Source organism: Mesorhizobium sp. WSM4884, assembly GCF_029625675.1.
GTDB lineage: Bacteria > Pseudomonadota > Alphaproteobacteria > Rhizobiales > Rhizobiaceae > Mesorhizobium.
The window spans coordinates 453813-509666 of the sequence record NZ_JARTVO010000002.1 but is presented as its reverse complement, the minus strand read 5'-3'; the positions used below and the strand labels follow the sequence as shown (position 1 = coordinate 509666).

At 64.9% G+C, this 55854-nt stretch carries 53 protein-coding genes, 3 pseudogenes and 1 riboswitch (2 of these 57 running past the window's edge); of the genes and pseudogenes, 30 read left to right on the top strand and 26 right to left on the bottom strand.

Annotated features, from left to right (window positions below; all coding sequences use genetic code 11):
- On the bottom strand, positions 1-60 hold the 5' portion of the coding sequence (locus P9236_RS05070; protein WP_278073492.1) for a LysR family transcriptional regulator. The gene continues 897 nt to the left of window position 1, outside the view; only the first 60 of its 957 coding nucleotides appear in the window; it begins with the start codon at positions 58-60; the stop codon falls past the left edge of the window.
- An 83-nt stretch (positions 61-143) separates the two neighbouring features.
- On the opposite strand from P9236_RS05070, the gene P9236_RS05065 reads away from it, so the two are divergent.
- Both P9236_RS05065 and P9236_RS05060 read left to right on the top strand, forming a co-directional pair.
- Positions 144-983: a class I SAM-dependent methyltransferase gene (locus tag P9236_RS05065; protein ID WP_278073491.1), complete on the top strand. Its 840-nt coding sequence runs from the start codon at positions 144-146 to the stop codon at positions 981-983.
- Between the two features lie 10 nt (positions 984-993).
- Positions 994-1551 (top strand): hypothetical protein, encoded by a 558-nt coding sequence (locus P9236_RS05060; protein ID WP_278073490.1) that lies wholly within the window; start codon positions 994-996, stop codon positions 1549-1551.
- Positions 1552-1604: 53 nt separating this feature from the next.
- Here P9236_RS05060 and P9236_RS05055 read toward each other — a convergent pair whose 3' ends face one another.
- From P9236_RS05055 to P9236_RS05000, 12 genes are all read right to left on the bottom strand, one after another.
- Positions 1605-2636 (bottom strand): ROK family protein, encoded by a 1032-nt coding sequence (locus tag P9236_RS05055; RefSeq protein WP_278073489.1) that lies wholly within the window; start codon positions 2634-2636, stop codon positions 1605-1607.
- Positions 2636-3358, bottom strand: coding sequence for a ribulose-phosphate 3-epimerase (locus P9236_RS05050; RefSeq protein ID WP_278073488.1), 723 nt, complete (start codon positions 3356-3358; stop codon positions 2636-2638). The genes P9236_RS05055 and P9236_RS05050 overlap by 1 nt, the downstream gene beginning before the upstream one ends.
- The gene (locus P9236_RS05045) at positions 3355-4173 is read right to left on the bottom strand and encodes an alpha/beta hydrolase (RefSeq protein ID WP_278073487.1); all 819 of its coding nucleotides are present in this window, start codon (positions 4171-4173) and stop codon (positions 3355-3357) included. The genes P9236_RS05050 and P9236_RS05045 overlap by 4 nt, the downstream gene beginning before the upstream one ends.
- Positions 4173-4991, bottom strand: a complete 819-nt coding sequence (locus tag P9236_RS05040) for a sugar phosphate isomerase/epimerase (RefSeq protein ID WP_278073486.1) — start codon at positions 4989-4991, stop codon at positions 4173-4175. The genes P9236_RS05045 and P9236_RS05040 overlap by 1 nt, the downstream gene beginning before the upstream one ends.
- Complete coding sequence (locus P9236_RS05035; RefSeq protein ID WP_278073485.1) at positions 4991-6067, bottom strand: Gfo/Idh/MocA family oxidoreductase; 1077 nt, start codon at positions 6065-6067, stop codon at positions 4991-4993. Before P9236_RS05035 ends, P9236_RS05040 begins: the two co-directional genes overlap by 1 nt.
- A 5-nt stretch (positions 6068-6072) precedes the next feature.
- On the bottom strand, positions 6073-6894 hold the full coding sequence (locus P9236_RS05030; RefSeq protein ID WP_278073484.1) for a sugar phosphate isomerase/epimerase: 822 nt from the start codon (positions 6892-6894) through the stop codon (positions 6073-6075).
- Between the two features lie 61 nt (positions 6895-6955).
- Entirely contained in the window at positions 6956-7798 is an 843-nt protein-coding gene (locus tag P9236_RS05025) for a carbohydrate ABC transporter permease (protein ID WP_278073483.1), read from the bottom strand.
- Between the two features lie 5 nt (positions 7799-7803).
- Complete coding sequence (locus tag P9236_RS05020) at positions 7804-8700, bottom strand: sugar ABC transporter permease (protein WP_278073482.1); 897 nt, start codon at positions 8698-8700, stop codon at positions 7804-7806.
- Between the two features lie 133 nt (positions 8701-8833).
- A complete protein-coding gene (locus tag P9236_RS05015) occupies positions 8834-10081 on the bottom strand; it encodes a sugar ABC transporter substrate-binding protein (RefSeq protein ID WP_278073481.1) in 1248 nt (415 codons plus the stop codon).
- Between the two features lie 110 nt (positions 10082-10191).
- Positions 10192-11337 (bottom strand): ABC transporter ATP-binding protein, encoded by a 1146-nt coding sequence (locus tag P9236_RS05010; protein ID WP_278073480.1) that lies wholly within the window; start codon positions 11335-11337, stop codon positions 10192-10194.
- Positions 11338-11427: 90 nt separating this feature from the next.
- Positions 11428-12378: a PfkB family carbohydrate kinase gene (locus P9236_RS05005; RefSeq protein ID WP_278073479.1), complete on the bottom strand. Its 951-nt coding sequence runs from the start codon at positions 12376-12378 to the stop codon at positions 11428-11430.
- A 3-nt stretch (positions 12379-12381) separates the two neighbouring features.
- On the bottom strand, positions 12382-13182 hold the full coding sequence (locus P9236_RS05000; RefSeq protein WP_278073478.1) for a class I fructose-bisphosphate aldolase: 801 nt from the start codon (positions 13180-13182) through the stop codon (positions 12382-12384).
- A 192-nt stretch (positions 13183-13374) separates the two neighbouring features.
- On the opposite strand from P9236_RS05000, the gene P9236_RS04995 reads away from it, so the two are divergent.
- Positions 13375-14523, top strand: a complete 1149-nt coding sequence (locus P9236_RS04995; RefSeq protein ID WP_278073477.1) for a Gfo/Idh/MocA family oxidoreductase — start codon at positions 13375-13377, stop codon at positions 14521-14523.
- Positions 14524-14572: 49 nt separating this feature from the next.
- Here P9236_RS04995 and P9236_RS04990 read toward each other — a convergent pair whose 3' ends face one another.
- A complete protein-coding gene (locus P9236_RS04990) occupies positions 14573-15595 on the bottom strand; it encodes a LacI family DNA-binding transcriptional regulator (protein ID WP_278073476.1) in 1023 nt (340 codons plus the stop codon).
- Between the two features lie 226 nt (positions 15596-15821).
- Here P9236_RS04990 and P9236_RS04985 point away from each other — a divergent pair, with 226 nt between their 5' ends.
- The 3 genes from P9236_RS04985 to P9236_RS04975 all read left to right on the top strand — a co-directional run bounded on the left by P9236_RS04985 (position 15822) and on the right by P9236_RS04975 (position 18503).
- Positions 15822-16769, top strand: coding sequence for a sugar kinase (locus P9236_RS04985; RefSeq protein ID WP_278073475.1), 948 nt, complete (start codon positions 15822-15824; stop codon positions 16767-16769).
- Positions 16766-18052 carry a D-tagatose-bisphosphate aldolase, class II, non-catalytic subunit gene (locus tag P9236_RS04980; RefSeq protein ID WP_278073474.1) on the top strand — a complete coding sequence of 429 codons (1287 nt, stop codon included), beginning with the start codon at positions 16766-16768 and terminating at the stop codon, positions 18050-18052. The genes P9236_RS04985 and P9236_RS04980 overlap by 4 nt, the downstream gene beginning before the upstream one ends.
- Before the next feature lie 136 nt (positions 18053-18188).
- A complete protein-coding gene (locus P9236_RS04975) occupies positions 18189-18503 on the top strand; it encodes an EthD family reductase (protein WP_278073473.1) in 315 nt (104 codons plus the stop codon).
- A gap of 61 nt (positions 18504-18564) precedes the next feature.
- On the opposite strand, the gene P9236_RS04970 is transcribed toward P9236_RS04975, so the two are convergent.
- A complete protein-coding gene (locus tag P9236_RS04970; protein ID WP_278073472.1) occupies positions 18565-19104 on the bottom strand; it encodes an Lrp/AsnC family transcriptional regulator in 540 nt (179 codons plus the stop codon).
- A 48-nt stretch (positions 19105-19152) separates the two neighbouring features.
- Here P9236_RS04970 and P9236_RS04965 point away from each other — a divergent pair, with 48 nt between their 5' ends.
- Together P9236_RS04965 and P9236_RS04960 are read left to right on the top strand one after the other, a co-directional pair.
- On the top strand, positions 19153-20340 hold the full coding sequence (locus P9236_RS04965) for an MFS transporter (RefSeq protein WP_278073471.1): 1188 nt from the start codon (positions 19153-19155) through the stop codon (positions 20338-20340).
- 58 nt (positions 20341-20398) lie between these two features.
- Entirely contained in the window at positions 20399-20824 is a 426-nt protein-coding gene (locus P9236_RS04960) for a GNAT family N-acetyltransferase (protein WP_278073470.1), read from the top strand.
- On the opposite strand, the gene P9236_RS04955 is transcribed toward P9236_RS04960, so the two are convergent.
- On the bottom strand, positions 20825-21940 hold the full coding sequence (locus tag P9236_RS04955; protein WP_278073469.1) for an anhydro-N-acetylmuramic acid kinase: 1116 nt from the start codon (positions 21938-21940) through the stop codon (positions 20825-20827).
- A gap of 211 nt (positions 21941-22151) precedes the next feature.
- Here P9236_RS04955 and P9236_RS04950 point away from each other — a divergent pair, with 211 nt between their 5' ends.
- From P9236_RS04950 to P9236_RS04915, 8 genes are all read left to right on the top strand, one after another.
- Positions 22152-22841 carry an SDR family NAD(P)-dependent oxidoreductase gene (locus tag P9236_RS04950; RefSeq protein ID WP_278073468.1) on the top strand — a complete coding sequence of 230 codons (690 nt, stop codon included), beginning with the start codon at positions 22152-22154 and terminating at the stop codon, positions 22839-22841.
- Positions 22842-23032: 191 nt separating this feature from the next.
- The gene (locus tag P9236_RS04945; protein ID WP_278073467.1) at positions 23033-23875 is read left to right on the top strand and encodes a transporter substrate-binding domain-containing protein; all 843 of its coding nucleotides are present in this window, start codon (positions 23033-23035) and stop codon (positions 23873-23875) included.
- A 2-nt stretch (positions 23876-23877) separates the two neighbouring features.
- On the top strand, positions 23878-25242 hold the full coding sequence (locus P9236_RS04940) for a cation:dicarboxylase symporter family transporter (protein ID WP_278073466.1): 1365 nt from the start codon (positions 23878-23880) through the stop codon (positions 25240-25242).
- Complete coding sequence (locus P9236_RS04935; protein ID WP_278073465.1) at positions 25239-26036, top strand: amino acid racemase; 798 nt, start codon at positions 25239-25241, stop codon at positions 26034-26036. Before P9236_RS04940 ends, P9236_RS04935 begins: the two co-directional genes overlap by 4 nt.
- Before the next feature lie 210 nt (positions 26037-26246).
- Positions 26247-27098: a MetQ/NlpA family lipoprotein gene (locus P9236_RS04930; RefSeq protein WP_278073464.1), complete on the top strand. Its 852-nt coding sequence runs from the start codon at positions 26247-26249 to the stop codon at positions 27096-27098.
- Positions 27099-27178: 80 nt separating this feature from the next.
- Complete coding sequence (locus P9236_RS04925; RefSeq protein WP_278073463.1) at positions 27179-28264, top strand: methionine ABC transporter ATP-binding protein; 1086 nt, start codon at positions 27179-27181, stop codon at positions 28262-28264.
- Positions 28245-28901 (top strand): methionine ABC transporter permease, encoded by a 657-nt coding sequence (locus tag P9236_RS04920; RefSeq protein ID WP_278073462.1) that lies wholly within the window; start codon positions 28245-28247, stop codon positions 28899-28901. Before P9236_RS04925 ends, P9236_RS04920 begins: the two co-directional genes overlap by 20 nt.
- Positions 28902-29126: 225 nt before the next feature.
- Positions 29127-30146 carry an isopenicillin N synthase family oxygenase gene (locus P9236_RS04915; protein ID WP_278073461.1) on the top strand — a complete coding sequence of 340 codons (1020 nt, stop codon included), beginning with the start codon at positions 29127-29129 and terminating at the stop codon, positions 30144-30146.
- A gap of 261 nt (positions 30147-30407) precedes the next feature.
- Here P9236_RS04915 and P9236_RS04910 read toward each other — a convergent pair.
- Positions 30408-31026, bottom strand: a pseudogene (locus P9236_RS04910) (2-oxo-hepta-3-ene-1,7-dioic acid hydratase); the annotation flags it as partial.
- Between the two features lie 144 nt (positions 31027-31170).
- On the opposite strand from P9236_RS04910, the gene hpaR reads away from it, so the two are divergent.
- Positions 31171-31575: a homoprotocatechuate degradation operon regulator HpaR gene (hpaR, locus tag P9236_RS04905; protein WP_278073460.1), complete on the top strand. Its 405-nt coding sequence runs from the start codon at positions 31171-31173 to the stop codon at positions 31573-31575.
- Between the two features lie 185 nt (positions 31576-31760).
- On the opposite strand, the pseudogene P9236_RS04900 reads toward hpaR, so the two are convergent.
- Positions 31761-32269, bottom strand: a pseudogene (locus P9236_RS04900) (flavin reductase).
- Between the two features lie 178 nt (positions 32270-32447).
- On the opposite strand from P9236_RS04900, the pseudogene P9236_RS04895 reads away from it, so the two are divergent.
- The 6 genes and pseudogenes from P9236_RS04895 to P9236_RS04870 all read left to right on the top strand — a co-directional run.
- Positions 32448-32693: pseudogene (locus P9236_RS04895) on the top strand (ABC transporter ATP-binding protein); the annotation flags it as partial.
- 119 nt (positions 32694-32812) lie between these two features.
- Complete coding sequence (locus tag P9236_RS04890) at positions 32813-34213, top strand: SWIM zinc finger family protein (protein ID WP_278073459.1); 1401 nt, start codon at positions 32813-32815, stop codon at positions 34211-34213.
- Positions 34210-35646: a DUF5691 domain-containing protein gene (locus P9236_RS04885; protein ID WP_278073458.1), complete on the top strand. Its 1437-nt coding sequence runs from the start codon at positions 34210-34212 to the stop codon at positions 35644-35646. The genes P9236_RS04890 and P9236_RS04885 overlap by 4 nt, the downstream gene beginning before the upstream one ends.
- Before the next feature lie 18 nt (positions 35647-35664).
- Positions 35665-36744 (top strand): AAA family ATPase, encoded by a 1080-nt coding sequence (locus tag P9236_RS04880; RefSeq protein ID WP_278073457.1) that lies wholly within the window; start codon positions 35665-35667, stop codon positions 36742-36744.
- Between the two features lie 3 nt (positions 36745-36747).
- Positions 36748-39006, top strand: a complete 2259-nt coding sequence (locus tag P9236_RS04875) for a DUF5682 family protein (RefSeq protein WP_278073456.1) — start codon at positions 36748-36750, stop codon at positions 39004-39006.
- Entirely contained in the window at positions 38999-40228 is a 1230-nt protein-coding gene (locus P9236_RS04870; RefSeq protein ID WP_278073455.1) for a VWA domain-containing protein, read from the top strand. Before P9236_RS04875 ends, P9236_RS04870 begins: the two co-directional genes overlap by 8 nt.
- A gap of 124 nt (positions 40229-40352) precedes the next feature.
- Here P9236_RS04870 and P9236_RS04865 read toward each other — a convergent pair whose 3' ends face one another.
- The 4 genes from P9236_RS04865 to P9236_RS04850 all read right to left on the bottom strand — a co-directional run bounded on the left by P9236_RS04865 (position 40353) and on the right by P9236_RS04850 (position 43749).
- A complete protein-coding gene (locus P9236_RS04865; RefSeq protein ID WP_278073454.1) occupies positions 40353-40553 on the bottom strand; it encodes a hypothetical protein in 201 nt (66 codons plus the stop codon).
- A gap of 94 nt (positions 40554-40647) precedes the next feature.
- Complete coding sequence (locus P9236_RS04860) at positions 40648-42648, bottom strand: protein-L-isoaspartate(D-aspartate) O-methyltransferase (RefSeq protein ID WP_278073453.1); 2001 nt, start codon at positions 42646-42648, stop codon at positions 40648-40650.
- Positions 42649-42752: 104 nt separating this feature from the next.
- Positions 42753-43454 carry an MgtC/SapB family protein gene (locus P9236_RS04855; RefSeq protein ID WP_278073452.1) on the bottom strand — a complete coding sequence of 234 codons (702 nt, stop codon included), beginning with the start codon at positions 43452-43454 and terminating at the stop codon, positions 42753-42755.
- A 136-nt stretch (positions 43455-43590) separates the two neighbouring features.
- On the bottom strand, positions 43591-43749 hold the full coding sequence (locus P9236_RS04850; RefSeq protein WP_278073451.1) for a peptide ABC transporter permease: 159 nt from the start codon (positions 43747-43749) through the stop codon (positions 43591-43593).
- A 301-nt stretch (positions 43750-44050) separates the two neighbouring features.
- On the opposite strand from P9236_RS04850, the gene P9236_RS04845 reads away from it, so the two are divergent.
- The 6 genes from P9236_RS04845 to P9236_RS04820 all read left to right on the top strand — a co-directional run bounded on the left by P9236_RS04845 (position 44051) and on the right by P9236_RS04820 (position 50543).
- Positions 44051-45094 carry a substrate-binding domain-containing protein gene (locus P9236_RS04845; protein WP_278073450.1) on the top strand — a complete coding sequence of 348 codons (1044 nt, stop codon included), beginning with the start codon at positions 44051-44053 and terminating at the stop codon, positions 45092-45094.
- Positions 45095-45130: 36 nt separating this feature from the next.
- Positions 45131-46402: an ABC transporter substrate-binding protein gene (locus P9236_RS04840; RefSeq protein ID WP_278073449.1), complete on the top strand. Its 1272-nt coding sequence runs from the start codon at positions 45131-45133 to the stop codon at positions 46400-46402.
- 94 nt (positions 46403-46496) lie between these two features.
- Positions 46497-47342, top strand: coding sequence for a sugar ABC transporter permease (locus tag P9236_RS04835; protein WP_278073448.1), 846 nt, complete (start codon positions 46497-46499; stop codon positions 47340-47342).
- Entirely contained in the window at positions 47339-48187 is an 849-nt protein-coding gene (locus P9236_RS04830; protein ID WP_278073447.1) for a carbohydrate ABC transporter permease, read from the top strand. Before P9236_RS04835 ends, P9236_RS04830 begins: the two co-directional genes overlap by 4 nt.
- 21 nt (positions 48188-48208) lie before the next feature.
- On the top strand, positions 48209-49249 hold the full coding sequence (locus P9236_RS04825) for an ABC transporter ATP-binding protein (protein WP_278073446.1): 1041 nt from the start codon (positions 48209-48211) through the stop codon (positions 49247-49249).
- A 16-nt stretch (positions 49250-49265) separates the two neighbouring features.
- Positions 49266-50543 carry a trehalase family glycosidase gene (locus tag P9236_RS04820; RefSeq protein ID WP_278073445.1) on the top strand — a complete coding sequence of 426 codons (1278 nt, stop codon included), beginning with the start codon at positions 49266-49268 and terminating at the stop codon, positions 50541-50543.
- Positions 50544-50624: 81 nt separating this feature from the next.
- Here P9236_RS04820 and fba read toward each other — a convergent pair whose 3' ends face one another.
- The 4 genes from fba to mtnK all read right to left on the bottom strand — a co-directional run bounded on the left by fba (position 50625) and on the right by mtnK (position 54969).
- A complete protein-coding gene (fba, locus tag P9236_RS04815) occupies positions 50625-51689 on the bottom strand; it encodes a class II fructose-bisphosphate aldolase (protein WP_278073444.1) in 1065 nt (354 codons plus the stop codon).
- Between the two features lie 148 nt (positions 51690-51837).
- Positions 51838-52302, bottom strand: coding sequence for a 6,7-dimethyl-8-ribityllumazine synthase (locus P9236_RS04810; RefSeq protein ID WP_278073443.1), 465 nt, complete (start codon positions 52300-52302; stop codon positions 51838-51840).
- Between the two features lie 78 nt (positions 52303-52380).
- Positions 52381-52525, bottom strand: a riboswitch (FMN riboswitch).
- Positions 52526-52603: 78 nt separating this feature from the next.
- On the bottom strand, positions 52604-53698 hold the full coding sequence (gene mtnA, locus P9236_RS04805) for an S-methyl-5-thioribose-1-phosphate isomerase (protein ID WP_278073442.1): 1095 nt from the start codon (positions 53696-53698) through the stop codon (positions 52604-52606).
- Entirely contained in the window at positions 53695-54969 is a 1275-nt protein-coding gene (mtnK, locus tag P9236_RS04800; RefSeq protein ID WP_278073441.1) for an S-methyl-5-thioribose kinase, read from the bottom strand. The genes mtnA and mtnK overlap by 4 nt, the downstream gene beginning before the upstream one ends.
- A 138-nt stretch (positions 54970-55107) precedes the next feature.
- On the opposite strand from mtnK, the gene P9236_RS04795 reads away from it, so the two are divergent.
- A protein-coding gene (locus tag P9236_RS04795) for a sugar ABC transporter ATP-binding protein (protein WP_278073440.1) crosses the window boundary here: on the top strand, positions 55108-55854 show its start. 765 nt of this gene lie beyond the right edge of the window; 747 of the gene's 1512 nt are visible here — the first part of the coding sequence; the start codon lies at positions 55108-55110; its stop codon lies beyond the right edge, outside the window.

Genomic DNA, 55854 nt, shown 5'->3' with positions numbered 1-55854 from the left:
GCTCAAGAATGCTTCGACGCCGTCGAGCGCGCCATGCCGGACTGTGAAGTTCTGCTTCATGACCCATCGACATTATCGTGGATAGTTGCCGGCACAAAGCGGTCGTATCTGTGTCGTGTATTGGAAGCCTGAAGGAAGTGGCAATGACGAACGATTTGGATCGCGTGCGCGATCACTACCGCGCGACCGGCCTCGCCGAGCGACTGAAGACGGCACTGGCCGTATTGGGGCCGAACGAACAGCAGTTGAAGCCCGAGCAACTGGCGACCCTCGACCAGTTCCACACCCGCGGCCTCGCCGCAACGGCGGAGCTTGCCAAATTGGCCGGCGTTATGGCCGGCATGTCGGTCCTCGACGTCGGGTCGGGCGTGGGCGGACCGGCCCGCTTTCTCGCCGCGACCTATGGCTGTAGCGTCACGGGCGTCGACCTCAGCGAGCCCTTCGTCGAAGCCGCGCAGTATCTCACCGCGCGCACGGGGCAGGACGGACAAGTGTCGTTCAAGGCCGGCAGCGCGCTGGCGCTTCCGCTCGATGACGGCGGTTTCGATGTCGTGTTGCTGCAGCATGTGGCGATGAATATCGCGGACCGGCCGCTTCTCTACCGCGAGATCAGGCGCATGCTGAAGCCGGGCGGAAAATTCGCGACCTTCGATGTCGTTCTGAACGGTGGCGATCCGCACTATCCGGTGCCCTGGGCGAGAACGTCGGCCGAAAGCTTTCTGCTCTCCGCGACCGAGACCTGCGAGGCGATCGAGGCCGCAGGGTTCCGCCTGCTGGTCCAGCAGGACGATACAGCGGATGCCAAGACCTGGTTCGCGGCGCTGCGGGCGTCCGGGCCGCCGCCCTCGCTGAATCTCGGCGTCGTCATGGGTCCGGGTTTCGCGGATTTTGCCGCCAATCTCGGACGCAATCTGATGGAAGGCCGGCTCGGCATCCTGACGGCGGTGTTCGAAGCAATTCCGGCAAGCAATTCAAGCAACTGAGGAGGTGGAAATGTCGCCGGCGACCATCTTCAACATCCATCTCGTCCTGGGCTATGTGCCTTGGCTGCTTTGCTTCGGCGCTTATGTCTGGCCAAGGCTCAAGACGATGGACAGCGTCGAGGCGCAGCGCGCCATCGCCACGCTGCACAGCTTCCGTTTCTTCGGGCTGGTCTTCCTACTTCCGGGCGTCGTCGGTCCGAACCTGCCAGCCGACTTTGCCGTCTTTGCCGCCTATGGCGATTTCGCGACCGGACTGCTGGCCATGCTGGCGCTGCTTGCCGTGAGGCGACCCTCGATCTTCTGGCCGCTCGTCGTCGCTTTCAATGTGGTCGGGACAGTCGACCTTGTCGTCGACTACTACCACGGCACACTGCTCGACCTTCCGGACCTGGCGGGACAATTGGGTGCCACCTACGTGATCCCGATCGTCTATGTGCCGCTGCTGATGATCACGCATGTTGCCGCCTTCTATCTGCTGGCGCGCCCTCAGCCCAAGGCCGCGCGCAGCGACGGCGATAAGGAGGCAGGCGATCTCAGGTCCCTCCGCTCTCCTTCATCCGCTCGATGATCTCTGCCATAGGCGCGATGCCCAGCAAGAACTCGTCGCCGCGCGCCTTGAGCTCAGCCATGGTTTGCTTCTCTGGCGCCGGCCGCTCCACCGGTCTTTGTCTCGTCGTCCTGCACCATCGCCAGCGCCGTGCCCGGCTCGCCTTCCCACAGGATCAGGCTTGCCGCGCCGACAAGGCCGGCGCGGTCGCCGAGCTCCGCCGGCACGATCGGCACGTCGCGATAGGCTTGCATGGCGCGCTCATCGATCGTTGCCCTGATGCCTGGCGCCAGCAGCTCGAAGCCGTTGGCGAGCCCGCCGCCCATGACGATCACCTCCGGCGAATAAAGATGCAGGAGATTGGTGAAGCCGATGCCGAGCCATTTCGCTTCGGCTTCGATCAGCCGGCGGGCGCTGGCATCGCCCGTCCGCGCGGCCTCGACGACATGGCGGGCGGAGACATCGCCATCCTTGGAAAGCCGCCGCAGCAGCGAGCCGTCGCCAGGCGCGGTGAGCCGCGTCGCCCGGCGTCCGAGCGCGGTGCCGGAAGCGACGGCCTCGAAGCAGCCGACATTGCCGCAGAAGCAGCGATCGCCTTCGCCGGTGATCGTCATATGGCCGATCTCGGCCGCGAGCCCGCGCCTGCCGTGATAGATGTGGCCGTCGGCGATCACGCCGCCGCCGATCCCGGTCGACACGGTGACGAAGACCATCGATGCGGCGCCGCGGCCGGCGCCGAAACGCCATTCGCCGAGCGCGGCGGCGTTGGCATCGTTCTCCAGCCGCACCGGCAGGCCGAACTGGCGGCTCAAAATGTCGATCATGGGCACGTTGTGCCAGCCGGCGAGCGTCGGCGGTCCGATGACGATGCCTGCCTTGGGATCGAGCGGGCCGGGCGCGCACGCGCCGATGCCGATGACCCTTGCCTGCGGATGCTCCTCGAGCAGTTTGCCCGCCAGCACAATGATCTGGCCGATGACCGCTTCCGATCCGGCGCCGGCCAATGTTGGCTCCGAGACGCGCGCGACGACCTCGCCGCTGCGCTCGACCAGCGCGCCGCGCAGTTCCGTGCCGCCGAGATCGAAGGCAAGCGCGAGCGTGCTCATCAGGCGGCGGCCTTCAGCCCGTGCAACCAGGCCATGCGCTGCGCAAGATCAGGATCGCCGAAGGCGAGTGAGCCGAGCACCACAGTGTCGGCGCCGGCGGCCCGCAGCAGCGGCACCGTCTCGTGGCGTATGCCGCCGTCGGCGGCAAGCAGGATGTCGGCCTCGCGGCCGGCATTCCTCATCAGCGCGCGCGCCTCGATCAGGCGGGGGCAAGCTTTTTCGGACAGGCTCTGCCCTTTGACGCCGATCGAGGTGCCGAGCAGCGTCACGAAGGCGACGTCCGGCAGGAAGGGCTCGATCGCGGAAACCGGCGTCTCGAGCCGCAGCACGACGCCGGCCTCGGCGCCGAGCTCACGCGCCAGTTCTACCGCGCGCAGGCCGGCCTCGCCGTTCTCGGCATGGATGGTGACGAGGTCGGCGCCGGCCTCGATGAACTGGCGCGTCTGCGCCTCGACGATTTCGGCTTCGACCATCAGATGCACGTGGATCGGCTTCGCCGTCAGCCTGGCGATGCGCGCCACCAGGTCGGGAAAGAACAGGAAGCCGGGGGTGAAGCGTGCGTCCGCAACGTCGATGTGGTGCAGGTCGGCATAGGCTTCGATGCGCTTAAGGTCGTGGTCCATATTGGCGAGATCCGCCGACCACAGCGAGAACTCGCCGATAAGCCGGTTGCGTGGCAATGCGGCTATTGCCGCGGGTCCGGAGAGGGATTTGGCGATCATGACGGAATGGAGCTCCGGACATTCGAGTGGGACTGGAGGAAGGAACTGATCTGCTCGTGCAATTCGCCGAAATGCTTCACGCTGTCGCGCGCCTTGGGCGTGATCTCGGCGAAGATCGCCTTGGGTATCGCGGCAGCCAGTGCATAGGCCGTCGACAGCGGATGGACGGCATCGACTTCGTTGCCGATGACGAGTACCGGAATCTCGAGTGCTGCGGCGTCGCGCTCGGAAACTCCTGGCCCGTCGGTGGCGATGTTGGCCAGCACTTGCGCGAATGCACCGGCGTCGGGCCGGTCGAAATAACCGAGCAGCGAGGAAAGATTGTCGGGCGCCTCGCGATAGAGCCGCGCGGCGGTCTCGGACTGTGCGAAGATCGTCCGCCCCTTGTCGGCCCCGTGTGCGAGGATGAGCTCGGCGACCTCGGCAATCGGCCGCATGTTCTGTGGCGCCGGGGAAAACGTCCAGGCCGGCCGCACCAGGATCAGGCCGGCGACGCGCCGCGGATGACGGCAGGCGAGACGCAGCGCGATCGCCGCGCCCATCGAGACGCCGCCGGCAATGAAGCGGTCCAGGCCGGCCTGGTCGGCTGCGGCCAGAACGTCATCGGCGAACATTTCGAACGAGAACGGCCGCCGCTTGCCGAGCCCGGAGCCGCCATGCCCACGGCATTCCAGCGTGATGCGGCGGAAGCCGGGAGGAAAAGTCTGCGCGACCTGCGCCTCGCCGCCGCCCAGCCCGTGTTGGAAGACGACAGCGAGGCCTTCGCCCGTGTCGGTGACGCGGAGTGTGGCGCCGTCGCGGAGCAGTGTGCCCATCACACCAGATCCTCAAGGAAACGCGCGACCCCTGGCGCTTCCTCGGCGGAGAGCCCGTGCGTCACCAGCGGCCCGTCGAAGCCAGTAGCTTTCAGGCGAGCGATGAAGCCGGCGAAGTCGACGACGCCTTGTCCGGCCGCGGCAAAGCGCCCATCGGCGAAGCGATCCTTGGCGTGCGCCAGGGAGACATGACCAGCCGTGCGCTCGACCGCCGCGGCGACAATGGTGCGTGCCTCCTCTGTATTCGCCTGCTCGAACAGATTGGCGGGATCGAGCACGATGCGCAGCCGCTTCGAGCCCATCTCGGCGATCAGCCGCACGGCGTCGTCGGCCGAGGTTACGATGTTGGCCTGCTCCGGCTCGATGCCGAGGTCGACGCCATAGCGTTCGGCAAGCTGAAGCGCCTTTGCCATCTCGCGCGCCATGTCGGTCCAGGCCGAGGGATCCGCATTGTCGGGATGATGCGCCCACTGGTCTTGGGTGTTGCGCGTTCCGGTGCAGAGCGTGACGAGTGGGACGGACAGCCGGGCTGCAGTCTCGATGACGGCCGCCAGCCGCCGCAGCCCGTCGTCGCGCACGCGGCTGTCCGGATGCGCCAGGTTGTAGGTGCCTGACAGCGCGACGAGGCCGATGCCGGTAGCCTTGGCAGCGGCATCGATGGCGTCGATCGCGGCGTCGGAGACCGCGTCCGGCATCGACGGCAAGCCGGCGCAGGCAAGGTTGAATTGGGTGACCGCGAAACCCGCGTCGCGCACGGCGCCAAGCACGCCGGCCGGTTCGCTGCCTGGAAAGGTCTTGGCAAACACCCCGACCTGCATCACACCGCTCCCGCAACGCCGGCGAGCTCGACGCGCTCGCCGCTTTCGACCGAGCGGGCGATCGCCACCATGGCGCGGATCGAAGCGAGCCCGTCCTCGACGGTTGCGCCGCGCTGTGGCTTCCCGTCGAGCACGGTGTCGGCGAGGCCTTCCAACTGGCGGCGGAAGAAATGGCCGTCGGCGCCGAGCGGCCTGCGCGAGGTCGCATCCTTCTCGTGAAAGATGTCGACCTCGCTCGCCCGGAAATACCAGGGATTGAAGGTCTTCGCGACCACCGAGCCATTCTCGCCGTAGAGCTGGAAGCCCTCGTGCCAGTCCATGCGCACGGCGACGGTCAGGTCGAGGTGGCCGAGCGCGCCATTGGCGAACTCGGTTTCGACGAACCAGCAATAGGCGCCGAAGCGCTCGTTGAGGCGCGCGCGCACGGCGGTGATCTCGCCGGCAAGGAAACGCGCCGTGTCGACCAGATGCGAGCCGTGCGCCAGCATGAAATACTGTCTCAGGTCGGCCTTCGGATTGCCGCCCGGCTTCTTCGCAAGCTTGCTGGTGATGGGCAGCGGCTGCACGGCGTCGGTGTTGGTATAGCGATGGGTGGAATCGCAGTACCAAGCCTTCAGCGCCAGGATATCGCCCATCTCGTCGCGCACGAAATCGCGCGCCGCCTCCAGCGCCGGATCGAAGCGCTTCATGTGCCCGACCTGCAGCACCTTGCCGGAACGCTTGACCGCCTCGGCGAGCTTCTCGCCTTCCTCGACCGAGACGCCGATCGGCTTTTCGCACAGCACATGCTTGCCGGCTTCGAGCGCCTTGATCGACATCGGCACGTGATAGGCGTCGGACGTCGCGACGATCACCGCTTCCAGTTCCGGGTCGGCGAGCATCTCGTCATAATCGCCGTACATTTTCTCGGGTTCATAAGTCGCGCCCATACGAGCCAAGAGATCGGGCGCCGCGTCGCAGATCGCGTACAGGTCGGCATTGCTCGCCTTCACGCAGCTTTCCAGATGCGCGAACTGCGCGATCGGCCCGCAGCCGAGCACACCGACACGAAGGCAACGGTCTTGTTTGCGGATCATCGTCTTCAGGCCCCGTAGCCGCGCATGGTCTGCCGATTGGTTTTGACCGCGCCAGCCGGATCGGCGGCGGCGGTTTCGGATTCTTCTTCCAGCACCAGCCAGCCGTTGAAGTTGGGCGCGGCGCCGGCGATCTCGATCACCTTTGCCGTGTCGCAGACGCCTTTGCCGAGCATCGCCCAGGTGCCGCTTGCGTCGACATCCTTCAGGTGCACGTAGCGGATGCGGTCGCGATAGGCGGTGAGCGTGTCGGCCATGTCCTGATGACCGCGCAGCATGTGGCCCGTGTCCGGCACCCAGCCGACCAGCGAGGCGTCGATCAGGGAGAAGATGCGGTCGTAGTCGGCGCGGTCGAAGAGCAGCGTGTTGTGATGCGAGCTCGGATGCACCGCGACCTGGACGCCGGCCTCGCGTCCGATCTCGCCGGCCTTGTTGTAGACCTCGGCTGCAATCGCGAACTTGTCGTCGCGTGGCCCGCCGGACACCACCGTCGCCGAACCCATCGAGACCAGCGCGTCGGGAAAGGCGGCGGCGAAGTCGATCCAGCGCTTGGCGGTATCGAGGTCGGCGCCGATCTTCTCCTTCAGCGTGAAGCCGCTCTTCGAGCCGAAGGCGAAGGAAACGAGCGTAAGGCCAAGCGATCTCAACGCTGCGCCGAACTCCGCCGGCTTGCCGGCATAGCGGCCGACCATCGTATCGGTGATCTCGATGCCGGCATAGCCGCCCTCGACGATCGCCTTGAGCAGATCGTCGGGGCCGCCTGTGAAGCGGTCTCCGAGCATTTCCCAGGTGAAGGTCTGGCAGCCGACTTTGAGGTCTTTCACGTTCATCCTTTCAATCCTTGATACCGCCCATTCCCTGATGTCGCTCTGCGCTCCATGGGATGGATATCTACTTGACCGAGCCCGCGGTCATGCCGGCGAGGAAGAACCTCTGGGCAATGAGGTAAATGAGCAAGAGCGGTAGCGAGCCGAGCACGCTCATCGCCATCATCTGGTTCCATTCGAAGGCGTGCTGCCCCATCAGCAGCTGGATGCCGATCGGGACGGTGCGCATCGACGTCGACTTCGTCAGTGTCAGCGCAAAGAGAAATTCGTTCCAGCACAGCAGGAAGGTGTAGACCGACGTCGCCACGATGCCGGGCAGCGAGATCGGCACAATCACCCGCCAAAGAGCCGTCCAACTGGTGCCGCCGTCGACGGCCACCGCTTCGTCGAGATCGCGGGGCAAGGTGTTCAGATATCCCGTCATCAGCAGGATCGCGTAGGGCAGCGTGAACACCAGGTAAGTCAGGATCAGCGCGATATAGGTGTCGAAGATGCCATATGAGACGACAAGCCCGAAGAAGGGGATCAAAAGCGTGATCGGCGGGATCGTCTGCGTGCTGATGATGAGCGTGTTCAGGCTGCCCTTGCCGCGGAAGTTGAAGCGGCTGAATCCATAGGCTGCGAGCAACGCGATCAGCACCGTCAGCACGGTTACCGCTCCGGCCACGAAGTAGCTGTTGAAGAAGAAGCGCAGCTTTACCGGATCGCCAAGGATGGCTGCATACGCTTCCAGCGTGAAGGCCTTCGGCAGGATGGTTGGCGGCAGGGCAAAGATTTCGGTATTTGATTTGAACGAGCTGCTCAGCATCCAGTAGATCGGGAAGGCTGCGAAAAACAGCCCCGCGGCAAGCGCGACATGCAGCGCGACGGTGATCAGCCTGTCTTTCGGCGAGTGTCTTTTCCTCATGGTGACTACCGGGCCTTTTGATAACGGATGTAGAACAGCGTCAGGCCGAGAGAGATCAGCAGGATGATCACGGCGCTTGCCGCCGCCTGTGACAGGTTGTAGCTCGAAAATGCCAGCTTATAGGTGTAGGTGCTCAGCACCTCGGTCGAGTAGATCGGGCCGCCGCCCGTCGTTATCCAGATCAGCGGGAAGACCTGCATGGTCCAGATGAAATCGAGCAGCGAGATGCTGATGATGATCGGCATCAGTTGCGGGATGGTGATGAAGATCAGCTTCTGGTAGGCCTTCGCGCCGTCGATATCGGCAGCCTCGTAGAAATCCTTGGGAATGCCCTGCAGGCCTGCGAGCAGGCTGACCATGAAAAGCGGGTAGCCGGCCCAGATATTGGCGAAAGTGACGGCGTGCAGCGCGGTCTCGGGCGAGGAGAACCACTCGACCTTGGAACCGATGACGCCGATCTGCATGAGGATGCTGTTCACGACACCGTTCGGCTCGAGCAGGAGGCGCCAGATCACCGCAATGATCACTGCGGTGAACAGCCAGGGCAGTATGTAGAGTACGCGCAGGACATTGCGCAGCGTCGGATTGATGCGGTCGCTGTTCAGCATGAGCGCGAAGATCATGCCGACGGTCATGTGGAAGACGACGCTCATGCAGGTGAAGTAGAGCGTGTGCCAAAGCGATGCCCAGAACACGGGATCGGCAAAGATCGCCTGGTAGTGTTTCAGTCCGGCAAAGGACGGGTCGCGACGCAGCACCGCGCTGTTCTGGAACGAATACGCAATCACCGTCACCATCGGCAGCAGCATCAGAAGGCCGATTATGAGGAGCGAGGGCGACAGGTAGAGATAGGGTGCGACCGCTCGTTTCAGTCTATGGCGGGAGCGCTTCTGCCGGGTCATATGCCAACCTTGGGATACGCCTTCAAGAGAAGGCGAGTTTCGGAAACGGGTCCGTCTCGCATTGCCTGTGCTCGTTTGCCGGGAGGCCTGCCCGAAGTCAGGCCTCCCGGTCGAAGATCGTAAAACAAGCCGATCAGAATTTCGCAATCCAGCCCTTTTGCGCGTTGGCTGCGGCCTGCTCCGGGGACTGCTCGCCGGCGAGCATCTTCTGGGCTTCCACGTCGAACTGGGTCATCAGATCTTCCGCCACCGGCAGGCCCGTGAACTCGTTGGCAAGGTAACCGGTCTTGAAGATTTCGAAAGCCTTGCCGAAAGCCTTGTCGGAGGTCACGAAATCGGGCTTCGCATTGACGTTGCCCGGGAAGGCGTTGGCAAGCGACACCAGCTTGGCGTTCACCTTTTCGCTCATCAGATACTGGACGAGTTTCCAGGCCTCTTCCTGATGCTTCGAGCCCGCGGAGATGCCGATGCCCCAGGAGGCATAGGGAAGGCCGCGCTTGCCGTTGTAGTTCTCCACGACCGGGACCGGAATGAGGTCGAAGTTCAGCTTGGGATTGCGCTTGCGGATGAGGTTCACATGCGCGAGCGAGTCGATCATCATCCCGACCCGGTCGTTGACGAATTCCTCGACTTTTTCCTGCTCGGTCTTGGTGGCGATGCCGGGCGAGACGGTGCCGGCATCATTGAGTGATTTGACGAAGGTCAGCATATCCACCACCGGTTTGCCCTCGAGAGCGGGCTTGCCGTCCGCCATCATCGATTGACCCGATGCCCAGACCCACGACATCATGTCGTTCTGGACGCCGGACGGCGTTTGCAGCGACAGCGGCAGCACCCAGCCATACTGGTTCTTGTCCGCATGGGTCATCTTCTTGGCGGCTTCGAGAAACTCGGCGCGGGTCGACGGCAGCTTGGTGACGCCCGCCTGGGCGGCGAGGTCCAGATTCACGAACACAGGATAGACGAACGAAGCCACGGGAAACATCACCGCTTTGCCGTCCACCTTGATGATATCCGCGACTTGGGCTTTGTCGAACTTGCTCGCATCCATCATCGGGTTCATGTCGGCCAGCGCGTTCTGCGCATTCAGGTTGTTCACCCAGGCGCCGTCGAGGCCGACGACGTCGCTGAGCGTTCCGGTTGCGGCACCGACCGAGATCTGGTCTCGCGTGGTCGCATAGGGGCCGCTGACCAGCGTCACCTTGATTCCAGGGTTCGCGGCCTCGAAATCGTCCATGATTTTCCGCAAGGAGCCTGCGGGCAGCTCAGGCTCCCACCATTGGGTGAATTCCAGCGTCGTGTCCGCCATGGCGCCGGTTGCGCCAAGCAACCATGCGGCCGCTGCCATTTTCAGCATCGCGGGTTTTATCCGAAACGTCATTTTCTCCTCCTTCTTAAAGATCGGCCGCACAATGCGGACGATCGTCTGGTTATCCAGAAGTCTTCGTTCGCAGGCGCCTCGCCCTCGCCTGCGGGCCTTGCCGCGGATCTTCAGATCGCCAGACGTGTCTCGGGATCGAAGAAATGCAGCTTGGTATCGTCCAGGGCCAACCGGATTTCCGAGCCGGAACGGACTTCGCTGACCGGTTCGAATTTCGCCACCGCGTTCGACGTCATGCCGAAATCTTGCACCGCGTCCGGGTCGCCGGAGTCCACCCGCACCGCGTCGATGCTGAGATGGACGATATGCTCGGACCCGAGTTCTTCGATCGAGGTCACCTGTGCCGGTATCGTCTGATACTTGCGGCCCGATTCTAGGCTGCTGTCATAGAGGTCCTCCGGCCGGATCCCGAACACGACCTTGCGCCCCGCGTACGACCTCAAACCTGGCTTGCGCGCGAAGGCTGCATCCTGCAGCCGAATGGCGAAGGTGCCGGACCTCAGTTCGTCGCCCGTCAGGGTCGCCTCGAAAAGGTTCATCGAAGGGGAGCCGATGAAGCCGGCGACGAAGGCGTTGACCGGCGATTTATAGAGCCTCTTGGGTGTGTCGACCTGCTGCAGCACGCCGCCTTTCAGCACCGCGACCCGGTCCCCCATCGTCATCGCTTCAGTCTGGTCGTGGGTCACGTATATGGTCGTTACGCCGAGCTGCTTTTGCAGGCTGGTGATTTCGGCGCGCATTTGCACGCGCAGTTTCGCGTCCAGATTGGAAAGCGGTTCGTCCATGAGAAAGGCGGCTGGCTCGCGCACCATGGCGCGGCCCATGGCAACCCGTTGGCGCTGTCCGCCCGAAAGGTTCGCGGGTTTGCTGTCCAGCAGCGACGTCAGCTGAAGGGTTTTGGCTATCTCATCCACGCGCTTCTTGCGCTCGGCCTTCGGCTTGCCTGCCAGGCGCATCGAAAAGGCGATGTTTTCGAACACCGTCATATGCGGATAGAGCGCGTAGCTCTGGAAGACCATCGCGATGTCGCGATCCTTGGGCGGCATGTCGACGACGTCTACGCCGCCGATCCGAAGGCTGCCGCTTGTGACGTCCTCCAACCCGGCGATCATTCGCAACGCCGTGGATTTGCCGCAGCCGGACGGCCCGACGAGAATCAAGAACTCACCATCCTCGACCGATAGGTTCAGTTGGTCGATCGCGTGAAAATTGTTCCCATAGGTCTTGCAGATATTCTCGAGAATGACTTCTGCCATCTTCCTCCCTCCACAAGTCTAAGCCGTTGATTTTTATTGCTCTACCCCGGCCTATTTTCGCCTGCGAAATATTTCCTCGGACAGTTTCAGCTATGTTCCAGTGTCGACCTGCGCATGTTTCAGTTCGACCGCTGACGGAGCGTTCGTCGATGCCAGGAGTTTCGTGACCTCGTCGGCGGTCGGCAGCGCTTCGCGCCCGCCGCGCCCCGTGATCGACAGAGCCGCGGCCGCGGCCGCGAATGCGACCCCGCCTGCGGTGTCGGCGCCGCGCGCCAATGCGTGGGCATAGGCGCCATGAAAGCAGTCGCCCGCGCCGGTCGAGTCGACGACGGCGACCCGATGCGGGGGCAGGTGCCAGAGCCCTGGCTCGTCGTGGCCGCGATAGTAGACGCCTCTGCCGCCATCGGTCAGAACCACGGCGGACCGCGACGGCAACCACAATGCATCGAGCATCTCGGCGGGCGATCGGCGGCCCGTGGCAGTGCGCGCAAAGCCGAGCGGAAGAATGAGATGGTCGCAGAGCGCGATCAGCCTCTCGGTGGCTGGGCCGGCGCTCCATTCGATATCGCCGAGGATCGCGAGGCCGAGATCGCGGGCTCGAGCCACGACATCCATCGACCGGATCGCGTAGCCATCGACGATCAGCACGGTCGCGCGGCTGAGAACCTCGTCCGGAAAGTCCGGCGCGGTGCCCAGCATCGCGTCATCGTCATACGCGATGAACCGGTCTCCGTCCGAGCCGACGGTAATGCGCGAACGCACCGGGCGCGCGTCGGGGTGGCGCGGCGCGAATGCGGTTTCGACCCCGCTCGCAACGAGATCGCGCAGCACGGCGTCGTCCGCGGCACTGCCCAGCCATCCGACGAATCCTGCGCTTCCGCCGAGCCGCGCGACGGCGGCAAGGGCCGTCGCGACATTTCCACCGAAAGCTCTGGCGCTTTGCAGAACCTTCCCCTTGCCCGCCGACAGCGGCTGATCGACATAGACGATGTCGTCGATCGCAATGGCGCCGAAGCCGAGGATTGAGGGCACGGTAGGCATCGTTCAGGCGCCTGCCTTCGCAAGCGCTTCTTGCGCCGAAAGCCCGTCATGGATGACGCCCCGAAAGGCAAGCGCTGCCTTCTGAGGATCGCCGTGCCCCCAGAGATTACGACCCACCACGGCGCCGCGCGCGCCGGCACGGATGGCATCCGCCGTCTGCTGAAGCGCGCCGAGCAGCGTATCGGTCTTCGGACCGCCCGCGATCACTACCGGCACCGGACAGGTCCGAACGGTCTCTCGGAAAGACTCGAAATCGCCCGTGTAGCCTATCTTGATCACGTCGACGCCGGACTCGTAGCCGATGCGCGCCGCATAGGCGATCTCGTCGGGAGTGAAGACGATTTTCACCCCGTCGGTGAAATCGCGGGGATAGATGTGGGCCACCACCGGCATGCCGTAGCGGGCCGCCGCATTCACCGAATCGGTCAACCAGCGTATGTACTTGCCCTCGGTCGCGCCGCGCACCGGAATGGCTACGGCCAACGCGTCGGCCCCCAGGCGCACCGCATCCTCGGGCGTTGCAATCAGCTCGCTGATTCGATCGTCCGGAGTAAAGCAGCCCGCCTGGATCACGAGGGAAGCTTTGCCCGCATATTGCGGCCACAGATGGCGCGCCGTGCCAGGCTGGATGCTGACGTAGTCGGGCTTGCCCGCCATGACGCGCGCGAGCGCGCCCGGCAGGTCGGCAAGCCCTCCCTTGCGCACGTCGCCATAGCCGACAAAATGGTCGACCGCGCCGCCAAAAAGCTTCCCCGATGGATGCGCGAAGAGGCGCGCAAGGCGCACCTTGGTTCCTAGGCTCATTATTTCCCCGATCTCTTGATTTCCAAATCCTCAAGCTGGCGGCCTCCGATATCGCACCAGCATTTTCATATGCTCTATAAAAATTTTACGCGCGTCAATATTTAAAATGCTGTATAGCGAATCCCGAAAATGGTCCGACGCCGGCGCGCCAGCCTGTCGGAAACGCTGCCGCATTGGGAGGTCGGAAGGAAAATGCAAGCGAAATCAGATGCTAGGCTCGGCATCGGCGTTATCGGATGCGGTAACATCTCGATGACTTATCTGCGCAACGCGGCCCTTTTTGCCGGTGTGGAATTGCGCGCATGCGCCGATATTTCCACCGACATGGCGGTGCTGCGGGCGAAGGAATACGGCATCCGCGCCCTCGGCGTCGATGCACTGTTCGCCGATCCCGAGGTCGATCTCGTCCTCAACCTCACTGTTCCGTCCGCGCATTTCGACATCTCATTTTCGGCGCTCTCGGCCGGAAAACATGTCTTCACCGAAAAGCCTCTCGCGACCTCCGCCAGCGAGGGCCGCCGGCTGGTCGCCGAGGCGGCAAAGCGTGGGCTGCTGCTGGGCTCGGCGCCCGACACCTTCCTTGGCGCCGCCGGACGCCGGGCGCGCCGGCTGATGGACGAGGGCGCGATCGGCCGCGCCGTGACCGGCACCGCCTTCATGATGGGGCGCGGCATGGAGCACTGGCACCCCAATCCGCAATTCTACTATCAGCCGGGCGGCGGTCCGGTCTTCGACATGGGGCCCTATTATCTGACGATGCTCGTCAACCTGCTCGGCCCGGTCACCCGCGTGATGGCGATGGCGACGCGCGGCCAGGACGAGCGCCTGATCACCGCCGAGGGCCCGTACAAGAACACCAGCTTCAGGGTCGGCACGCCGACCAACATCCTGTCGCTGCTCGAATTCCGCTCCGGCGCCACCGTCACCTTCGGCGCGTCCTGGGACGTCTTCAAGCACTCCAACCACCCGATCGAGCTGCACGGCACGGAAGGGTCGCTCAGGCTGCCCGACCCCGACACGTTTGGCGGCACCGTCTCATTGTCGGCGCGCGGCGACGACTGGAAGGATTTCGAAAGCGAAGGCGAGCTCTATGGCGCGCGCAACTGGCCCTATGCCGCGCCGGACCGTGCCAACTACCGCATGCTCGGCGTCGCCGACCTTGCGCGGGCGCTGTCGGAAGAGAGGAGACCGCGCGCGTCCGGCGAGCTTGCGCTGCATGTGCTGGAGATCATGGAAGCGATCCTTGCCTCCGGCGAAAGCCGCAACTCCGTCGCGGTGATCGGCTCGGTCGACCAGCCGCCGCTTCTCGGCGAGGACGAGGCGGCGAGCCTGCTCGCATAAGGACGATCATGACAGCATAGCTCGATCCGCAGGCGCGGCGGGAGCCGCCTCATGCCGACTGACGCATCACCAGCGTCGCATCGAGCTTGACCTTCGGTGCGACGGCGGTGCCGTCCTCGTCGAGGAGCGCAAGCAGCGTCTCGACGCTGCGGCCGGCCATCGCCGCGAAATCCTGCGCCATGGTGGTGAGCGCCGGGCAGGTGTAACGGCTGAGCGGATGGTCGTCATGCGCCGCGACCCGCAGGTCGCAATCCGCCTTGCGGCCCACCTTCAGCCCCTTCGAATAGGCCGCCGCCATCACGCCGAAGGCGAGGCGGTCGTTGGCGCACAGGATGGTCTTGCCCGGCAGGCCGCCATTGTTGAGCAGCTTTTCCGTCTGCTCGTAGCCGATCCGCTCAAACTCCCACGTGTAGTCTTCGACGTTGCCGAACACGACCGGCTCCTGTCCGAGCCGCTTCATCGCATCGACATAGCTCTCCACCCGCTCGCGCGAATTGTGGTTGACATGGGGGATGTCGAAATAAACCGGAGCGTCGCCCGAGCGGCAGAGATAGTCGACGATGGTCGACATGCTCTGCACGTTGTTGTTGCCGACAAAGGGCGTGTCGCCTTCGAGATAGGTGTCGAAATAGACGATCGGGATCGCCTGCGTCAGCTTCTCGATCGCCTTCGGGTCCGAGCGCCGGCCAAGCGGGGCGACCAGTGCGCCGGAAACCTTCAGCGACAGTATGGTCCGCGTCGCCTCGGCTTCCAGCTCGCTCGATCCATGCGAGGAAATGACGATCGGCCAGTAGCCCTCGTCGCGCAGCCTGAGCTCGATGCGGCTGACCATCTCGGAATAGAAGGGGTCGGTCACCGTCGGCACGACGATGCCGATACTGCGGGTGCGCTTGCGGTTGAGATTGCGGGCGAAGAGATTCGGCTGGTAGTCGGAGGAGCGCAGCGCGTCCTCGATGCGCTTGCGCGTTGCCGGCTTGACGCTGGTCGGATCGTCGAAAAATTTCGACAGTGTCGGTCGGGAGACGCCGCAGGAACGTGCGAAATCCTCCATCGTCTTATGCGTCATCGGCATCCAAACCCTCGCGGCATGGAATCCTCGCTCCCCATGCACCGCCCCGGCGCTACATACGGCTCGCCGGAGCGCGACTGCAAGTTGAAACTTTACGGCAAGCTCTACAAGTTTCAACGCGTCGAGAGAAATTATTCCATGCGTAAATTTATTAATTGACGTAGAAAAGTGCAAGCCGTATTCAATTTTCAAGGACTACGCCGTGCACGGCGAATGCCGGGAGGACGTGATGAAGAAGCTGGTCTCAGCCGGCGAGATCCTCGTCGAGATCATGGCCGAGCGGATCGGCCAGAGTTTTCTCGAACCCGGACCGCTGGTCGGACCTTTTCCGTCCGGCGCCCCGGCGATCTTCATTGGCCAGGCGGCGGCGCTCGGCCAACCCGCGGGTCTCATCGGCGCCGTCGGCGAGGATGATTTCGGCCAACTGAACATCGACCGGTTGCGTGCGCTCGGCGCCGATGTTTCGGCAATCGGAGTCCATGAAGGCCATGCCACCGGCACCGCCTTCGTCACCTATCGGCCCGACGCGTCCAGGCATTTTGTCTTCAACATCCGCAACAGCGCCGCCGGCCTGCTGGAGATGGACAACGCGGCCATGCGGCTGCTCTCCGGCGCCGACCACGTCCATGTCATGGGCTCCTCGCTGTTTTCCGACCGCGCCACCGAAGTCGCGCTTGGCGCGATCGCGGCCGTGAAGGCCAGGGGCGGCACCGTGTCCTTCGATCCCAACATCCGTCACGAAATCATGCAGGCTTCCGGCATGCGCCAGGCGCTCGACCAAGTGCTGGCGCAGACCGATATCTTCCTGCCCAGCGGCAACGAGCTGTTCCTGTTCTCGTCAGTCGGTGACGAGCAGGGCGCGGTCGGCGAATTGCTGGGGCGTGGCATCTCCTGCATCGTGCTGAAGAAAGGCGCCGACGGCGCCGCTTATCACGACCGGCAGGGCACGGTCGTGATGCCCGGCTTTGCCGTCGAGGAAGTCGACCCGACAGGCGCCGGCGACTGCTTCGGCGCGGCCTTCGTTTCGTTCTGGCTGCGCGGCGCCGCGCCCGCCGATGCGCTGCGCATCGCCAATGCCTGCGGAGCGCTCGCGGTCACCCGCAAGGGCCCGATGGAAGGCATTCATCGGCTTGCCGATGTCGAGGCTTTCATCGCCAAGGCAGGACCACGCGCTTGATCGGCGCCACGACAAGATTTGCAGGCATCGCCGCTTGGCGCACGGCAGGCGGGAAGGGCGGCATAGCCTCGATCTGTTCGGCGCATCCGCTGGTGATCGAAGCGACGCTCCGTCACGGTGCGGTGCACGGCGCGGATGTGCTGATCGAGGCGACCTGCAATCAGGTCAACCACGAGGGCGGCTATACCGGCATGACGCCGGCTGACTTCCGTCGCTTCGTCGAGGCGCATGCCGCCAGCGCCGGCTTTCCGCTCGACCGGCTGATCCTCGGCGGCGACCATCTCGGCCCCAACCCGTGGAAACACATGCCCGCGGCGCAAGCGATGGAGAAGGCTGTCGCGATGATCGACGCCTATGCCGCCGCCGGCTTCACCAAGCTGCACCTCGACGCCAGCATGGCCTGCGCCGACGATCCCATAGTGCTCTCCGACGAGACCATCGCCGCGCGCGCGGCCGATCTTGCGGCGGCGGCCGAGGCGGCGGTCGCGCGCACGGGCGGCCAGAAACCCGTCTACATCATCGGCACCGAAGTGCCGGTTCCGGGCGGCGCGCTGGAAGCGCTCGACCATATGCATGTGACCGAGCCGGCCGATGCGCTGCGCACCGTCGAAGTCCACCGTCAGGCCTTCGCCCGCCTCGGCCTCGACGCCGCCTTTTCCCGCGCCGTCGGCGTCGTCGTGCAGCCCGGCGTCGAATTCGGCAACGCCGACATCATCGCCTACGAACCCCGGAAGGCGACGAAGCTGGTGACGTCGCTGGAGAGCATGCCGCAATTCGTCTTCGAGGCGCATTCGACCGACTATCAGCCGGCCGAAGCACTGGCCGCGCTCGTGCGTGACGGCTTCGCCATCCTCAAGGTCGGCCCCTGGCTGACCTTCGCGCTGCGCGAGGCGCTCTATGGACTGAGCTACATTGCCGGCCAGTTAGTGCCCGATCCAACCCGTGACAGCCTGCCCGACGCGATGGAGCGAGTGATGCTGGCCTCGCCCGGCAACTGGCGGAAATACTATCCGGGCACGCCCGACGAGCAGCGCCTGCAGCGGCATTTCTCCTTCAGCGACCGCATCCGCTACTACTGGCCGTCGCCCGATGCGCAACGCGCGACCGAAGCGCTGCTGGCCGCGCTTGGCGACCGGGAGATCCCGCGCCCCGTGATCAGCCAGTATCTCGCCCATCTCGATGCCGAGGTCGGCGCGGGCCGGATCAAGCCGACCGCGCATGAGCTTCTGATCGGCAGCGTCACGCGCGTCCTCGACTTCTACCGCAGCGCAACGAATCCGTAAGCCCGAGCGGTTGACCGGCTGTGGTTGCGACGCCCGGCAAAGCATACGACTTCAGGCTTGCAAAAATCTTCTGTGTCGCGTTCCGTTTCCGCCCTTCGGGTCGTCCTTGGTGTGTCCGAAACAAAGGAGCACCGCAATGGCCCTTATGGTCGTTATTTACCCGACACCGAAGGACGTTCAGGCGTTTGATCGACACTACTTCGAAATCCACGTGCCTCTCGCCAAAAAGCTTCCGGGTCTCAGGAAATACGAGGTCAGCGACGGCCCCGTCGTGACGCCCGTGGGAGCCTCTGGCATTCATCGGATCGGGACGCTCTATTTCGACGATCTTGCAGCGCTCGAAAAGGCGTTCGCAAGCCCGGAGGGCAAAGCTGCCGGGGTGGATCGCCGGGTTTACGCGCCTGACGACTCGGGCGTTCAAATGTTCCTTTTCGACAATAGGGAAGTCTGAGCCTGCCCTGTTCGTCTCGGCAGGCGAGCGGTCAAATGACGGCCGATCGTCTCGATGCAGCCTAATACACGGGTGTTGCCATGTGCCGCGGCGTCGGCCATTCCGCCGTGATGTCCGGTTGCACCGGCCGTTCGAGATAGGTCGACAGCACCACGTAGCTGCGCGTCGAGACCACGCCCGGCGTCTCGTAGATCCGTGACAGCAGGCCTTCCAGCGCCCGCGTATCCTCGGTGCGCACCTTGAGGAGCATGCAGGTGTCGCCGGCGACGGAATGGATCTCCTCCACTTCCGGACATTCTGAAATCGCCATCAGCTCCGGCGTCTTGCCCCAGCCTCTGGTGTCGATATGCACGAAGGCGAGCAGCGGCTTCTTCACTGCCTTCGGATCGATGATCGCCGAGGTGGCGCGGATCGCGCCGCTGCGCCTGAGCCGCTTTACACGCTCATGCGCGGCCGGCGGCGACAGGCCGACGCGATCGCCGAGCTCGGCATAGCTGATGGTCGCGTCCTCGACGAGAACGCCTAATATTTTTCGGTCGATCGGGTCGACCTCGCGGGGAGACTGCCTGTTCCGCTGAACGTCATCTGTTTCTGCGTCCATATGGAAATTCTCCATTGATGCTGAATTGAATTCGGCCATTATGGAGATATGTCGAACAGTGATCAATCAGCAATTCTGACCGCCGCGCCCCGCGCGCCGATCCCGGCGGCGGCTTATCTGCTCACCGGGTGCATCTCCGTCATCGGTTCCAACTCGCTGGTTCTCGGGCCGATCGCGCCCGCCGTCGCGGCATCGTTCGGGGCAAGCGTGCCTGCAGTGATGACGGCGGCTGCCGCCTTCGGCCTCGGCACTTCGGCCAGCGCGCTCTTCCTCGCCCGCTACATCGACAGGATCGGCGCGCGCCGCATGTTGCAGGGCGCCTTGCTTTTGCTGGCGTTGGCGCTGGTGGCCAGCGCGCTGGCGCCGGCGGTGACGGCGCTGGTCGCGGCCCAGCTTGTCGCCGGCATCGCCGCCGGAGTCGCCATGCCGGCGATCTATGCCAGCTCCGCGGCGATCGCCCCGCCCGGGCGCGAGAGCGGCACGATCGGCGTCGTGCTGACCGGCTGGACGCTATCCATGGTCGCCGGCGTGTCGCTGTCGGCCGTGCTTGCCGATCTCATCCATTGGCGCGCCGTCTTCGCCGCTGTCGCGCTTATGGCCGGGACCGCCGTCGCCGGCCTGACGATGAGCTCGCTGCGCGACGTCAGGAAAAGCGGTCCGGCGCCGTCGCCGCTGGGGGCGCTTGCCGTGCCCGGCATCCTGCCGCTGCTGGTCGCCTGCGGCGCCTTCATGACCGCCTTCTACGGCGTCTACGGCTATCTCGGCGATCATCTGCACAGGGATCTTGGCGAACCCGTCAGCGCCAACGGCCTCGCGGCAATCGCCTACGGCCTCGGCTTCGGCGCGGCCGCATTGCTCGACGGCGTCATCGACCGCCTCGGCGCGCGCCGCGTCATGCCCTTCGCCTACCTGTTGGTCGCCGCCGTCTATGTCGCGATGGCCTTGGCAAGCGGCGGCTTCGGTCTCCTGATGGGGACGATTGCCGTCTGGGGGCTTGCCAACCATTTCGGGCTGAACGTGCTGGTGATGCGGCTGACTGCGCTCGATCCCGCGCGGCGCGGCACCATCATGGGCCTCAACAGTGCGGTCACCTATCTCGCCGTCACCGTGGGCACCGCCGGCTTCGGTCCGCTCTACACGGACCTCGGCTTCGCCAATTGCGCGTTGATCGCCGCCTTGCTGATGCTGGTGGCCGCTTCGGCCGCGGCATGGCGGTCGGCTGGCGCCACGCAATAGGCTTGCGTCGCCGCTCGGTCGTTCGCTAAGGCTGGCTCCGCACCGCACCGGAGCTACGATGAAGACGAGCCTTGAAGTCACCGCCGAGCCCCTGCCGCGCGACCTTGCCTTCGTCGGCGAGAGCCTTACCGCTTTCAACGATAGCGATGTTGGCGCCTCTGGCCGCAAGACACTTGCCGTTTTCGTTCGCGACGATGCCGGCGCGGTCGTCGCCGGCATATCGGGCTACACCGCCTGGGGTTGGCTCTACGTGCAATGGCTCTGGGTCGACGAAAAGCTGCGCGGCCGGCGCATCGCCGCCAGTATGCTGGACGCCGCCGAACGGGAAGCCATTGCACGCGGTTGCCACGGCGCCTGGATCGACACCTTCAATCCGACCGCGGCCAAGGTCTATGAGCGACAAGGCTATCGTCCCTTCGGCGCGATCGCTGATTTTCCGGTTGGCCGTAGCCGCATCTTTCTGCAGAAGAAAATTTCGGCTTGATCAGCCCGCAAGCCGCCCGCCGCGCATCGGCTGCGGCACCCCGGTGGTGCTCGGAAAGCTGATCGGCAGGCCGCGCAGCACGCGCACCGCAAGGAAGGCAAAGCATTCCGCCTCTACCGCATCGCCCTTCCAGCCGAGTGCCTCGGCTTGCACCACTTCGACGCCGGCGCGCGGGCCGAGCATCGCCATCATCGTCGGGTTGCGCCGGCCGCCGCCGCTGACCGCGAGCCGCTTGGGACGGCGCGGCAAGAGATCGAGCGCCTTGCCGACCGCCGAGACGGTGAAAGCCGTCAGCGTCGCCGCGCCGTCCTCCGCGCCGAGTCCGTCGGCCATCGCCGCGGTGAAGTCGAAGCGGTCGAGCGATTTCGGGTACGGCTTGATGAGATAGGGATGCTGAAGCAGCCGCTCTAGCCTTGCCTCGTCGACGGTGCCCGCGGCCGCCAGCTTGCCGTCGCGGTCCATCTCGCCGAGACCTTTCGACTTGATGAAATCGTTGACCGGCGCATTGGCTGGCCCGGTGTCGAAGGCGACGATTGCGTCCTTGCCGTCCCACCAGGTGATGTTGCCGACGCCGCCGAGATTGAGCACGGCGGTGTCGCCGCTGGCGTCGGCCTCCTTGAGCAGCGCCGCATGATAGGCGGCGGCCAAAGGCGCGCCTTGCCCGCCTGCCGCTACGTCGGCGGAGCGGAAATCATAGGCGACCTTGGTGCCGAGAAGTGAGGCCATCAATTCGCCGTCGCCGAGCTGGCGGGTCTTACCGATCCGCCCCGGCTGCGGGGCGCGGTGCAGTACCGTCTGGCCATGGAAGCCGACGACGCCGATGTCGGCCATGGTCATCCCTTGGCTTTCGACGAGATCCCTGACCGCGGCCGACTGCGCCCGCGTCAGCGCTTCCTCGGCCTCGCGGAAGATCGCCGGCTCCGGCCCTTCGAAATTCCAGGCGCGCGCCTGGCGCAGCGTCTCTTCCAGCAGCGTGCGGATCGATTGCGGGTAGGGCGCAAGCGTATAGGTGCCGAAGTCGGCGATGCGCTCGCCGTCGGTCTTGATCAGCGCCACGTCGATGTTGCCGTCAAGCACCGTGCCGGTCATCAGGCCGACGGCCCAGATTGGTTCCATGGTCGCTCCTCGAATCGTCGTTGAACCACGTGTCGGACGGATCGGTTCGGCAGGCAAGTCCTTCACCGTAGTCGGCGAAGCCTCGCATCCCTTCACCGCTTTTGCGCCGAACGGTGAAAATGGAGCAACGCCGTTCTTGCCTCTTGCCGCGGAAGGCGCGAGCCTGTGCGACCATCGGTATCGGCCGAACGTCATCGCAAGGAGGAACGACATGGCACCCAATGTCGCAGTGATCGCAGGCGCCGGAGCTGGACTCAGCGCCTCCCTGGCGCGCCTACTCGGCAAGGAAGGCTACCGCGTCATCCTCGCCGCTCGCAATGTCGACAAGCTGGCCGCACTGGTCCAGGAGACCGGCGCACAGGCGGTGGAGACGGATGTGTCGGATGCCACCTCCGTCGCGCGGCTGTTCGACGCCGCGGACAAGGCCGGCCCGCTCGAAATTGCCGTCTTCAACGCCAGCGGCCGCACGCGCGGCCCGATCGCCGAGCTCGATCCCGAGGCGGTCAAGCAGGCCCTGCTCGTCGGCGCCTATGGCGGCTTCCTCGTCGGCCAGCAGGCGGCCCGCCGGCTCGTCGCGCGCGGCGCCGGCTCGATCCTGTTCACAGGCGCGACCGCGAGCCTCAAAGGGTTCTCCGGCTCGGCCGGTTTCGCCATGCCGAAATTCGGGCTGCGCGGGCTGGCGCAGTCGATGGCGCGTGAGCTTTCCCCTAAGAACATCCACGTCGCGCATTTCATCATCGATGGCCAGATCGAACCGCCCGAACAGGCGCCCGAGCCCGACCGTCCTGATCGTCGCCTCTCGCCCGACGCGATCGCCGAGACATACCTCGCGGTCCATCGCCAGCATCGCAGCGCCTGGAGCTTCGAGGTCGAGCTCAGGCCATGGGTTGAGACGTTCTGACAATCCGCGCCAATCGCTGACGTTACACGGCCCTTGCGGCGTCCATATCATATTAGCCATGGCGTATGTTCGTTGCTCTGGCCACTAGTAATATTTAAAGCTTTAAAAGATACCTTTGTTTAACCTCGGCGTGCATACTGCGAGTTGGTCGGATTTGTTACTTGAATCCCTAAACGAATAGAGAAGTGCGCATGTCGCTTACACGTCGCACGCTGCTTACAGCCGGAGGCGGCGGTTTGCTGATCGCGCGAGCGCGGGCGACGCCAAACAGCCCAGCGCAGCAGGCGGAGAACGCTCCGCAGCCAATCACGGGCGACAACAAACTGCGCATCGCCATGCCGGCGTTTGCTTCCGATCCATTCTTCCCGGCCGATGGGGCGGGAGACAAGGGGATAGACATGGAGCTGGCCCGCGGCATAGCCGCGGAGCTTGGCGTCGAGCCGGTGTTCGACCGATCCGCCGTAACGTTCGACGGCATGGTGAAACAGCTGATGTCGGGTCAGACGGACATAGCGATCGGCAAACTCAGCCGCACTCTTCAGCGCGGCCGTTCGATCCTCTATTCGCGACCCTATGCCATGCTGCATCAGGGGCTGCTCGCCAATCGCCTCAACCTGGCGCGCATTACACAGGGCAAGCCGCCGGAACAGATCATCCGCGATTTCTCCGGCGATCTCGGGGTGATCGAGGGTTCGTCATTCGCCACCTATGCGGCGGCGACCTTCCCGCATGCGCAGATCCGTCGCTTCGCTGGCTGGAATACGGTCGTCGATGCGATCCGGAACGGCACGATCGACATGGCCTATCGCGATGATTTCGAGATCAAGAAGCTGATGGTCGACGATCCGTCGATGACGGTCGTGGCGCGTTCGATCACGCTGACGGACAAGGTCGACACCATTGCGGTCGGCGTCCGGCCGGACAATCCGCATCTCGCGGCCTTTGTCGACCTTTATCTCGATCTCGCCCGGGGCCAGCAGGTCCTCAACACCGACGAGATCATCGCGCGCTATCGCTTGGGGAGCAAAGCCTGACGATGACCGTCGCCGACGTAGCCGAACCCGTGCCTTTCGACTGGCGCCTGGCGGCAAAGCGCATATTGCGCTCGCCTGTGACGACGCTGGCGATGATCGCGGCGGGCATCCTGTGCGGTCTTTACTATCCCGGGTTTTCGCACGCCATCAGCCCCGTCGCGCAGGTCTATCTGAATTTCCTCAAGATGGTCGTCCTGCCTTACCTGGTGTCGTCGGTCATCTTCTCCATCACGGCGATGGTCCAGGACCCGAAATCGGTCCGCTACCTCGGCAAGGTGGGCATGGCCGTGCTGGTCGTCTCGTTCCTGGCCGTGCTGGTCAGCGGCACATATTCGCTGGCCCTCCAGCCTGGCCAGATCGAGAACCCGCAGTCGCGCATCGAGCTCGGCGAGTTCATCAATTCCCAGGGCAGCGTGTCCACCGATCTCGCATTCCCGTTCCAGCCGCCGCCATTGATCGATGGCGCAAACGGCGAGCATTCGATCCTGCTCGACCTGGTGCCGAACAACGTCTTCAACGCGCTGGCCTCGGGCCAGACCATCCAGGTCCTGCTGTTCTGCCTGCTGTTCGGGTTGGCGATGGGCAAGATCCCCCAGCCCTCGTCGATGAGCCTGTCGCAGGCGCTCAACGCCGTCTACCGGGCCTGCACGGTGCTGACCAACTGGTTCGTCTGGGGGTTGCCCTTCGCAACCTTCATCCTGATCGCCGACCAGACCGCCTCGACAGGAACCAGGCCGCTCACACTGATGGGCGGTTATTTGCTGGTGATGGGCCTTTCCTGTCTCACATTCCTGGTCGTCGCATTTGCAATTATCGCCATCCGGTCGCGACGCAGCTACTGGACCACGATCAAGACCCTTCAGCCGTTGCTTATGGTAGCGATCACCACGCGCTCCACGGTCGCCTCGCTTCCGTGGGTCATCAACCTGTTGAGCGAGCGGCTGAGGTTCAGCCTGGTGGTGGTCGAGCTGCTCGTGCCGCTGCAGGCGGCCTTGCTGCGGACCGGCCCTGCGCTTCTCTACACCTCGGGCACCCTGTTCATCGCCCAGCTCTACGGCCATCCGCTTGGCGTGCCCGACCTCCTGCTCGTCGGCATCGTTTCGGCGCTTCTCGCGCTCACGACCGGCGGCATGGGCAGCCTGCTCATCTTGTCGCAGATGTCCATCGTCTGCGGCTACCTGAAGCTTCCTTTCGAGGCGGCCTTCGCCCTGTTCGTCGCGGTCGATGCGGCCGTCGACACGTTCATGACGCTGTCCAGTGTCAGCACCGTCGCGGCGAGCACGGCCATGATCGCGCCCAGTCACAGGGAGGCGCCGCAGCCTGCCGAACTCGTCCAGGAAGTGCCCGAAGCCGAGCCCGCGCGATGATCGACGACAGCATCCGCCCTCAGCTCGGCGTCATAGGCGGTCTCGGGCCGCTTGCGTCGGCCGACTTCTACTTCAAGCTCACCCGGATGACCGACGCCCTTCGCGACAACGAACATGTGCCGGCCGTCATCCTCAGCGTGCCGCAGATGCCGGACAGGACCGAAGCGATCCTCGGCAACCATGACGGGCCGCTGGCGCCGCTGCAAGCCGCGGTCTCGACGCTCGATGCGCTGGGCGTCGCCTGCATCGCGATGCCGTGCAACACCGCGCATCATTGGTACGATCAACTGGCGGCGAACTCGCGCGCGGAGATCATCCATATCGGCGACGCCGTGGTGACGGAAATCCGTCGCAGCCTGGGCCACGGGCGGGTTGCGAACCTCGCAACCCGAGGCACGCTCGTCTCCGGCTTCTACCAAAACAGGATAGCGGCGGCGGGGTTCGACCTCTGCCTTCCCGCGAGCAAGGAGTTTCAGGAACGCGTCGACAACGCGATCGCCCTCGTCAAGGCCGGCTCGATCGTGGATGCGGCGATTGAGACCGAGCGCGCGCTTCATCTCGCGCAATTGGCCGGCGCCGATGCCGCCCTGCTCGGTTGCACCGAACTGTCGGTGGTGGCCGCCAGCCTTAGCGACACGAACGGACTGATCGTCATCGACAGCAATGCGGCCTTGGCGCGAGCCTGCCTGACACGATTGGGCTTTGGCGCGCAGGAAGCGCGAGGCCTGCCGACCGTGTCGCGGCTGCCTGGGCATGACCGATTGCCCTGGCCCGCCGCACAGCGAGCTTCATAAACGCCCGCCGTTCCGATCTTGCGCCGCGTCGAATATCTGCCGGCGGCGGTCAGCGTTCTCCAAGTCATAAAATCTTTGAGAGAATATTTTCCGCCTCCCGTTTGATAGGAAAAGCGCTTCTTTGCCCAGCCGGGCAGCATTGGTGATGCTGATATCGAGGCTTCGCATTCCGCCAGGCCGAAATGATTTCAGGATCGCAAGGAACGCATCATGTCCGAACGCGGCAACGCTTCAAATTCTCTCGCTACGTCAATCACCAGACGGGCCGGACTTGCCGCGCTTTTGGCCGCGACACTTGCCGTCATAGGCCTGACCGCGCCGTCTCCGTCCCTCGCCGAGGACAAGAAGGCGATCAAGGTTGGCATCATCAGCGGCGAGGACGAGGATGTCTGGCGCGTCGTTACCGCCGAGGCGGCCAAGAAAGGCCTGACGATCGAGACCGTCGTCTTCAACGATTACACCCAGCCCAACGAGGCGCTTGAGCGCGGCGAGATCGACGCCAACGCCTTCCAGCACAAGCCTTACCTCGACAACCAGATCAAGACTCAAGGGTATCACATCGTGCCCGTCGGCTATACCGGCGTCTGGCCGATCGGCCTCTATTCGAAGAAGCACGCCAAGGTCGCCGACCTGCCCGAGGGCGCCGTCATCGGCCTGCCGAACGATCCCTCCAACGAGGGTCGCGCGCTGCATGTCCTTGAGCATGAGGGGCTGATCAAGCTGAAGGACGGCACTGGCATCCTGGCCACGACCGCCGACATTGCCGACAACCCGAAGAAGCTCGCGATCAAGGAACTCGACGCCGGCATCGTCGGCCGCTCGGTCGACGATCTCGACGCCGCCGTGGTCAACACCGACTGGGCGCTGAAGAGCGGCCTTGGCCCGGAGCAACGCATCGCGCAGGAGCCGGTGACGGACAATCCCTACCGCAACTTCATCGCGGTCAAGGCCGGCAGCGAGAACGAACCCTGGGTGAAGACGCTGGTCGCCTCCTACCAGAACGAAACCGTCAAGGCCGAGTTCGACAAGGTCTACAAGGGTACCGGGATCAGCGCCTATTGATCGGGGCCTGGCTGGCAGGAACGGGCGGTTCGCCGGCGAGCGGGCCGCCATCGCTTTTGCGCGCTGAAACGGACATAGAAATGAACCAGCATGTCAAGGCCGAGACAGCCGAACCGGTCCACATCCGGCCCACGGGGACCGAAGATGTCGTCCGCCTCGTCGGCCTGAAGCGCAGCTTCGGCGCAACGGCGGCGCTTGGCGGCGTTTCGCTGACCGTAAAGAAGGGCGAGATCCTCGGCATCATCGGCCGCAGCGGCGCCGGCAAGTCGACGCTGATCCGCTGCCTCAACGGCCTGGAGCGGCCGGATTCGGGCGAGGTCTTCATCGAGGGCCGCGAGATCAGCCGTCTGAGCGAGCGCGACTTGCAGCCGCTGCGCCGCCGCATCGGCATGGTCTTCCAGCACTTCAACCTTCTGTCGGCGAAAACCGTCGAGGAAAATGTCGCGCTGCCGCTCAAGATCGAGGGGCAGCCGCGCGCCGAGCGCATGGCGCGCGCCGCCGAATTGCTGCAACTGGTAGGTCTGTCGGAGAAGGCGAAAGCCCATCCAGCCTCGCTCTCGGGCGGACAGAAGCAGCGTGTCGGGATCGCCAGGGCGCTCGCCGCGCGACCGGCTCTGCTCTTATCCGACGAAGCGACCTCGGCGCTCGATCCGGAGACGACGCGCTCGATCCTGGCGCTGCTCAAGGACATCAATTCCAGGCTCGGCCTCACCATTTTGCTAGTCACCCATGAGATGGAGGTGATCCGTTCAATCGCCGACCGCGTGGCGGTGATCGACGCCGGCCGGATCGTCGAGGAGGGTGCCGTCTGGCAGATCTTCGCCGATCCGAAATCCGGGGTCACGCGCAGCCTGCTCGGCGCGATCCGGCCGCAACTGCCGCCCGAGATCGCCGGCCGGCTGGCCGCGGGCGAGGGTGCGGAGACGATCCTCAAGGTCGATGTGGCCGGCGATGCGGCGCGTGGTCCGCTGCTGTCCGATCTGAGCGCCAGTGTGCCCGGCCCGATCCGCCTCGTGCATGGCGGTATCGACCATGTCCAACGGCAACCAGTCGGCACGCTGTTCCTCGCCGTCCCCGACAGCGGGGGTCTCGCGCAGACAATCGCATTCCTGAAAGACCGCGGCGCGCGGGTGGAGGTGCTTGGCCATGTCGCCGGTCCTGTTTGAACTCCTGCTTCGCTCGATCTGGGAGACCGTGCTGATGACCGGCGCTTCGGGTCTCATTTCGCTCGTCTTCGGCCTGCCGCTCGGGCTGGCGCTGGTCGCCACCGATCGCGACGGCATCGCCGAAAACCTCTGGGTGAACCGCGTCCTCGGCGCTTTGATCAACGGCTTCCGCTCCGTGCCCTTCATCATCCTGCTGGTGGCGCTGATCCCGGTGACGCGGCTGATCGTCGGCACCTCGATCGGTACCTGGGCGGCGATCGTTCCGCTGTCGATCGCCGCAACGCCCTACTATGCCCGTATCGCGGAAGTATCGCTGCGCGAGGTCGACCATGGCCTGATCGAGGCGGCGCGCGCCATGGGCGGCAACCGCTGGACGATCATCCGCGAGGTGCTGGTGCCGGAGGCGCTGCCGGGCATCGTCGCCGGCTTCACGGTGACGCTGGTGACGCTTGTCGGCGCCTCGGCCATGGCCGGCGCCATCGGTGCCGGCGGTCTCGGCGACCTTGCCATCCGCTATGGCTACCAGCGTTTCGAGACCAGCGTCATGATCGCCGTGGTCGTCGTTCTGATCGTATTGGTCTGCGGCATCCAGTGGATCGGCGACCGGCTGGTGGCGCGGCTCGATCATCGCGCATGAGCCCTTGGGCCGGCGGCGGTCGCATCGAACGCAATTTGCCGCAAAAGCCCGCATTTGAGCGGCGGCTTGCTCCGTTTGCAATGAGATTGGTCGGCGCGTTTCTTCACCTCCAATCACGCGCATGTCATCGTGCGGCGGGGTCGCCAGAGCAATTCCAGGAAAAGTGAACAGCGGTTTTTCGTCCGGATTGCGAAAACAAAGAGTTGCCGCAGGAGGAACCTGTCCATGGCCAGAATAATTCCGGTGCTCGATCTCGACCGCCTTGAACAGGGCGCGTCGGAACTGCGGACTTTCTTGTTTGACCTGCGAACGGCGGCCCGCGATGTCGGCTTCTTCTACCTCAGCGGCCACGGCATAGCACAGTCCGATATCGATGCGGTGCTCAATGCCGCGCGCCACTTCTTTGCCTTGCCTGAAGCGGACAAGCTCGCGATCGAAATGGTGAAGTCGCCTCAGTTCCGCGGCTATACGCGCGCCGGCGGCGAACTGACCAAGGGCAAGGCCGACTGGCGCGAGCAGCTAGACATAGGCGTCGAGCGCGCGACCATTGCGCAAGGGCCGGGCGTGCCGGCCTGGACGCGCCTGCAAGGTCCGAACCAGTGGCCTGCCGCGCTGCCCGAGCTGAAGCCGGCGCTGCTCGCTTGGCAGACCAAGGCGACAGAGGTTGCGATTCGCCTGCTCAAGGCCTTCGCGCTGTCGCTCGATCAGCTGGAAGACGCTTTCGATCCGATCTATCGCGGCGAGCCCAACCACCGCATGAAGATCGTTCGCTATCCCGGCCGCGACGCCACCGGCGACGACCAGGGCGTCGGCGCGCATAAGGATGGCGGCTTCCTCACCCTTCTGTTGCAGGACGAGAACAAGGGGCTTCAGGTCGAGTACGACGGTAGCTGGGTGAATGTGGATCCGATTCCGCGAACGCTGGTGGTCAATATCGGCGAGCTGCTCGAGCTCGCCTCGAACGGCTATCTGAGGGCAACCGTGCATCGCGTCGTCACGCCGCCGGCCGGCGTCGAGCGGATATCGGTGCCGTTCTTCTTCAGCGCCCGTCTCGACGCGACGATCCCGCTGCTCGATCTGCCGGAGGAACTGGCGGCCGAGGCGCGCGGCCCGGCCAGCGATCCCGACAATCCGCTGTTCCGCAACGTCGGCACCAATGTGCTGAAGAGCCGGCTGAGGTCGCATCCCGACGTGGCGCGGCGGCACTATGCCGACCTGCTGGAAAAGGCGGCGGCCGCCGGCTGAGGTTTTCCAGCAGTCTGAGCGATATTTTTTCGCGTTTCGGGAAGTTTTTGGAATTCTGTTCGTCGCAAACCGGTCGGCCAAAGCCCAAATAACGGGTGTCGTCCGGTGTTTTCCTCCCATTGCGCCGGACGATGTTCCCCTCTGAAGGTTATGACCTTCATTTTTGGCCGGGCCGCTTTCGCGCCCGGCCTTTTTCTTTGGCGCAAGCCATCGCACTGCGGCCATCGCCCGCAATTGCGCAAAGACAGAAGACTGACGAGGTCAGGCGAAGGCGATGCGGATCATACCAAAGGGTCCGAAATCCGAGACGATCTGGTCGCCATGCCGACATTCGACCGACCGGATGAAGGAGCCCGAGAGCACCACCTGGCCGGCCTCGATCTGCATCCCGTATTGGTGAAGCCGGTTGGCGAGCCAGACGATGCCCTTGGCGGGATGGTCGAGCACGCCGGCGCCGAGCCCAGTCTCCTCGACCTCGCCGTTGCGCGACACGATGGCGCCGATCCAGCGCAGGTCCGCCTCGCGCGGGCCGGCGGAGCGGCCGCCGACGACGATGCCGGCATTGGCTGCATTGTCCCAGATCGTGTCGAAGAGGCTTCTGATCTTGCCGGTCTCCTTGTTCACCCGCTTGATGCGGGTGTCGAGGATTTCCAGCGCCGGGGTGATGTGATTGGTGGCGTCGAGCACGTCGTCGATCGACACGTCCGGACCGGCGAGCGGCGCCTTCATGACGAAGGCGATCTCGGCCTCGATGCGCGGTTGAATGAAGCGGCCGGTCGGCACCGTGCCGCCGTCCTCGAAGAACATATCGTCGAACAGGATGCCGGAATCCGGGATATTGATGCTGAGCGCCGACTCAAGCGTCGTTCTCTAAGCCAATGCAGCGTCCGGGTTGTGAGATTGCCGCTCCCGGCAAAATCGCGGACATAACTCGATAGCCGTCGAGTTTTGTCCCGAGTGGCGAGCGGAACCTGGAATTGGAGACCTGACCTTGCTACCGCCCAGCACCCGCCGATCGCTGCCGATGGCTCTGCTTCGCGCCCGCGAAGTTATCATGGCGCATTTCCGGCCGATGCTTGCCCGCCACGACATCACCGAGCAGCAATGGCGCGTGTTGCGTGTGCTTGCCGAAACCGGTCCGCTGGAGGCGACCGAGCTTGCCAATCGCGCCTCGATCCTGCCGCCCAGCCTCACCCGCATCATCAAGGCGATGGAGGAGCGCGAGTTCATCACCCGCAACAAGGTCAAGGATGACGGCCGCCGCGCGCTGCTCGCCATCAGTCCGGTCGGCCTGGCGCTGATCGAGGAGCTGTCGCCGGAACGCGTCGCCATCTACGATGCTATCGAAAAGCGCTACGGCGCCGAGCAGCACGAGCGCCTGCTCGACATGCTGGAAAGCCTGATCCAGTCGGAGTCGGCGGAGAGCTGAGCGCTTTCCCTTCTCCCCTTGTGGGAGAAGGTGGCCGAGCGAAGCTCGGTCGGATGAGGGGTGCTCCAGCTTGGCGGTACGTTCGAAATCGCCGCCGCCTTATTTCTTCCAACACCCCTCATCCGTCTCGGCGCTGCGCGCCGATCCACCTTCTCCCACAAGGGTGAGAAGGGAAGGCGCATTCCTCACCCGCCAAAACTCCCCAGCGCGCTCGGCTGCATATAGTTGGGCCCGACATAGAGCAGCGCCGCCTCGTCGCTGTCGTGACGGATGTCGACGACACGGCCGAACATCACATTGTGCGTGCCGACCTTGTTCACCGCGCCGATCTCGCAGTCGAAGCTGACGATGGCATCGAGCAGCGCCGGCATGCCGGAGGGCATGGTCTGCCAGCGCGCCGCACTGTAGCGCTCGGTCATGTCACGGATGGCGCCCTCGAATTTTGCCGCGAGATGCATATGCGATTGCGTCAGCACGTTGACGCAGAAGCGCTGGTTGGCGAGGAACATGCCGGTCTGCGCCGAGCGCTCGTTCATGCACACGAGCAGCATCGGCGGGTCGTCGGAAACACTGCACATGGCGGTCGCGGTGAAGCCGCCGCGCCCGCCGGACCGTCGGTCGTGACGATGTTGACCGGTGCACAGACCCGCGCCATGGCCTCGCGGAATTCCAGCCTCGCGACTTGCGTTTCCACGGCCGCCTCCATCGCCGGCCCCCGTCAGTTGACTGGCCGGCAAACGGCGGCAGCCAGATGTCGCCGGTCCAGCCCTTTTCGTCATAGTCGGCCATGCAGGCGTCGACCAGCTCTTCCATCTGCTTCAGCCGGCCGCCGCGCTCGGCGCCCTTCAGCACCTGCAGCCGCACCTCTTCCGTCGGCCGGCCTGGCGCCGGTCTTCGTCACGCGGCTGATGGCGGCGGTGCGCAAGCTCGCCGATGATGGCCTGGCGGTGCTTCTCGTCGAGCAGTTCGCAGCACTTGCGTTGTCGATCGGCAACCACGCCTATGTCATGCGCCGCGGCCGCGTCGTCTACGACGGCGACTGCGCCAGGCTTTGCCAATCGCCGGACGAACTGCACCGGCTCTATCTCGGCGGAGCCGATACCGCCGTGCCCGCCTGAGGCAGGGCAACGGAACATTAGATAAGGCCTGAATTTTGCTGCGGCTGGAGCTACACCAGCGCGCCGCAAACGGCTATCAATCGTCGCGACATCATGCTTCGGGGGTCATGGGGAGCAGCTTGCAGCTGGATTTGAAAACAATCGAGGCTTTAGCCCCCGATCAGGCCTCGCTTGGCGCCGCCGCCAAGCTGACCAAGCGGTCGAACTGGCCCCGGCTTGAAACACATGAACAGCTGCCGCTGATCTGGGGCGAATGCCAGGGTTCCGGCTCGAATCCCTACCGGGTCGCATTCGATACGTCGGATCACGGCTATAAATGCACCTGTCCGTCACGCAAGTTTCCATGCAAGCACATTTTGGCGCTGATGTGGATCGGCGCCACCGCGCCAGACAGTTTCGCCCGAGTCGATCAGACACCGGAATGGGTGAACGACTGGCTTGGTCGCCGCCGCAAGCCGGGCCAGCCGCCGACGGCAGCGCCAGCACGCGCCGAAGGCAAGAGCATCGACGAGGCCGCGCGGCCTGAGGAAAGCGCTCCGGTCGAAGACGCCGCGGCCGCCGAACGCCGCGAGGCGGCACAGCGCAAGCGGGCCGAGGACACGCGAACCGCTGTTTCGGCGGCGCTCGATGAGCTCGACCAGTGGATCGCCGACCAACTTCGGCTTGGCCTTGCCGGATTTGTCGACGCCAGCGGCGAGCGCTGTCGCCGTATCGCGGCAAGGCTTGTCGATCTCAAGGCCACCGCGCTTGCGGGTCGTATTGACGAACTGCCGGCGCGGCTGATGGCGCTGCGCAGCGAAGAGCGGCCGGACGCCGCGATCCGCGAGCTCGGCAAGCTGGTGCTCATCGCCAAGGCCTGGCGCGCCGCGCCCGACGATGCCGAGCTGAAACGTCTGGTTTCGACGTCGGAAACACGTGACCAGATCCTCGCCAATCCTGATGCCGTCCAGGTCGAGAGCGACTGGGAGGTGCTCGGCGAGAAGATCGAGACTCGCCGCGACGGTCTGGTCAGCCACGCGACCTGGCTGCTCGATCTGAAAAGCCCCACGCCTCGCTTTGCGGTCCTGCTCGACTTCTTCCCCGCCTCGGCCGGGCGTCGCTCCGGCGCCTTCGCGCCGGGGGATCGTTTGAAGGCGAGGCTGGTGTTCTATCCGTCCCGCAATCCGCTGCGGGCGCTGGTCGCGGAACGGCTGGGCGATGCGGCGCCGGGCGCGTGGCCAACTTTCGCTGAAGACACAACCGGCGATCCGCTGGCCGCTTACGCCGCGTTCCAGGATGGCGCGCCCTGGCTCTCGGACTGCCCCATCATCCTGCCGGCGGGCGCGATCGCGCTGGATGAGAAGGACGGCGCCTGGTGGCAGCCGGCCAGCGATCCGCATGGCATTGCCCTGCCTGTCGCTGGTTCCGTCAGCCAGACTTTGCTCGGCCTCGACCTCGCGGCGACGGCAGCGCTGTGGAACGGCGCCAGGCTCGAGCTCCTGGCATCGCAGAGCAGCATCGGGAGGCTCGACCTGTCATGAACGAGCCGGAGCAGTCAGGGCTGGCAAGATTGCGCGACGGCTGGATTTCGGGCGGCGCCGGTTTCGAGCTTGCGCCGCCCGAGTGGAAGGAGCTTGCCGCTGCCGCCAACCCCGACGAGCAGGAGCGGCGGCTGTTGGCGATCGCTGCCCAGGCGCTGGATGTCGCGTTTCGGCCGGCGGCGCCCAAGATGCTGAAGCGGCGTCCACCGCTGCCGGTGCTTGCGCTGCCTATGCTTCCCGATCGCCTGCGGCCGTTGCTGCGTGCCGCATTGAAATACGCGGCCGATGCGAAGCTCAAGACCCGCGTGGCCGCGCTCGTCGCCAGCCGCGGCTTCGTGCTGCATCCGATGGATTGGATGCCCGCCGCGTCATATCAGGAAAGCCCGGACGTCTACGCTCCCTGGGTCGATTGGCAGGCGGGCGCGGACAGCGAAAAACAGTCCCGACGCGAGCATCTGACGGCGGAAACCTGGGATGACTTCTATCCCGCCGCGCGCCGTAGCGCGCTGGTCGATTTACGGCGCACAATGCCTGCCTTGGCGCGTACTCTGATCGAGACCAAGGGAGCAAGCGAGCCGGCGGAGGTCAGGCTGGCGCTCATTGAACTCATGCGCTTCGGCCTGAATGCCGATGACGTTCCGTTTCTGAAGAGCCTGTCCGCAGACCGCTCGGGCAAGGTGCGCGAAATGGCTGGCCGGCTGCTGGCAAGATTGGGGGAACGTGGCAATCCAACGGATGGCGGGTCGGAAGATCCGACAGCTGAGCTCGCCGCTTTTATCGAGCAAGGCAAAGCCGGCTTCATCCGCCGCCGCTCCACCTACGCGCCGATAAAACCCAAATCGCCCGCGCAACAAGCACGTCGCGCCGACTTGTTCATATCCTGTTACTTCGGCGATCTCGTCGCGCGCTTCGGCAGGACCGAGCCCGATTTCATCGGCGCATGGCAGTTCGGCATCGATGACGGCGCCGATCTCTTTCTCGTTCGAATGGTCTCGCTGTCCGGCAGCGATGCGGCGGTGGCCTGCATGGCGGATCTGCTTGTCGCCGCTGGCGGCAAGCTGGTGCATCTCGCCCTCCAGCTCATGTCGCGTTTGGACGGCGGCAGGAAGCCCGTCCTGATCAGGCAGATCCTGAATGACGCGCAAAATCTGGCCGCGCTAAACCTGGTCGAAGGCGCGGAAGCAGGCTGGCTGGAATGGGACGTCCTTGCGAACGGCAAGGCGCTTTCGGCGCTGCGTTCCGCCGTCTCGGATGAGAACGACGTCACGAAACGAAGCGCCGAGCAGTATCTCGAAGCCATAGGCTTTCTGGCCAATCCGGTTACGGCAGAAAAATTGATCGGCGAGGTCGTCGCCGCCGGCCTGCCGCCGGCGTCCCCATCGCTCGGCCTGCTGCGCCTCAACGCGGCGCTGGCCGGAAACCCAACCAAATGATCAACCCGGAGAGATCGCATGAACGCAGCCATCCGCCTTCCGGCCGAGCAGGTCTACGCCGCCGAACTGCAGGCGCTCGCGCGCGACGATGATCGGCAAAAGCCTGCCGGCTGGAGCCTGTCGCCCAAGGCCGTCCTCACTTACCTGATGGGCGGCAAGGCGAGCGACGGCACGCTCATCACGCCGAAATATGTCGGCCGCCGCCAACTGATGGAAACCGCGGTCGCGACGCTCGCGACCGACCGGGCGCTGCTTCTGCTCGGCGTGCCGGGAACGGCGAAGTCCTGGGTCTCTGAACATCTCGCCGGCGCCATCATGGGGAACTCGACGCTGATCGTGCAATGCACGGCCGGCACCGACGAGAACCAGATCCGCTATGGCTGGAACTACGCCCAGCTGCTGGCAAAAGGACCGAGCCAGGAGGCGCTGGTGCCGACGCCGCTCTACCGCGCCATGCAGGAAGGCAAGCTCTGTCGCCTCGAAGAGCTGACGCGCATGGGTTCCGACGTGCAGGACACGTTGATCACCGTGCTGTCCGAAAAAATGATGCCGGTGCCGGAACTTAACACCTCGATTTACGCGCAGCGCGGCTTCAACATCATCGCCACGGCCAACAATCGCGACAAGGGCGTCAACGAACTCTCCTCGGCTCTGAAGCGGCGCTTCAATGTCGTGGTGCTGCCTCTGCCGGAGGATATGGCGGAAGAGGTCTCAATCGTCTCCAGGCGCGTCGGCGAGATGGCCGGCGGGCTGGACTTGCCGGTGCCGAAAAATGTCGGCGAGGAGATCGCCCGCGTGCTCACCATCTTCCGCGAGCTGCGCTCCGGCGCGACCTCGGACGGCAAGGTGACGCTGAAGACGCCGTCGGGCTCGCTCTCCACCGCCGAGGCGATCGCCACGATGATCAGCGGCCTCAGCCAGGCGGCGTGGTTCGACGGCGGCAAGCTGCACGCCGAAGGCCTGGCGCCGAGTCTGGTCGGCGCCATCGTGAAGGATCCGGTCCAGGACAAGGTCGTGCTCGAGGAATATCTGGAGACGGTGCTGAAGAAGCGGCCGGACTATGCCGGCTACTACGCGGCGTTGAACGCGGCCATCTGAGGCATGACGCAGGGCGGCATCAGCTATTTCGGCATACGCCATCACGGGCCGGGCTCTGCCGCGAGCCTGGTCAAGGCGTTGCAGGAATTCCAGCCGGTCGCCGTGCTGATCGAGGGGCCGGCTGACGCGTCGGCGCTGCTGCCGCTGCTTGCCAGCCCCGAGATGAGGCCGCCGGTGGCTCTGCTCTGCTATCCGGAGGACGACCCAGCCGCGACCAGCTTCTGGCCCTTCGCCGAATTCTCGCCCGAATATCAGGCAGCACTCTGGGCCGTCGCCAACAAGGCGGCGCTGCGCTTCATCGATCTTCCGTCGGCTGCGAGGCTTGCGGAGAAGGCGCCTGAAGGGTCGACCGACGCCGATGCCGCCGGGGCCGAAGTCACGGAAGCGCAGAGCGAAGAGACCACGCGCATCCAGGATCCGATCGGCACCTTGGCGCGCGCCGCCGGCTATGAGGACGGCGAGAGCTGGTGGTCGGATATCATCGAGCAGAACCCGGAACCCGGTCCGATCTTCGCGGCCATCGCCGACGCGATGACGACGCTGCGCGACGGCGAGGGTGCGATCGGCAAGTTCGAGGCCATGCGCGAGGCGCATATGCGGCTGGAGATCGCGGCCGCGCGCAAGGAGTTCGACGGACCGCTGGCCGTCGTCTGCGGCGCCTGGCATGTGCCGGCCTTGCGGGCCGCGCATACACAGAAGAGCGACCAGGCGCTGCTCAAGGGCGTCGGCCGGCGCAAGACCACAATGACTTTCGCGCCATGGACCGGACCGCGCCTGGGGCTGGGCTATGGCTACGGTGCCGGCGTCGTTGCGCCCGGCTGGTGCAAGCATCTGTGGCAGACGCGCGGGCAGGACGACGCCTCGGTCCTGTGGCTCGCGCGTATCGCCGCGGTGCTCCGCGCTAAGGGCCATATGATCTCGACCGCCTCGCTGATCGAGGCGGAGCGTCTGGCGCGGGCGCTCGCCGCCATTCGCGAACGGCCAAAGCCGGGGTTCGAGGAATTGCGTGACGCCTCGATCGCGGCCCTCTTCAACGGTGAGGCCCTGCTGTGGAAGATGGTTGAGGCCGAGCTGCTGCTCGGCGCCGACGTCGGCGAGATTCCGCCCGACACGCCACTCGCGCCGCTGATCGACGACCTGCAGCGCAACCAGAAAACCGCCCGGCTGAAGCCTGAAGCGCTCGAGCGGGAACTCTCCATCGACCTGCGCAGCGAGAGCGGACTGTTCCGCTCGACGCTGCTGCATCGGCTGAATGTGCTTGGCGTGAACTGGGGCAGGCTGACGGATGTCGGCCGCAGCCGCGGCACGTTCCGCGAGCGCTGGATGTTGGCCTGGCAGCCGGAATATGCCGTTCGCCTGGTCGAGAACCTGGTCTACGGACCGACCATCGAGAAAGCCGCCAACGGCCGCCTGGTTCAGATGATCGGAGCTGCGGCAACGCTGGATGCGCTGGCCACGCTGGTGCAAAGCGCGATCACGGCGGTGCTCGGCGAGGCATCCGCGGCCGGCCTGGCCGCGCTCGAGGAAAAGGCGGCGCACAGCAGCGAGTGCTTGGAACTTCTCGCTTCGGTGCCGCCGCTTGCAGACATCATCCGCTACGGCGAAGCGCGCAAGACCGAGACGGAACGCCTTGCCGGCCTCTTGGAACGGCTGATCATCGAAGGCGCGATCGCACTGCCTTACGCCGCGCGCGATCTCGACGCGCAGGCAGCCGCGGCGCTGATGGGCGCGCTGCGCAAGGCCGACGAGGCAATCAGGCTGGTAGAGCCGGACGAGCATGTCCTGGAGGCGTGGCGGGGTGGCCTCGCGGCCGTGCTCGATTCCCCGCGCTCGACGGCGCTCGTCGCTGGCTGCGCCGCGCATCTGCTCTACGAAGCCGGGCGGCTCTCCGCCGATGCCACGGCCGACCTTTTGGCTAGGCGCCTGTCGCCGGGAACGCCGGTCATCGATGCCGCCGCTTTCTTCGAAGGCTTCTTCAGCGGCGCCGGCCAGAGGCTGATCTATGACGAGGGCCTGCGCGGCGCCGTCGATGCATGGCTGGCATCGCTCGACGAAGAGGCGTTCGTGGCGCATCTGCCCTTGCTGCGCCGCGTCTTTTCCAATCTCGACAGCATGGAGCGCCGCCGCCTGATCGAGGCCGTGCTTGGCCGCCGGGCGAGCCTCCCCGCCGGCCTGATGCCGGCGCCGGACGGCGGCGAGGCCTGGCGCCGGCATCTCGGCATCATCGGCAAGCTGCTTGCGGGGGAGGTCGGCCATGGATGATGAAACGGTCGGCCCAGACCTCAATCCGACGGAAGACAAACGAGAGCGCCGCTGGCGCCTGGCGATCGGCGCCGACGATGAAACTTCCTCTGCACTCTCGGCCGAGGACCGGCGGCTGTCGGCGGCGCTCGACGCGCTCTATGGCGATGGCGAGGCGACCGGCGATCCGCGCAAGCGGCGCGGCGGGCTCGGCCGCTCGGCGCCGCGTGTCGCGCAATGGATGGGCGATATCCGCTCGTTCTTTCCCGAACAGGTCGTCCAGGTCGTGCAGAAGGACGCCTTCGAGCGGCTGAACCTGAAGCAGATGCTGATGGAGCCGGAGTTCCTCAAGGCGATCGAGGCCGACGTCAATCTCGTCGCCGATCTGGTCTCGCTGCGCTCGGCGATGCCGGAGAAGACCAAGGACATCGCCCGTTCGATCATCTCCGACATCGTCGCCAAGCTGATGCAGCGCCTGGAGCAGAAGACCGCCGAGGCGATCCGCGGCGCGCTCGACCGTTCCAGGCGCACCAGCCGGCCGCGGCAGCGCGACATCGACTGGCCGCGCACCATCGCGGCGAACCTTCGCCACTACCAGCCGGATCACAAGACCGTGGTGCCGGAAAAGCTGGTCGGCTTCATGCGCCGCCAGCGTCGCCTGGTCGATCTCGATGAGGTGACTTTATGCGTCGACCAGTCCGGCTCGATGGCAAGCTCGGTTATCTATGCCTCGATCTTCGCCGCGGTGATGGCGTCGCTGCCAGTCGTGCGCACCAAGCTCGTCTGCTTCGACACCGCGATCGTCGACCTGACGGAGGAGCTCAGCGATCCGGTCGAGGTGCTGTTCGGCGTTCAGCTCGGCGGCGGCACCGACATCAACCAGGCGGTCGCCTATTGCGCCGAGCGGATCGAGCGGCCGACCAAGGCGCATTTCGTGCTGGTCACCGATCTCTACGAAGGCGGCGATGGCAAGGAACTGCTTCGCCGGTTGGCCGCGCTGGTCCGGTCCGGCGTCAATGTCATCGTGCTTCTGGCGCTCACCGACCAGGGCCGGCCCGGCTACGATCCTTCCATGGCCGGTTTGGTCGCGGCGCTGAGCATCCCGGTCTTTGCCTGCACGCCGGATCATTTCCCCGACATGATGGCCGCCGCGCTGCGCCGTGAGGATATCGGCGCATGGGCTGCGGCGGCCGATATCAAGCTCATCCGTGCCGATACGGAAGCGCCGAAAACGGATGCGTAAGGCATTCGCCTAAAGCATGTTTCCCGAAGTGTGCAGCAGTTTCGGGAAAAGACATACTTAAAATCAAAGACTAAAGGATATCGTGTGAATCCTTTGTCACGCGATATGCTCTAGCTTCGCGGCACTACTTGTTGGTGCGGATCTTTTGCTGCGGATTGATGCCGCCTGCGGCAGTGGTGTCGTTTTCCACGTCGCCCTCTGTCGTGTTCTCGCCGAGCTCGAGATCGTCGCCTTCCTTGCTGCTGCCCTTTGACGTTCCGATGCCCGGATTGTTTTCCAGATCGGCGTCGCTCGGTCTGCGTGATTTATGCTGCTTGGTGCTCATGGCAGACTCCTTCCAAGATTGCTGGATGAGGAACAGATTGGTCGCCGCGAATGTTCCGGGACGCATTTGACCGCCGCCGCGCCTTGAGACTTCTTCAAAGTCCGAACGGATAGGTTTCGGGTACACCGGTCCTGGCATGTTCCGGTCCAAGCGGCGTCACCGCTTTGGTCTTGTCGAACCAGACGAAGGCATCGAACTGGCGCGGCAGCGAGGCATCGGCATAGTGGCTGCGCAGTTCGGTTTCCGGCCTGTAGATCACGCCGATGAAGCGCTCCAGCCGCCGCTCCAGTAGGCGATGCCGCAGCGCGGCGTCGCGGTCCATATCGAGGAGGAAGCGCGACACGCCGCTGTCATGGCAGAGCCGTTCATAGCTGTCCGCATGCGAGGGGCGCACCCGCATGACCTGCATCGGAGCATCCCAGTCCGAAGCCGCGGCCACCGTTCCGGAATCGGTGCCGAAGCCGATCAGTGCCGCCTGCTCGCCGAAGCGCTCGCGGCACAGCTGACCGATGTTCAGTTCCTCTCTTATCGTTCCCATCTCGGTGAAGCGGGCGTCGCCGATATGCGAGTTGTGAGCCCAGACGACCGCCTTTGAGCCCGGGCCGCGCGCCTCGAGCAGATGTTCGAGTGTTTCGAACATATGCCTGTCGCGGAGATTCCAGGATTCCGTTCCACCGTAATACATGATGCGATAGTAGCGCTCGGCCGCGGCGACCAGCCTTGCGTTCTGCGCTGCGTCGAGGAAATCGGTGCCGTCCTGGCGGGCATAGTCCAACTGCCTGGCAAGCAGGTCACGGCATTGCTCTAGAACCGCCTGCTCGCATTTGCGATAGCCGGCGCTGAGCACGGCGCGGCCGTAGGTCGAGGGCTCCTTCTGCCACGGCGTCAGACAGCCATAGCGTTGTCGCGCCGCTGCCGCCGCTTCCGGATCGACCTTGTCGAGATAGCGAAGAACGGCCGCGATCGAGCCGCTCATGTTGTAGATGTCGAGACCGTAGAAGCCGATCCGACGGTTCTCGTCGGCGATGCCTTCGTTGCGATCCCGCATCCAGCTGACAAAGGCCTCGAAATCGGTGTTGCGCCACATCCAGGTCGGGAAGCGTTGGAATGGCGGTTCGGCTTCCGCGCGCCCCGTCCGGCGACGCACGTAGCGATCGATGGCTGCGGCATCCGGCCAATCTGCCTCCACCGCGACAACGGAGAAACCATGCTTCTCGACAAGCCTGCGCGTGATCGCGGCGCGTGCCCGATAAAATTCGGAGGTGCCATGGCTGGCCTCGCCGAGAAGAACCACCTGTCGGTCTCCGAACCGATCGAACAGGTGGCCGAAGGCCGGATCCGCAAAATCGGGCAATGACTCGGCAGTCGCTGCGATCATTTCCGGCAGGCTTCGCCCGCGCGCCAGCGGCGTCACGACCGCTGGGCGATGATCCTCGGGCAGAGACCGCTCCGCCCAGCCCTGTTCTCCGATGAGCGGAACGAACTGCACGCCTCCGAGGTCCTCCTCCTCATAGGTCGTGGCCCCGGTGCGCGTGACCCTGAGCAGGCGCTGGCCGTCCATCTCGCTGCCGACCGGTATCACCAGGCGGCCGCCGATATCGAGCTGTTCCTGCAGTGCCAGCGGCGCGCCGGGACCGGCAGCCGCCACCAGTATGGCATCGAAAGGAGCTGCGTCGCGCCAGCCCTTGGTTCCGTCGCCGGCCCGGACCTCGATATTGTCGTAGCCGAGGCGTTCGAAGCGTTGGCGGGCGGTTGCCGCAAGCGCTGCGTGGCGCTCGATCGTGTGGACACGGCCGGCGATGCGGCTCACCACCGCTGCGGCGTAGCCCGAGCCGGTGCCGACCTCGAGCACGCGGTCGCCGGGATCGATTTCGGCCGCCTCGATCATATAGGCGACCATGTAGGGCTGCGAGATTGTCTGGCCCTTGCCGATAGGCAGCGGCGTATCCTCATAGGCGAATTCCTCGAAATCGTGTTCGACGAACGCCTCGCGAGGAACCATTCGCATGGCCTCCAAGACCAGGGGGTCGTGGATTCCACGCTGTGCGATCTGGATATCGACCATCCTGCCGCGTGCTAGAGAGGGATCGTACATCAGCGCCTCCCGTCGTCATTGGTTCGCCGCCTTGTCGCAGAACAATTTGCAACGGCGAAAGTTTCATGGACTGCCTGATTCCAGACACCAGCGGCCGGGCGCCCTCAAAACGGCTTCTCGCCGACCACCTCGAAGCGCTCGACAGCACAGTGCTCGGAGACCACCGCCAGCACATCCGTCGAAGGCTCGATGGTGTCGGGCTGCTTCCATTGAACGCTGAAGGAAAACACGAAGCGGTTGCGGTCGGCGTCGTGCTCCACAGCGATGAAGCGTGCGTCGTAGCCAAGCGGCCGTACCATGTCCCCGATGTCGGGCGGCGAGTTCTTCGGCCATGAGACCGACAGGATCGCCTTGTGGTTGCGGGAAATCTTGAGGTCGACCCATTTCAGCGCCTGCAGGGTCAACAGCGTTAGAACGGTCGCGATTGCGGCGAGGCCGAACTGACCGCCGCCGAAGGCCAGCCCGATCATCGTCACGATCCACATGGTGGCGGCGGTGGTGACACCGGTGACGAGATCGCCGCGCCTCAAGATGGCGCCGCCGCCGATGAAGCCGACGCCGGTGAGCACGCCGAGCGCAAAACGCATCACGTCCATGCGCACGAAGGAGTCCGGCCCTTTGCCGGACACATCGAGCAGCATGTTGGCCTGGACCATGGCGACGCAGGCCGCGAGGCCGACCAGTATGGTTGTGCGCAGCCCGGCGGAGTGGCCGCGCGCTTCGCGGTTCAAACCGATGAGAAAACCTGCGACCAGTGTCGCCAACAGCCGCGCGGCGAGATCCAGCCAGGTCGGATGAAGCGGCATGTCACAGCAAAGCGGCTCGAACATCGTCCGTCAGGGCACCTGAGCGCCCTCCGTTGCGTCTGGAACGTTCAACTGGGCTTGGCCGCCGATGGTTCCGTGGCCGGAGCAGTTCGACTCCGTAGGCGCGAACGGTCCTTCATCGGACGACGATGCTCAGCACCAGTGCCAGCACGACGAAACCGACGAGCCCGGCGATGAAGATGATACGCCTTGCGCGCGTGCGCAGAATGATTTCGCCTTGGCGCACGTCCTGCCCGGAAAAGACCGGGCCCTCCTTGTCGCGATCCTTGCTCACGATTTGCTCCTTGCCTGCGGATGGGGCGAGGAAGGTGTCAGCACAGGAACCGATTCGCCGGCGTGAAGTTCCGCCGAATTCGTCTTGGCGGAGTGGCGGATGGCCTCTCGCGACGGATTTCAGCCGGTCGCGGGAGATGGGGGTTAGCCGAACTTCGGGTCGGGGCTCCCCGACTTGCACCGCCTAGCCCTAGCCGACAAGGGCGCGGCCTGATCTTCGGCGCCCTATGCAAAATTTAAAACGTTTGCAATTCTATAAAAGCCGATTACAAACGTTTCAACACTGCATTCGGGAGGAACGATTGCCGGCCCGTGTCACTACGCTGAGGGAGCTTGCGGCCAGCCTCGGCCTGTCGATCACGACGGTATCAAGGGCGCTTGCGGGCCATCAGCAGATCGCCCTGAAGACGCGCGAGCGCGTTGCCCAGGCGGCGCGCCAGGCTGGCTATGTCCCCAACACCGCCGCGCGCACGCTGGTTTCTGGCCGCAGCGGCTTCATCGGTCTGGTACTGCCGATCCGCGGTCCGAACCTGGTCGATTCCTTCCTTGGCGAGTTCGTCACCGGGCTCGGCGAGGGGTTGGTAGCGCATGGCGCCGATCTTATCCTCGCCACCGCCGCGCAGGATCAGGCCGAGCTTGCCGTGCTGCGCCATGTCGTCGAATCCGGGCGCGCCGACGGCGTCGTCGTCACCCGCATTGCCGAGATCGACGAGCGGCTCGCCTATCTGCGCAAGCGCGGCTTTCCGTTCGTCGCCCATGGGCGGCTGCTCGACAGCGACTTTGCCTACAATTGGCTCGACACCGATGGCGCCCATGCCTTCGGCGAAGCCTTCGACATGCTCTATGATCTCGGCCACCGCCATTTCGGCCTGGTGACGATTTCCGAGCCGATGACCTTCAGGCACCTCAGGCAGGACGGTCTCGCCGCCGCGATCGCCCGCCGCGGCGATCCTTCGGTGCGGCTCGACGTGGCGACCGCGCCGCGCTTCGATCGCGGCTCCCGCATTCAGGCCGTCAATCGCATGCTGCAAGGCCCCGATCGGCCGACCGCCATCGTCGCCCTGTTCGACGAATTGGCGCTGACGGTGATGGAGGAGGCGGCGCGCGCCGGCCTCACTGTGCCGCGCGATCTCTCCGTCATCGGCTTCGATAACGTCCTTGCCTCGGCTTATGCGCCGCCCGGCCTGACCACTTTCGACGCTTCGATCCGCCAGTGCGCGCGCGAGATCGCCGACATGCTGCTCACCGTCATTGTCGACAGGCCGGCCGAGCCGCTGACGCGGCTGATACGGCCGACGCTGGTTCCACGGGCGAGCCATGGGCCGGCACCAAGGAAGACAAGCTGACGCCGGCATGACGACGTCAATCCAGGGAGGACGAGCATGAAGACCACGTTGAGGAAACTGGCGGGCGCCGCGCTGGCGCTGTCGTTTGCCGTTGGCGGCGCCCAGGCGCAGCAGGTGCTGTTCTGGTCGACCCAGGCGCGGCCGGTCGAGGAAACGCAGAAGATGCGCGACGAGGTGCTGAAAGGCTTCGACGGTCCAGTCGACTATCAGGTTGCCGAGGACGGCCCCTGGCTCACCCGCCTGCAGGCCGAATTGCAGGCCGGCTCCGGCACCATCGGCCTGCTCGGCGGCCTGCATGGCGACTTCTCCACCGTCGGCGCCAACCTGGTCGATCTGTCCGCCGTCGATGTCGGAGGGGTCAAGGTCAACGAGGCCTACAAGAAGCTCGGCATGCTCGGCACCGGCGAGCAGAAATACATGCCCTGGATGCAGGCCACCTATCTGATGGCGGCGAACAAGCAGGCGCTGCAATATCTGCCGCCGGGCGTCGATCTCAACACCATCACCTACGACCAGCTGATCGAATGGTCGAAGACCATCGCCGAAAAGACCGGCTCGCCGAAATTCGGCTTTCCGGCCGGGCCTAAGGGGCTGAGGCACCGCTTCTTCGAGGGTTTTCTCTATCCGTCCTATACCGGCTCGATGGTGACCAAGTTCCGCTCGCCCGAAGCCGAAACCGCCTGGAACAAGTTCAAGGAGCTGTGGCAGTACACCAACCCGAACTCGACCAGCTACGCCTTCATGCAGGAGCCGCTGCTGAGCGGCGAGGTGTGGATTGCGTTCGACCACGTCGCCCGTCTCGCCGACGCCTTCAATCAGAAGCCCGGCGACTTCGTCGCCTTCCCGGCGCCGGCCGGTCCCGCCGGCCGCGGCTTCATGCCGGTGGTGGCCGGCGTCGCCATCCCGAAGACCTCGCCGGACATCGACAAGGCCAAGGCCCTGGTCGCCTACATGCTGAAACCGGAGACGCAGATCGCGACGCTGAAGGCGACCAATTTCTTCCCTGTCGTCGACGTCAAGCTGCCTGACGACATGCCGGCCTCGGTGAAGGCGTTCGGTCCGGCCATCGCCGCCATGACCGGCGCCCCCGATGCGCTGCCGGCGCTGCTGCCGATGGGGCTCGGCGATCTCGGCGGCAAGTTCAACCAGATCTACACCGACAGCTTCGAGCGCATCGTGCTCGGCGGCGAGGACGTGCATGGCGTGCTCGAAGAGCAGGCGGCCGCGCTCAAGGCGATCATCGACCAGGCCAAGGCGCCGTGCTGGGCACCGGACAAACCGTCCGAGGGCGCTTGCCCGGTCGACTAGCCTTCACCAGAAATCCTCCCAAGGGGTGCCCGGAGCTTGTGCTCCGGGCGCCAGGGCCGCGGCCCTCGACTGCGGCGCGCAAAGGATAAACACCATGAACGGCAAGGCTCTGCCCTATCTGCTGCTGATGCCGGCGACGCTATTCCTGTGCACCTTCTTCCTCTATCCCTTCGTGCTGGTCGCCTTCGAGGCGGTGACCCGCGGCGGCGCCTTCACGTTCGACAATTTTCGCACCATGGCCGGGAGCTGGAAGTTTCCGGCCACCGTCCGCAACACGCTGCTGCTTGCGGCAATCGTCGTGCCGATCCAACTCGCCATGGCGCTGCTGATGGCGAGCATCGTGTCGCGGCTGGAGACCGGGCGCAGCGCCGCGCTTTACATATTCGCCATTCCGCTCGGCATTTCCGACCTTGCCGCCGGCCTGATATGGCTTGCCATCTTCGACCAGTCCGGCTTCCTCAACACGCTGCTTTCCGGTCTCGGTATCGTCGACCGGCCGATCATGTTCCTCGGCTACCAGAGCAAGCTTACCATCTTCATCGCTGTGGCGCTGGCTGAGATCTGGCGCGCCACCGCGATCATGATGGTCATTCTCGTCGCCGGCATGGGGCTGATCCCCAAGGAATATTACGAGGCGGCGGAAGTCTTCGGCGCCGGCCCATGGAAGCGCTTCGTGCGCATCACGCTTCCGCTGCTGCGCCCCAGCCTGCAGACGGCGATCATCCTGCGCGTCATCCTCGCCTTCGAGGTCTTCGCCGTCGTTGCAGCACTTGGCGGCACCAATCTGCCGGTGCTGATGGGCGAGACCTACAACTGGCAATTCACGCTGCAGGACCGCAACGTCGCCGCCGCCTCGGCGCTGCTCATCCTCGCCATCTCGATCGGCTTCACGCTGTTCTTCCTGAGAGTGCTGCGCGTCCCCAAGGAGGCGCGCATATGAGCGCCGTCGCCGAAGCGCCTGTCACGGCTGCAACCGCCGAGGCGCGCAAGGCCGGCGGCTGGCTGCTCTTCGCCACCGCCATCCTGCTTTGCGTCTGGGTGCTGCTGCCGATCTATCTGTTGATCGTCAACGCGCTGTCGTCGCCGCAAGAGGTGACCGCTTTCCCCAAGCGCATCTTTCCATCCTTCGATCTCGGCAGCCTCACCTTCTTCATCAATTTCGCTGGCGTCGCCAGGGCGCTTTGGAACTCGGTTCTCGTCGCCACGCTGACGATGATCCTGTCTATCGGCTTCGGCGCGCCGGCCGGTTACGCGCTGTCGCGCTTCGATTTCCCAGGCAAGGGCGCGTTCCGGTTCCTGGTGCTGATGACCCGCGCCTTCCCGCTGCCGCTGCTCGCGCTGCCGCTGGCGGTGATGTTCATCCGCACCGGGCTCGACGACACCGCGATCGGACTGGCGCTGGTGCACACCACGCTGGCGCTGCCTTTCGCGGTGCTCATCACCTTCTCGCTGTTTTCCGGCATTCCGGTCGAACTGGAGGAGGCTGCCTGGACACTCGGCTGCACGCGATGGCAGGCCTTTCGCAAGGTGATCCTGCCGCTGGCGCTGCCTGGTATAGCCGCGTCCGCCGTGTTCGCCTTCACCATCTCCTGGAACGAGGTATTCGCCGCCGCCGTGCTCACCATCGAGAACCGCACGCTAACCGCCTTCCTGCTGCAGAGCCTCGGCGAGTCGCCGCTCTATCTCAAATTCGCCGGCGGTGCGGCCCTGGTCGTGCCGTCGCTGATCTTCATCTTCGCCGTCCGGAAATATCTGTTCGCCATGTGGGGGATCGCCAACCGATGACGCGCGACACGGAGAACGTTCATGGCTGAAATCGCGATCAAGGGCGTGGCCAAGCGCTTCGGTGGCTTCACCGCGCTGCATCAGGTCGACCTCGCCATCGCCAACCAGGAATTCGTGGTGCTGCTCGGCGCCTCCGGCTGCGGCAAGACCACGCTGCTGAGGATCGTCGCCGGGCTGGAGACGCCGAGCGAAGGCGAGGTCTGGATCGGCGGCCGCCGCGTCGATCATCTGCCGCCGCGCGACCGCGGCATCGCCATGGTGTTCCAGAACTATGCCGTCTTTCCGCATCTGACCGTGTTCGAGAACATCGCCTTCGGTCTGCGCATGAAGAAGCTGCCGCAGGCCGACGTCGAGCGGCGCGTCAACCGCACGGCAGAGTTGATGCATATCGAGCAGCTCTTGAAGCGCTATTCCGGTCAGCTTTCCGGCGGCCAGCGCCAGCGCGTCGCGGTTGCCCGCGCCCTCGCCATGGAGCCCGACGTCATCCTGATGGACGAGCCGCTGTCCAATCTCGATGCGCTGCTGCGCCTGGAAATGCGCGCCGAGCTCAAAGGCGTGCTGGCGGCCTCGAAAACCACGACCATCTACGTCACCCACGATCAGGTGGAAGCGATGAGCCTCGCCGACCGCATCGCCGTCATGCATCAGGGCCGGATCGTCCAGGCCGCCTCGCCGGTAGAAGTCTATCGCAATCCGGCCGCTCGCTTCGTCGGTTCCTTCATCGGTAACCCGCCGATGAATTTCCTGCCCGCCACAAAGGCCGCGAATGGCGGCTGGAGCGTCGCCGGGCTGACGCTGCCCGGCCCGAAGTCGGACCGGCAAGCGATCGAATTCGCCATCCGCCCCGAGGACGTCGATGCCGGCGAGGCGGGTCTGCCCGCCACCGTGCGCGTCATCGAGCCCCTCGGCCCGCACACGCTGGTCACTTGCGACGTCGAAGGCGGCCTGTTCCGCGCCGTGCTCGACTCCAACGCCGCCGTTGCCGTTGGCGACCGCCTGCGGCTCGCCCCCAAGCCTGACCGCATCCGCTGGTTCGACCCTGAAACCACCAATGCCGTCTGAAAGACCTCGATCTGCCATGACAGCCCCAACTGCCCAAGACATCATCGCCCGCGCCGTCGAGGTGCTGAAGGAAAACGACCACGGCGACTACACCATCCCGACGAAGGGGCTCTATCCGTTCCAGTGGAACTGGGATTCCTGCCTCACGGCGCTTGGCCTCGCCCACTATGACGAGGCGCGTGCCTGGACCGAGATCGAAACGCTGTTCGCACACCAATGGCCCGACGGCATGGTTCCCCACATCGTCTTCCATGTATGGAACGATGGCTACTTTCCCGGGCCCGAGGTCTGGCGCACCGGTCGCCCGACCGCCACCTCCGGCATCACCCAGCCGGCCGTCGCCGGCTTTGCCGTGCGCCGGCTGTTCGACCGGGCGCGCGACAATAAGCTTGTCGTGGAGCGGGCTCGCAGGCTGCTGCCCAAGATCGATGCCTGGCACCGGTGGTTCTATGAGAACCGGGATCCCAAGGGCGAGGGGCTGGTTGCGATCATCCACCCCTGGGAGTCCGGCCGCGACAACTCGATCGATTGGGACGACGCCTTCGATCGTGTGCCGACCGAAGGCGTCGAGCCTTACACTCGCCGGGACATCTTGCATGCCGATCCGGCGCATCGGCCGACCAAGGCGCAGTACGATCGCTATCTCTGGCTGGTGCAGCATTTTCGCGGGCTTGGCTGGGACAATGCCCGGCTGCACGATGCCTCGCCGTTCCAGATCGTGGATCCCGGTTTCAATGCCATCCTGATTCGTGCCTGCGTTGACCTCGCCGATCTCGCAGAGGTGCTCGGCGAAATGGAGATCGCCAATGCCAATCGCGCCCGCGCCCAAAAAGGCCTTGCGGCGATCGAGCGGCTGTGGAGCGAGGCGCATGGCCAGTATCTCTGCCTCGACCGCGTCGCCGGCAAGCTCGTCGACAGCGCCTCCGTCGCCGGCCTCCTGCCGGCTTTCGCAGCCATTCCGGAGGATCGCGCCGCTTCGATTGCCGGCACCATCGAGCGCCTGGCCGGCATGGCGCGCTTTATCGTACCGTCGCACGATCCCGCCGACCCGCGCTTCGACGCCGGGCGCTACTGGCGCGGTCCGGTCTGGCTGGTGGTCAACTACATGATCGCCGACGGACTTCTCGCTGCCGGCCACGGTGAGGTCGCCCGCCGCATCACCCGCTCTAGCCTCGACCTGATCACGGAAAGCGGCTTTGCCGAATACTATGACCCGAAGAGCGGCGCGCCGCTTGGCGGCGGCCGCTTTACCTGGACTGCGGCGATGGTGATCGAGTTTTTGCGCGGCGCGTAAGCATGCGCCGGAACGACGAAAACGGGCAGGAACCTTGTCGGCTCCTGCCCGGTGTCGTCCGGATCGCGAGATCGGCCGAACTCAGCCGAACTTCGGGTCGAGGCTGCCCGACTTGTAGCGCTTGGCCATGTCCGACAAGGGGATCGGCTTGATCTTCGGCGCGTTGCCGGCGGTGCCGAACTGCTCGAAGCGATCCTTGCAGAGCTTCTTCATCGCCGCCATGGCGGGCGTCAGATATTTGCGCGGATCGAACTCCGACGGATTCTCGGTCAGCACCTTGCGGATCGCGCCGGTCAGCGCCATGCGGTTGTCGGTGTCGATGTTGATCTTGCGCACGCCATGCTTGATGCCGCGCTGGATCTCCTCCACCGGCACGCCCCAGGTCGGCTTCATCTGGCCGCCATATTTGTTGATGATCTCCTGCAGCTCCTCCGGCACCGAGGACGAGCCGTGCATGACCAGATGCATGTTGGGCAGGCGGCGGTGGATCTCTTCGATCACGTTCATCGCCAGCACCGCGCCGTCCGGCTTGCGCGAGAATTTATACGCGCCGTGGCTGGTGCCCATGGCGACCGCCAGCGCGTCGACATGCGTGTCGCGCACGAACTGCTCGGCCTGCACGGGGTCGGTCAGCAGCTGGTCGTGGCTGATTGCGCCTTCTACGCCGTGGCCGTCCTCCTGCTCGCCGCCGCCGCTTTCCAGCGAGCCGAGCACGCCGATCTCGCCTTCCACCGAAACGCCGCCCCAATGCGCCATGTCGACGACGCGCCGCGTGATGCCGGAATTGTAGGCGTAGTCGGCCGGCGACTTGCCATCCTCCTTCAGCGAGCCGTCCATCATCACCGAGGTGAAGCCGTATTGGATCGCGGTGACGCAGGTCGCCTCGTTGTTGCCGTGGTCGAGATGCATGCAGACCGGGATGTCGGGATGGATCTCGACCAGCGCGTCGATCAGCTTGGCCAGCACCACGTCATTGGCGTAGGCGCGGGCGCCGCGGCTGGCCTGCAGGATGACCGGCGACTTGGTCTCCTCGGCCGCTTCCATGATGGCGAGCCCCTGTTCCATATTGTTCATGTTGAAGGCAGGCACGCCGTAGCCGTGTTCGGCGGCATGGTCGAGCAATTGTCTCAGTGTGATGCGAGCCAACGAATAGTCTCCCGTATCTGGTTCGAGCCGTGTTTGAAAGGCCGCCCAGGCGGGCGGCCCGTTGCTTCTGGCCGGATTTCCGACGCACCGCAACCACTCTCGTTGCGGTCCTGAAATCCAAATCGGTTTAGTTCTGGTGCACCGGTGCTCAGGCGGCGATACGTGCGCGCGCGGCAAGGATTTCGACGCAGGCTTTCGCCGCTTCCTTGCCCTTCACGCGAAAATGCTCGTGGAAGAAGCGGTGATGCTCGGCGCTCTCATGGTAGTTGTGCGGCGTCAGCACGGCCGACAGCACCGGCACGCCGGTCGCAAGCTGCACGGTCATCATGCCGTCGATGACGGAGCTTGCGACGAAATCGTGCCGATAGATGCCGCCATTGACGACGAAGGCGGTGCCCAGGATCGCGACGTAGCGGCCGGTCTCGGCGAGCGTCTTGGCGTGCAGCGGGATCTCGTAGGCGCCCGGCACGTCGAAGACATCGACGGCAAAGCCGAGGGCGGTAAGCTCCGCCTCGAAAGCCGCCACGCACTGGTCGACGATATCGGCGTGCCAGCGCGCACGGATGACGGCGACGCGACGGTATGCATGATCTTTGGGGAAATGCTGATTCATGGGTCCTTCCTTCCGTTTCGAACCAGAATCAGGACGCACGACGCAAAAAACCGGCCCGCGCGAGCGGACCGTCCTTGCGTACGTTCCCTTCCATCCGGACTGTAACCGTCGGCTCCGGAATCACACCGGATCTGCTGACCCTCCCGTTGACGGGAGGCGCTCGCGGGCTTGGGTCGAGACCCTTACCGCCGGTGGGGACTTTCACCCCGCCCTGAGAACATTGACGGTGATTTGTATGGAGGGGGCGGAAGGCGCTGTCAATTGGCGACTAGCCAATCTCTCCACAAGGGGAGATTGGCTCTCACCCCCGCTCCGGAAACATCGCCCTCAGCCCCTCGCGCGAGGCCTTCGCCACGCCGCGTTCGGTGATCAGCCCCGTGACCAGCCTTGCCGGCGTCACGTCGAAGGCGGGATTGGCCGCCGGCGTAGCATCCGGCGAGACGCGCACCTGGGCGACCTTGCCGTCGGCAGTTTTGCCCCAGACCAGCGAAACTTCGTCGCCGGAGCGCTCCTCGATCGGAATTTCCGCAAGCCCGTCGGCTACGGTCCAATCGATGGTGGGCGAGGGCAGCGCGACATAGAAGGGCACGTCGTTGTCGGCGGCGGCCAAAGCCTTGAGATAGGTACCGATCTTGTTGCAGACGTCGCCATTGGCCGTGGTGCGGTCGGTGCCGACGATCACCATGTCGATGTCGCCATGCTGCATCAGGTGGCCGCCGGCATTGTCGACGATCAGCGTATGCGGCACGCCGTGGCCGGCCATCTCCCAGGCGGTCAGCTGGGCGCCTTGATTGCGCGGTCTGGTCTCGTCGACATAGACATGGACCGGGATGCCGGCTTCCGCAGCCAGGTAGATCGGCGCGGTGGCGGTGCCGTAGTCGACCGTCGCCAGCCAGCCGGCGTTGCAATGGGTGAGGATGTTGACCGTCTCGCCCGGCTTCTTCTTCGCCGCGATCGCCTTGATGATGGCGAGCCCGTTCTCGCCGATGGCGCGGTTCAGCCCGACATCCTCGTCGGCGATCTCGGCGGCACGGCGATAGGCGGCCTCGACGCGCTCTTCCGATGCGAGCGGCTTGAGAAACCGCCGCATCTCGTCCAGCGCCCAGCGCAGATTGATCGCCGTCGGGCGCGTCCTGTGCAGCGTTTCCCAAACCGCGTCGAGCGCTTCGTCCGACGGATCGTCCGTCATCTGGATGGCGACGCCATAGGCGGCGGTGACGCCGATCAGCGGCGCGCCGCGCACCCACATGTCGCGGATCGCGGTGGCGATGCCGGCAACTGTTTCGATCGTCTCGATGCGAAACTCATGCGGCAGCCAGCGCTGGTCGATGATCTCGACCGAACGCTTGTCGTCGCTGAGCCAAATGGTGCGGTAATGGCGCTCGCCGACGTTCAAATTCTGCTCTCCTGTTCGATCAGCGCGGCCAAGGTGTTGACCTCGTCGATGCTGTGGATCCGATGCCGGTTGACGGCGATGTGGCGGCCGAAGCGCAGTGCCTTGGCCTCACATGTGGCGCGCAGGTCTTGATCGGCAATGGTCTCGAAATCGGCGTTGTGGGCGAGGCCGAGGATGCGCCTGTGCACCTCGATGCCGGCAAAGCCCAGCAGGTCGGTCCAGATGCCGGCAAGCATGTGGTCGAGCGCCTGTTCGGCGCCCAGCCTGTCGCCTTGATCCTCGAACAGGCTCTTCTGGTAAAGCATGCCGGTGCGCTCGGTCCGCCACAGATGCGAGAACTCGGCACGGAACACGGCCCAGGTTTCGGCCGTGACCTTGAGCAGATAGGCGCGCATCGAATCCCGGCTGCCCTTCTCCTCATGGCCGCGCTGCGAGAAGTAGGCCATCCAGAAATTGGCGAGCAGCATGCCGACGTCGAAGGCGATCGGGCCGTAGAAGGCGAACTCCGGATCGATCATCCGGGTCTCGGTGTCCGTCACCATGATCGAGCCGGAATGCAGGTCGCCATGCAGCAGCGTCTCGGCATTGGCGGCGAAGAGATGTTTCAGCCGCTGCGCCTCGACCTTGAGGTCGCGGTCGGCCCGCAGCTCGGCCACCAGGCCGTCGAGCTGCGGGCTGGTGTGCCGGTTCATCTCGGCGTCGAAATAGGGGTCGGAGAACACCAGGTTCTCGGTGATGTCGCAGAGCTCGACATTGTCGGCGAATAAAGCGAGATCGGCCTTGCGCTCGCGCGCCGCCATCGACAGGTCCGAGCCGCGAAACAGCGTGCGGGCCATGAACAGGCCGATGTCGCGCGCGATATTCGGCAGCTCGCGTCCGTCGATCAGCGCGCGCCTGAGGATTACGTGCGGCGGCGCCAGATACTCCATCACGATCAGCGCTTGCGTCTCATCAAAATGGTAGATCGCCGGCACCGAGCCGGGCGCTCGGCGCTCCTGCCTGGTCAGGGCATGATATTCGAAGAAGGAGCGCTTCAAGGGCAGCGGCCAGCTGTCGCCGACCAGCCGCACATAGGGCAGCGCTTGCTTCACTACCGCGGCGCCCTTGTCGCTCTCGACGATGAAGACGAGGTTCAAATTGCCGTCGCCGACCTCGCGTACCTTCCACTGGCTGGCGTCCTTGCCGATGCGCTCGGTCAGCGCCGCGTTTCCGCCAAGGCGCTTCGGCAGCGTCTCCACCGACAATGCTTCGAACGGCTTCCTCTCGGTCATCCTCTCCCCTCCTGCTCGTGGGTCGCCAACGATAGCGGAGCCACGGCGGCGGGGCCAAGCTAGGTAGCGCTCTGGCAATTGTCAATCGTGTTGACAATTGACGAGTGAGCCCATAGCGTCATGGTCAGGGAGGAACGAATGGGCGCAGATGCCGTGTTCCGTGTGGAGGGCCTGAGGAAATCCTTCGGCCAGAACGAGGTGCTTGGCGGCATCTCGGTCGAATTGCATGCCGGTGAGGTTACCGTGCTGATGGGCGCCAACGGCGCCGGCAAGTCCACGCTGGTCAAGATCATCAGCGGCGTCTACGAGCGCGGCGGCGGCGCGATGCGGCTTGCCGGCCAGGCATTCGACCCCGTCACGCCGGCGGAAGCCATCCGCGCCGGCGTCGTCACCGTGCATCAGAACATCAACGACGGCGTGGTGGCCGATCTCGACGTCTCCACCAACCTGACGCTCGACCGGTTGAGCGGCAAGGGCGCATCGCTGCTGTTCAAGCCTGCCAATGTTCGCGCCGAGGCAAGGGCCGTCGCCGACCGCATGGGCCTCGCCATCGACCTCAGGGCACGCGTCGCCGACCTTTCGCTCGCCGACCGGCAGATGGTGGCGATTGCGCGAGCAATGGCACACCAGCCCAAGGTGCTGATCCTCGACGAGCCGACCTCCTCGCTGTCGAGCGCCGAAGCAGACCGGCTGTTTTCGCTGATCGACCGGCTGCGCGGGCAGGGTGTCGCGATCCTCTACATCTCGCACCGCATGTCCGACATCCGGCGCCTTGCCGACCGCATCGTCTCGATGCGCGACGGCGTCATCTCCGGCGTCTTCGACCAGAAGCCGCTCGACTATGAGGGCGCCGTCAACGCCATGCTCGGCCGCAAGATCCACCTC

What these genes read in the sequence shown, in the direction of transcription:
- P9236_RS05065 (WP_278073491.1), top strand. Translation starts at nt 144, where the DNA reads ATGACGAACGATTTGGATCGCGTGCGCGATCACTACCGCGCGACCGGC.
- P9236_RS05060 (WP_278073490.1), top strand. Translation starts at nt 994, where the DNA reads ATGTCGCCGGCGACCATCTTCAACATCCATCTCGTCCTGGGCTATGTG.
- P9236_RS05055 (WP_278073489.1), bottom strand. Translation starts at nt 2,636, where the DNA reads ATGAGCACGCTCGCGCTTGCCTTCGATCTCGGCGGCACGGAACTGCGC.
- P9236_RS05050 (WP_278073488.1), bottom strand. Translation starts at nt 3,358, where the DNA reads ATGATCGCCAAATCCCTCTCCGGACCCGCGGCAATAGCCGCATTGCCA.
- P9236_RS05045 (WP_278073487.1), bottom strand. Translation starts at nt 4,173, where the DNA reads ATGGGCACACTGCTCCGCGACGGCGCCACACTCCGCGTCACCGACACG.
- P9236_RS05040 (WP_278073486.1), bottom strand. Translation starts at nt 4,991, where the DNA reads ATGCAGGTCGGGGTGTTTGCCAAGACCTTTCCAGGCAGCGAACCGGCC.
- P9236_RS05035 (WP_278073485.1), bottom strand. Translation starts at nt 6,067, where the DNA reads ATGATCCGCAAACAAGACCGTTGCCTTCGTGTCGGTGTGCTCGGCTGC.
- P9236_RS05030 (WP_278073484.1), bottom strand. Translation starts at nt 6,894, where the DNA reads ATGAACGTGAAAGACCTCAAAGTCGGCTGCCAGACCTTCACCTGGGAA.
- P9236_RS05025 (WP_278073483.1), bottom strand. Translation starts at nt 7,798, where the DNA reads ATGAGGAAAAGACACTCGCCGAAAGACAGGCTGATCACCGTCGCGCTG.
- P9236_RS05020 (WP_278073482.1), bottom strand. Translation starts at nt 8,700, where the DNA reads ATGACCCGGCAGAAGCGCTCCCGCCATAGACTGAAACGAGCGGTCGCA.
- P9236_RS05015 (WP_278073481.1), bottom strand. Translation starts at nt 10,081, where the DNA reads ATGACGTTTCGGATAAAACCCGCGATGCTGAAAATGGCAGCGGCCGCA.
- P9236_RS05010 (WP_278073480.1), bottom strand. Translation starts at nt 11,337, where the DNA reads ATGGCAGAAGTCATTCTCGAGAATATCTGCAAGACCTATGGGAACAAT.
- P9236_RS05005 (WP_278073479.1), bottom strand. Translation starts at nt 12,378, where the DNA reads ATGCCTACCGTGCCCTCAATCCTCGGCTTCGGCGCCATTGCGATCGAC.
- P9236_RS05000 (WP_278073478.1), bottom strand. Translation starts at nt 13,182, where the DNA reads ATGAGCCTAGGAACCAAGGTGCGCCTTGCGCGCCTCTTCGCGCATCCA.
- P9236_RS04995 (WP_278073477.1), top strand. Translation starts at nt 13,375, where the DNA reads ATGCAAGCGAAATCAGATGCTAGGCTCGGCATCGGCGTTATCGGATGC.
- P9236_RS04990 (WP_278073476.1), bottom strand. Translation starts at nt 15,595, where the DNA reads ATGCCGATGACGCATAAGACGATGGAGGATTTCGCACGTTCCTGCGGC.
- P9236_RS04985 (WP_278073475.1), top strand. Translation starts at nt 15,822, where the DNA reads ATGAAGAAGCTGGTCTCAGCCGGCGAGATCCTCGTCGAGATCATGGCC.
- P9236_RS04975 (WP_278073473.1), top strand. Translation starts at nt 18,189, where the DNA reads ATGGCCCTTATGGTCGTTATTTACCCGACACCGAAGGACGTTCAGGCG.
- P9236_RS04970 (WP_278073472.1), bottom strand. Translation starts at nt 19,104, where the DNA reads ATGGACGCAGAAACAGATGACGTTCAGCGGAACAGGCAGTCTCCCCGC.
- P9236_RS04965 (WP_278073471.1), top strand. Translation starts at nt 19,153, where the DNA reads ATGTCGAACAGTGATCAATCAGCAATTCTGACCGCCGCGCCCCGCGCG.
- P9236_RS04960 (WP_278073470.1), top strand. Translation starts at nt 20,399, where the DNA reads ATGAAGACGAGCCTTGAAGTCACCGCCGAGCCCCTGCCGCGCGACCTT.
- P9236_RS04955 (WP_278073469.1), bottom strand. Translation starts at nt 21,940, where the DNA reads ATGGAACCAATCTGGGCCGTCGGCCTGATGACCGGCACGGTGCTTGAC.
- P9236_RS04950 (WP_278073468.1), top strand. Translation starts at nt 22,152, where the DNA reads ATGGCACCCAATGTCGCAGTGATCGCAGGCGCCGGAGCTGGACTCAGC.
- P9236_RS04945 (WP_278073467.1), top strand. Translation starts at nt 23,033, where the DNA reads ATGTCGCTTACACGTCGCACGCTGCTTACAGCCGGAGGCGGCGGTTTG.
- P9236_RS04940 (WP_278073466.1), top strand. Translation starts at nt 23,878, where the DNA reads ATGACCGTCGCCGACGTAGCCGAACCCGTGCCTTTCGACTGGCGCCTG.
- P9236_RS04935 (WP_278073465.1), top strand. Translation starts at nt 25,239, where the DNA reads ATGATCGACGACAGCATCCGCCCTCAGCTCGGCGTCATAGGCGGTCTC.
- P9236_RS04930 (WP_278073464.1), top strand. Translation starts at nt 26,247, where the DNA reads ATGTCCGAACGCGGCAACGCTTCAAATTCTCTCGCTACGTCAATCACC.
- P9236_RS04925 (WP_278073463.1), top strand. Translation starts at nt 27,179, where the DNA reads ATGAACCAGCATGTCAAGGCCGAGACAGCCGAACCGGTCCACATCCGG.
- P9236_RS04920 (WP_278073462.1), top strand. Translation starts at nt 28,245, where the DNA reads ATGTCGCCGGTCCTGTTTGAACTCCTGCTTCGCTCGATCTGGGAGACC.
- P9236_RS04915 (WP_278073461.1), top strand. Translation starts at nt 29,127, where the DNA reads ATGGCCAGAATAATTCCGGTGCTCGATCTCGACCGCCTTGAACAGGGC.
- hpaR (WP_278073460.1), top strand. Translation starts at nt 31,171, where the DNA reads ATGGCTCTGCTTCGCGCCCGCGAAGTTATCATGGCGCATTTCCGGCCG.
- P9236_RS04885 (WP_278073458.1), top strand. Translation starts at nt 34,210, where the DNA reads ATGAACGAGCCGGAGCAGTCAGGGCTGGCAAGATTGCGCGACGGCTGG.
- P9236_RS04880 (WP_278073457.1), top strand. Translation starts at nt 35,665, where the DNA reads ATGAACGCAGCCATCCGCCTTCCGGCCGAGCAGGTCTACGCCGCCGAA.
- P9236_RS04875 (WP_278073456.1), top strand. Translation starts at nt 36,748, where the DNA reads ATGACGCAGGGCGGCATCAGCTATTTCGGCATACGCCATCACGGGCCG.
- P9236_RS04870 (WP_278073455.1), top strand. Translation starts at nt 38,999, where the DNA reads ATGGATGATGAAACGGTCGGCCCAGACCTCAATCCGACGGAAGACAAA.
- P9236_RS04865 (WP_278073454.1), bottom strand. Translation starts at nt 40,553, where the DNA reads ATGAGCACCAAGCAGCATAAATCACGCAGACCGAGCGACGCCGATCTG.
- P9236_RS04860 (WP_278073453.1), bottom strand. Translation starts at nt 42,648, where the DNA reads ATGTACGATCCCTCTCTAGCACGCGGCAGGATGGTCGATATCCAGATC.
- P9236_RS04855 (WP_278073452.1), bottom strand. Translation starts at nt 43,454, where the DNA reads ATGCCGCTTCATCCGACCTGGCTGGATCTCGCCGCGCGGCTGTTGGCG.
- P9236_RS04840 (WP_278073449.1), top strand. Translation starts at nt 45,131, where the DNA reads ATGAAGACCACGTTGAGGAAACTGGCGGGCGCCGCGCTGGCGCTGTCG.
- P9236_RS04835 (WP_278073448.1), top strand. Translation starts at nt 46,497, where the DNA reads ATGAACGGCAAGGCTCTGCCCTATCTGCTGCTGATGCCGGCGACGCTA.
- P9236_RS04830 (WP_278073447.1), top strand. Translation starts at nt 47,339, where the DNA reads ATGAGCGCCGTCGCCGAAGCGCCTGTCACGGCTGCAACCGCCGAGGCG.
- P9236_RS04825 (WP_278073446.1), top strand. Translation starts at nt 48,209, where the DNA reads ATGGCTGAAATCGCGATCAAGGGCGTGGCCAAGCGCTTCGGTGGCTTC.
- P9236_RS04820 (WP_278073445.1), top strand. Translation starts at nt 49,266, where the DNA reads ATGACAGCCCCAACTGCCCAAGACATCATCGCCCGCGCCGTCGAGGTG.
- P9236_RS04810 (WP_278073443.1), bottom strand. Translation starts at nt 52,302, where the DNA reads ATGAATCAGCATTTCCCCAAAGATCATGCATACCGTCGCGTCGCCGTC.
- mtnK (WP_278073441.1), bottom strand. Translation starts at nt 54,969, where the DNA reads ATGACCGAGAGGAAGCCGTTCGAAGCATTGTCGGTGGAGACGCTGCCG.